The following is a 45,719-nucleotide window of genomic DNA, read 5'->3' as shown; positions in this document are numbered from 1 at the left end:
TCCTTTTTTACGATATGACCAATGCCTATCTGGGTGTATCTCTCTCATTTCCCAACAGGGTAATAACTAGTATAACTACATTAATATACCTGTTTAATAATTTCCTACAAAAGTAAAAGGGTGTATCAAAATCTTGATACACCCTTTTAAGCAATTCTCAGGTATTATAATTGGAACATCCCTTTGTTAATCTTTCTGGAAAGCGCGCTGGGCTTCTTTTTGCAGATCATTGTATTCCTGCTTGCCAACGGACACGCCTACACCCAGTATATTTCCACCTGTAAATTTACCCGGGCTTTTATACTCCTGACTAACAGCGTCACCACTATCAAATCCAACGCAAAGGCCGTCGCCGGCAAGGGTGAATTTACCCGGTTGGGTTTTCATAGGACCTTGTGCAACCACCTTATCGTTGATATACAGTTTAGCCTTACCGATCTGTTCGCCATGTTCCCCCGTACTTTCGCGGATGAATTCCATGCCAAGCGTATACTTACCTGGTTTCAACGCGGTACTGGATATAAACTTCTGTTCCGGCTTAATGCCAAGGAAGTTATAGACATAATAGAGCTTGTTATTCTTTATAAACAGGGCATGGCCACCGAAGCGGGAACCATGGGCAAATATGACGCCTGATGCATTGGTGTTTTTGATATCTACATCGGCAAGGATTTTAAATGACCTGCCTCGTACGTTTACTGCCACGCCTTCAGGTACCGGTGCTGTTCCGGGATAATACACGTAGGTTTCTCTTGGCGCTTCCTCTGATGGCCTTTCCAGCCCCAGGATCTCCACGGCTGTTCTGTCATCCAGTGGCAATACAAGGTTCTTTTCAGCCTCGTCCATCCATTCACTGATCAGTTCCTTTAATTTTTGCGGATTTTCTTTAGCAACATTTTTTGATTCAGAACGATCTACGTCCACATGATACAGTTCCCATTCATCCTGATCGAATTTTCCTTTGCCGGTGAGCGGGGCATGCAATGCTACTGCTTTCCAGCCATCTTTCCAGAGTGCTCTTGTACCAAGCATGGCATAATACTGTACATGCTTTTTAGTGGGGGCGTCTGGTTTAGCATCAAATGTATATCGCATTGACACGCCTGATAAAGGATACTGACCTACACCATTAAAAGTATTGGGCATTTCTACGCCGCAAACATCCAGTACGGTAGGTACTATATCAGTGGAGTGATGATATTGATTGCGTATTTCGCCGCGTGCCTTTATACCTTTTGGCCAGCAGATTACTAATGCATCTGCGGTTCCACCAGCATACTCACTATAGCGTTTGAACATTTTATTTGGAGCTGAAAACGCGGCTGCCCATCCGGTAGGGTAATGCTCATAAGTATCGGGGCTACCCAGTTTATCAAGATATTTCAGGTTCTCAGAAAGTTCGTCCGGATAACCATTGAAAAACTTGTTCTCATTTACTGAACCATTAGGAGAGCCTTCTCCGGAAGCACCATTATCAGCTGCGTAAATGATAAGTGTGTTATCCATCTGCCCGGTTTGTTCCAGGTAATCAACAATACGACCTACCTGCGCGTCCGTATATTCAGAGAAACCGGCGTAGACTTCTGCTAACCGGGAGAATAATTTCTTTTCGTCTGGTTTCAATTCATCCCATGGCTTCACATAGTCGCCGGGATTGGCAATATTGGGTGGAAGTGGGTTAAAATCTGTTAACACGGTACCTGCTGGAATGATACCTTTAGCCACCATCCGTGGCACCACCCATTTTCTGTAAGCATCATAGCCGTCATCAAACTTGCCTTTATACTTAGCAATATATTCTGCCGGAGCCTGGTGAGGGGCGTGATTGGCGCCCGGGCAGAACCACATAAACCAGGGTTTGGAGGGGTTGGTAGCTTTCTGGTCGCGAATATATTCCATTGCTTTGTCTGTCAGGTCTTTCGACAGGTGATAGCCTTCTTCCGGGGAATAAGGCTGATCCACAAAATGGTTGTCTTCTGTGAGATCAGGATACCATTGGTTGGTTTCACCGCCCAGGAATCCATAGTACCGGTCAAAGCCCAGTTGTACCGGCCATTGTTTCCTGCTGGCTCCGGAAGCTACATCCTGCTCAGGAACGTTGTGATCTTTACCGATCCAGAAGGTACTCCAGCCATTTTCCTGTAATATCTGGCCAATGGTGGCGCATTGTGCAGGAATGCGGCCATGCGCACCCGGGAAGCCGTTGGCTGTTTCAGTAATGGCAGCATTTCCGGTGAGGTGGTGATTCCGACCGGTCAGCAGGGTGGCCCGGGTGGGAGAGCACAGCGCCGTTGTATGCCACTGGGTATATAAAAGCCCACGGTCCGCCAGTTTTTGCAGGGTAGGCATCTGTATTCGTCCACCATAGGGCGACCATGCCGCAATTCCTGTGTCATCATACAACACAAACAGGACATTGGGAGAACCCGCCGGGGCTTTTTTCGGTGTATATGGCGCCCAGTCAGCTTTTGAGTCCCTTACATCCAGTTTGATAACTCCCTTAAACTGTTCTTTCGTAACTTTTTTGGGATCGGCCTGTGCGCTTACCAGCTGGGGTGAATGCAGCACCCAAGCCAGCAGCCCTAGTGTAGCAGCCTTCCTTAGTGCTGAAAAATCTCGATTTTTCATGATGTTTTTTTTGGTTATGGTAGACGGTGATGCTCCTGTAAAGTCAGTTGATGTGTATGCTAATATGTTCAGGCCAGGAAGGGAATGTGGGGTGTAGGATTTAAAACAAGGCAGGTAAGGAAATTGTTGAGAATATGCGTAAATAAAAAATCCAAAAAAAGCCTGGAATATCGATTCCAGGCTTTTAATATTCAGCTGCGTTTACTGCGTTTTCTGCACTTTATACTTCTTGTGATAATTTTTGGAAGTTATTTCCAGTATATACGTGCCCGTTGGCAATTTGCCGGCATCCAGCGTATACCTGGTTTGCTGCGTTTTTACCATATTGCGCACCTGTGCGCGGCCACTGATATCAAACAACGTGGCGGTATGCGCCGTCACATTTGCCGGCAATGAATAATAGAGCTGCGACTGGAAAGGATTTGGAAATGCCACCGCATCTGCTGCTTTAGTTGAAATATCCCCGTAGGCAGCATCCGTATTGGTTTTAAGCAATGGTGCGCTGGTAGTGGCACTGGCCACCGGCCCTACTACGCTGAAATTGAATTTCTCCCAGCCGCCAATAGTTGTGCGGGTGCAGGTCATAGCGGCCGCGCCGTTTTCAGAGGATACATACCTGCCGTTGTTACCACGCAGGGAGATGGTACCGTCGCTGTTCTGGATCCAGTCGAACTGCTCGTAGGAGCCTACCGTAGCGCGATTGCAGGTAATAGCTGTGGCCCCGTTTTCGGAAGAAACATATTTAGCCATACTGCGTAAGGAGATTTTACCGCCTGTTGCGGCCAGCACGCTGAACTGCTCCCAGGTTTGCGGCGCCGTTCTGGTACAGCGCATGGCCTGTGTACCATTTTCACCACTTACATACAGGTTGTTATTGCCCCTAAGCGTGATCACGGAGCCTACGGGTGCAGTTACTGGCGTATTGGCTGTAAAGGAGATCCAGTTAAGGTTAAACCCACCAGCCACCACCTGGAGGCGCAGCGTTTGTTCACCGGCGCTCAGGTTCACGGTGGTATTCACCGTGGTCCATGTTTGCCAGGCGCCCGTTACAGGCAGGGTAGTGGTGGCCAGTACGGCCGTGTCTTTTTTAAGCTGAATAGTGCCGGCGGCAGTTTCGCTGGCAACGCGGTATTGCACGTTGTAGGTGCCGGCAGTTTGGACATTTACTTTGTAATCCAGCCAGTCGCCGGCGTCGGTATAGCCAATGTTTAATCCGCCTCCTGCATCCGTAGTAGTTTCAGTTTGCAGGCCGCTCATGGCAGTGAAATTTTCTGCCTGAACGGTGCCTGGGATCGGGATAGCGGGTGCAGGGCCGGAAGGCACGCCGCCCAGCCACAGCAGCCCGTCGATGATGAACTTGTTTTGAATGGCACTGGCAAAAGTGGAGGACTTCCCGGTATTGGTGGCGTAGTTCATGTCGTTATGCCCGAAATTGGCATAGAGCATTTTATAGTTTTTGTTAGTCCAGATGACCGGGTAGTAGCCGCTGTACCACGACTGATTAGGATCTGTACCCAGGGGAAAGCTGGCGGGATCGATGGAGCACAGAATGTTGATGTTTGCATTGTTGCGCAGGTCGTTGCTCCAGGAGTACCATTCGCTCACGGCACTGGTAAATGTAGCCGGCAGTTGCAGGGTGCTGGGGTGCGTTTGATCTTCGCAGCGCAGAATGGCGGTGGTGGGGCCCCAGGTATTACTCTGGAAATTGCCGGACCCCAGGAAGGTGTTGTTATACCAGCTCCAGGCACCGGCGTTGGTGGTAAAGGCGCACACATGGAAGCCCATCCAGGCGCCTCCGTTTTGCATGTAGGTTTGAAAGGCCGCCCGCTGGGAAGCATTGGTAGGCGCGTCGTCGAGGAAAAGCACTACCTGGTACTGCGACAAAAAAGTAGCATTCAGGTTGCTCCAGTTATTGGTAGCCTCATAGGAAAAATTGTACTGCGCCGCCATGGTTGGAAACCACTGATTGGCTTCCTGCACAAAGTTGATGTGCGCGGCATCATAGGTGCCGTTGTAAAAGGCGATTACTTTAAAACGTGGCGTTTGTGCGTGCAGGCTGATATGCGCCAGCAGCATACAACACAGCAATGCCACACACCGAAAGGCTCTCGTGGAAAGGGACCAGTTTTGTAACATGGAAAGATGGGTTTATTTGGTGATAAAACGTGGAATGGGAATCTCCGCCACTGTTGTACAGCGACAGAACATCTGTTCTGATGATATTGACTGGATTTTTCGGGTGGGTGATGTGTCGGTAAGTAAATTATAAAATAATACTGATATAATATTTCCATTCTTTGCAAAACATCCTATCTTCCCTTCGGATTAACAACCAAAACTATTCAATGTCATAACCAGGGACTGGTGTATGTGTACTTTAGTGTTCCACTATGAAATTTGTATTCAGCCCGGGATACCTCCTTATCGGTATCCTCATAACTATATCATCATTGATACCTGTAACCGGCCATGCAACGGGATTGGTATTTAATTCATATGACCAGGTGCAGGAGAAGCGGACTTCCCTGATGCTCAACGGCGGTCAGCCGCTATGCATGCGGGATAATTCCAGCCTGTCTTTCGCATTTCGTTTTTTTCCGGACCGCCAGGTGTATTACGGGTATTTAGTACGCCTGATCAATAACCAGCAACAAAATATAGATCTGATCTACAACCACCAGGAACAGCAGTTTACGGTGGTATCCGGGAATACGTTTACGCCACTGCGTTTCCGGCTGGACAGTATCGCTTTGTTTCATAACTGGAACACCTGTACGCTCACGTTCAGCGGGAATACGCTATCGCTTTCAATTAACGGTAAGCCCTGCGGCTCCGCCCGGATGAATATCTCTGATCCCTGCTTCCGCATTGTGTTCGGCGCCTGCCGCCTGCCGCACTTCAAAACCAATGATGTGCCGCCTATGACAATCAAGGATATCTCGATTGCGCTGGCACGGCAACTGCAACATTTCTGGCCGCTCAATGAACTGAGTGGCAACACTGCGCAGGACAGCCTGAGTAATATGACCGCTACTGTTACCAACTCCGTATGGGCGAAACCGTTACACCAGCACTGGCAGCTGCGGCAAACATTACGTGTAACCGGCAACGGTAGTTATGCCTTTGACCCTGCGGAAGAAGCTATTCATATCATCGGGCAGGATACGGTGTATCGTTTCCTGGTACGGGATCATTCCCTGGCACGATTCCCCGTAGTGCCGCCGGCGTATTTATCGCCCGGTTACCAGGCGGCTTTCAGTCCTGTAAATAATACACTTTACAGTGTGCATGTAGACCAGAAAGAGCTGGCAGCCTGGTTTCCGGACAAGCGGCAGTGGTCGAAGCCATTCGATTCCGCTGAAATAACCAGCTACTGGCAAACGGGCAAGTTCATCCGCCAGGCGGATAATAGCCTCTACATCATTGGTGGCTACGGGCAGCTCACCTATAAAAAAAATATCCAGCGGTTTTCATTTGCTACTGGGGTATGGGGAGATGTAAAAGTCTTGGGAGAAGCCCTGCGGCCCCGCTACCTGGCAGCAGTGGGCGCCACCTCCGCCGGTGATACGGCGTATATCCTTGGGGGTTATGGCAGCGACAACGGCGAGCAAATGCTCAACCCAAAATATTATTACGACCTGCTGCGCTACGATGTGGCAAACAACAGGGTCGATAAAGTATATAATTTTGGTGAGCCGGACGATGCTTTTGTATTCGCTTCCTCCATGGTGGTAAACACCACAGAAGGTAGCTTCTATGCGCTGGCGTTTCCTAATGATCGCTACCAGTCCCGGTTGCAGCTGGTCAAAGGCTCGCTTACCCGTCCGGAGTTTACCAACCTGGCCGATACCATTCCTTATGCTTTTCTGGATAACCGTTCCGGTGCGGACCTGTACTACTGTGCCCGTACGCAGCAGCTGCTGGCCGTTACGCAAATCATGGATAAGGACCAGCACACGGATATACGCATTTATTCCCTGGCCTTTCCGGCAGAGCTGGTATCCGCCATGGCAGATACAGGGAGGCGCCCGGACCTCCGATGGTGGTGGGCAGGAGGGATACTGCTGGCCATGTGTCTGGGAGTGCTCGTGCTATACAGGAAACGCCGTCCCAAAGTGGTATCGCAAAGTGCTACTGAACCATCAGACGCGGCAAGTGGACAGGCGGACGTTAATGTCTCCCTAAAAAATGAAACAAACACCGGCAATACAGTAGCAGAAACGGCAGAGAAACCTGAAATGCAACCAGCCTTGCCTGCAATAGATGCATTGCAATCTGCAACAACCGATAAGGCTATTTTTCGTTTATTCGGCGAGTTCCAGGTACTGGATAAAAACGGTAATGTGATGACCCACCTGTTTTCGCCGTTGCTCAAAGAAATGTTCCTGCTGATCACCATTCATACGCTGTGGTCGGGCAAGGGCGTGTCCACCGGCAAGCTATACGAAATACTGTGGGCCGATAAATCCGATCGCGATGCGCGCAACAACCGCTCCGTGAATATGGTAAAGCTGAAATCGATTTTTGAAAAAATCGGGAACATTGCCGTGGTGAAGGAGGAAAATCAATGGCGGATTAATTATGATCCGGAGAGCGTGGAAGTGGACCTGGGCGTATTTATGACGCTTATTAATCAGCCTGTGATACAACCGGCGGAACTGCAAACGCTGATCGGTATTATCCGCGAAGGCGGCTTCCTGTTCCGTACTGATTTCTTTTGGCTGGAGGATATTAAATCCAACCTCACTTCCCGGGCGTTGGATGTGTTGCAGGGGCAGCTCGAGCAGTTGATCACCACGGTAACGCCTGAACTGATTATTGAAACGGCCAACGCTATCCTGATACTGGACCCGCTGCATGAAGCGGCGTTGCAGGCAAAATGTACTGCCATGATTCGGCAAGGAAGGCCTTCGCTGGCGAAGGCGGCCTATGAAAAATTCTGTAAAGACTACTCACACATGTACGGCGAAAAATTCCCCGTGTCCTTCCAGGATATCATTTCCTGAGTACTTTTTTTGAAAAAATATCCCTGTTAACCGGCAGTTAATGCCGCTGTTAATGCTTTTGTTATCGCCTACCGCATTGATTTGCAGTATTAATTCCCGTTTGACTTCAGCTACCACGTTGTGTACATAGCTATTCCACGCTGGCCGCCCGATACTACCGGCGGCGGCCAGGCAATCAGGTCCACTGAAATTAATACCACGTTATCCTGAATCTTAATTTTTAATTATCAACCAATTATGAAAGCTTTACTGTCAATCGTCCTTTTGCTGTGTTGCGTTGAGGCAATGGCACAGCGCACCCTGATCAGGGGAAAGGCCACGGATGAAAAAAACAATCCCTTGCCCGGGGTCAGCATCATGGTAAAAGATTCCCGGAATGGGGTGGCCACCGCCGAAGACGGCACCTTCTCCATTTATGTGACTGATCCGCAAAACACGGTGCTGCGTGCCACCATGACGGGCTACGAACCGCTGGAGACTATCCTCCGGGGCCGCACTTCCATCCAGTTTGCACTCAATACTTCCGCTATTAATCTTAAAAACGTGGTGGTGACCGGCGCCATGGGTATTAACCGCTCTTCCAAATCGATTGGGTATGCCACCCAATCGGTAAACCCCAATAACCTTACAGAGGCCAGGGACCTGAACATCGTAAACGGCCTGGCCGGAAAAGTGGCCGGCCTTCAGGTAACGGGAACCGGTCAGCCCGGTTCCTCCAGCAGGGTGATCATCCGTGGTGAAAACTCCCTGACCCAAAACAACCAGCCCCTGTGGGTGGTGGATGGGGTGCCTATCAATAACGATATGGGGGATAGCCGTGATAACCTCGACTTTGGCAACGGTGCGGCCGACCTGAACCCGGACGATATCGAGAGCATACAGGTGCTGCAAGGCCCCAACGCCGCCGCTCTCTATGGCTCCAGAGCCGCCAACGGCGCCATCCTCGTGACCACCAAAAAAGGTAAAATCAATGATGGCAACCTGGGCATCGCCATTAATCAGAACACGCAAATGAACTCCATTGCGGAATTTCCGGACTACCAGAACGTATATGGCGAAGGCGCCAATGGCTTTACGGTAGGTAACGGCAACAACATTGTGCCGGGCACCGGCGCCGTGAAAATGGGACTCAACGGCAGTACCTGGGGAATGCCTATGCTGGGACAGCCGTATAACGACTTCTCTGGTAAACCGATAGAAGGCGGCTTCCGCCCGCATCCTGATAACATCACTTCGTTTTACCAGCCCAGTGTTACCAATGTGAGTAATATCTCCATGGCAAAAGCAGATGCGGTGTCGGCCCTGCGGTTGTCCTATACATTCACGGGCAGCAATGATGTGCTGAAAAATCAGAACATCATCAAAAAGCATAACGTAGCACTGACCGGCAGCCGTAAGTTTGGCAACTTCCTCAACATCGACGCCCGCGTGATGTATACCAACCAGGATACAAAAAACCGCACCTACCGCAACCTCGATGCTTCCAGCCCCATGGCAGCCTACGTGTACCTGCCACGCAGCGTGGATGTAAATGCGCTCGAACCCTGGAAAGACGCTTATGGTAATTCCTTTTCCCTGGGATCGGTGGGCAGCGTGGAAAATCCGCTGTGGATGCTGTACGAAAATGAAAACCGGGATCAGTCGCACCGCTGGCTCGCAGGTATAACGGCCACGGCTAAACTGACTTCCAAACTGAATTTACGTTTACAGGCTTCGTCCGACATGAAGAACACCAGCTTTTACCAGTACAAGGAGCTGGGCGGTCTGCGCACGCCAAATGGTTTTTACTCCAATGCCAATCAGCAAAATCTCATGTGGAACTACCAGGGTATGCTGATGTATAATAACAAAGTCAACAAATCACTGAATATAGCCTTCAACCTGGGGGCGGAGTATGTAACCTTTAATAACCAGTACCGCGGGGCCAGTATTGCTTCGTTGCTGGTGCATGATATGCCCAGTATCCAGAACAGTACTGCGTTTCCGTCGGCGGTGGAGTCATTGGTACGTTCCAATGTGCAATCTGTTTATGGAGATGCAACCGTCAGCTGGCGGGATTTTCTCTTCCTGAACCTCACGGGCCGCAATGACTGGTCGTCCACGCTGCCATCGAAAAATAACAACTTCTTTTATCCGTCGGTTAATGCCAGTTTCGTGTTTTCGAATTTCCTGCCGGAGCATAGTGTGCTGAATTACGGTAAGCTGCGTGCCTCTGTGGCGCAGGTGGGCAATGCGGCGCCGCCGCAATCGCTGCTCACTACCTATACCTACGGCGGTTTATTTCTCGGTAATCCTTATTTGAACTATGGTAACAACAACCAGTTAAATAACGGGGAACTTAAACCAGAGAAAACATTGTCGCGGGAAGCGGGTGTGGAGCTGGCTTTCTTCAAAAGCCGCCTGCAGCTAACCGCCAACGTTTACCAGTCCAATACCACCAACCAGATCATCCGCCCGCAGATCCCCAATGAAACCGGATTCTCCACGCGCATTCTCAATGCCGGCGAAATGCGGAACAGGGGAGTAGAGGTAAGCGCTAATGTTGCCGCCGTACAGGCCAAAAAGCTGAAAGTGAATTTGCTGGCCAACTGGTCCATGAACCGCAACAAGGTATTATCGCTTGTGCCAAATATTAACATCCTGGCGCTGGGTACTAACCTGGGTGCTACTGTAAATGCGATTGTAGGCCAGCAATACGGTGTGCTTACCGGCAATGCGCCTTACCAGGTGCGCGATACACTGATTGTAAATCCTTCCAATGGCAGAACCATTGCGGACCCGAATGTGGTGCTGGGTAACTTCCATCCCGACTGGATCGGTTCTTTGGGTACGCAGGTGAAATATGGTCCGGTGGATTTGTCGGTATTGTTTACCGTGAAAATGGGTGGTGTGATCTACTCAGCCTCCTATGGCCGCGCCAACTTTGCCGGCACTACGGCGGCAAGCCTGTTTGGCCGCGATGATTATTTATTCAGCGCCGTAGTGCTCGGGGAAAATGATGCCGAAAGAATGGGCAACGGACAAGCCACCAGCAAGGGTAACACCGTGTACGGCGATAAGGACCGCCCCAAAGGCGCCCGCTATCCGGATGCTTACTTTCCGCTGACCGACAGCAAAGGCGTTATCCTGCTGGATGAAAATGGAAGAATGAGGGTGGGCAAAAAGAGCGATATCTGGATGAACCCTACGGCTTACAACAGCGATATGGTACTGAATAATACACCTGCTATTACGTTTGACGCTTCCAACATCCGGCTGAGTGAATTGATTTGTGGCTACACACTACCGGTGAAGTATATACGTAGTACGCCGGTAAAGAGTTTACGACTGGCTTTTGTGGGCCGTAACCTGTGGACCATCTTCAAGAACACCCCGAGGGGCATTGATCCGGAAGCGGCTAATACCTCCGGCAATGCGCAGGGTATTGAGTCCGGCGGTTCTTTCCCTTATTCGATTTATGGCTTTGACCTGAAAGTTACTTTTTAAACTACACGTATGAAACGACTATATATTTTTCTGTTGCTGCTGAGTACCGGTTACGGCTGTACGAAAGATTTCAGCAGTCTCAATACCGACCCTACACAGTTTACCGCCGTTGCTCCGGAAGCCTCTATGCTGGCGGCTGTCAAGAACCTGAACACCAGGCTGGCGGACTATAATACTACCAAATACTGGGACCTGGGGCATCTGCTGTGTCAGCAGGCCAATCGCTATGATGTGACTGATCAGGGCATGTGGCAAACGATGTTCCAGGGTGTGCTGGGAAACTTAAACCAGGTGCTGGTAAACTATGGCGCCGATAGTATTTACAATAACCGGGTGCAGGTAACGCGCATCCTGCACGCCTACACGTACTCCATACTGGCGGGTACCTACGGTCCTGTGCCGCTGTACCAGGCGAATAATCCGGAATACCTGTCCACCATTGCGTTTGATAATGAAGACACCGTGTATACCTATGTGATGAACACCCTGAAGGATGCGGCATCTAAAATTAACCTCAATGGGGATAAGCTGAAGTATGATGCTATCTATAACGGCAACCTGCAATACTGGGTGAAATTTGCCAATACGCTGCGGTTGAAAATTGGTTTGCGGATACAGCGGAACCTGCCCGACCTGGCAGCCACTCATATTCGCGAGGTGATGGCCAGCGATGCGCTGTGTATCAATGCGGAAGCTGAAACGGCGAAGATGTTGTTTGAAAATGTAAACAATAACGAGAGTCCGTATTTCATCAAGTACATTAAATCCAACCAGTATTTTCCCTATGCGCCCAACGCTACTAACCAGGCGCCAAAGCTGAGTGAGTTTTTATTTACCTTTTTTCGCTCGTATAAGGACCCGCGGATGATGGTGTATTACGACTCTGTACCACTTGCAAACCGTTTGCTGTTGCAGGATACGCTGAGCAGCACTGCGGATGATTCCCTCCGCATCGTAACGTACCCGATTCCTTACCTGGGGCTGGCAAAAGCGAATACGAAACTGGCGGGCTGGTCGTCCCTGGGTGGGTTGCCGGATGTGATTGGCGGCAGTAATATCAATGCTTTTTCGAATGCTAATCCTGTGATCCTTCAGCCGGGCAGGCCATTTGTGATGTTGTCCTATGCGGAGGCACTTTTCCTCAAGGCAGAAGCGGCTCAAACGGGCTATGGCGGCGCCAGAAGTGCGGAGCAATACTATTATTCAGGCATTGATGCCAACTTCGCATACTGGAACATCAGCAATGTATTACGCGATGAATATAAGAACAGGGATGGTATTAAATGGGGCACTACCGGTGTGGGATATAGTAATTATTTGAGTGTCACCAACACCGACATCCCCGCGGATGGCAACGCTAAAATCTGGATGCAGCGCTGGCTGAATTACTTCCCTGACGGGGGCTTTGACTGCTGGACGCTGGAGCGTCAAACGCGGGTATTCCATCTCCCCCCACATACAAACCCAGGTGGTTATTCCAGTTATTCTCCCAACCCTACTTATTCAGATGTACCGGGTAGGGCGTCGTATCCTATGTCGGTAGTAAATCTTAATCCTGTTGGTTACCAGGGGGCTATCCGGGAGATGGGAGCCGCCCGTGGCGACGATTACGATATCTATCAGTCCCTCCACTTTGCTAAGCCCTACCAGGTGCCCGAGTGGGATAAGGTGGATGCCCGCTACGACTACCGTCTCATCCAGAAATGGTATGGCAGCACCATCGAAGAGCTGAAAGTGGCAGCAGCTACGGGAGGTTTCCGGTATACAGTTATTCAAACTTATCGTCCATAAAAAATACGTCATGAAATATATACACTTTGTGCTGATAGTTGCACTGATGGCTGGTGCATGTAAGAAGGAACTGACCGGCCCCGGCCCGGAAGACAGCATACTGAATTATGAAATTCCGGAAGTGCCTGTAACGCAGGATTATACCGTAGGAGCCTTTTATACTTCCTTTGGTGGCTGGAATGCCAATATCAAAGAAGTGCCTGTGGTGGGCAGGTACGCGATGCCGGCAGGTGTTATTCCGCCGGAGGTGATGGCTAAACATATCGACTACGGCGTAAAGAGCGGAGTGGATTACTTCGTGTTTTCCTTCAGGTCTGCTACCAGGGATGCCAATAACTACCGCTCCGATTCCACACTGGTGCGTGGTTTCCTGAATGCCAACGGGGAAGCGAAGATGAAGTTTGCGGTGGCGTATAATTTTAATACCGGTACGTATGGCGGTATTTCTGCGGGTAATCCCATTGAAAAGGATAAGGCGCGACTGGCGCAGTTTTTCGAGGATTTCCGCCGTGTGGTACCCTTCCTTACCCATGCCGCTTATCAGCAGGTGGATAGCAAACCTGTCCTCTATATCCTCAACGCACAAACGTTGTTTTCAGATAATAATAAAGCGATTTATGACACCCTGCGCAGCAAGCTGAAAGAGTGGGGCGTAACGCCTTACCTCGTAGGTATGCAGGACCGCTGGACGCCGCCGGCCCGCTATCAGATAAGGTTTGATCATTGTGTGGATGCGATTATCCATCAATCATTCAGCTCACAGAATAACAACTGGGACCGGTTTTACCTGCTGCCGCAGGTGATGGACCAGAACTGGCAGTATTCTAAAAAATACTTTGCGGATAATTACGCCGCCGATTATATACCGAACATTTCTCCGGCGCATACGTGGCTGATAGGCACGCCTACCAGTACCAACCCGGAGTACTCCCGGAAAGATAGCGGCGCGCTGTTCTCCAAACTATGCAATGTAGCCAAACTCAATGCCAGCGAAAAAACGCGGCTGATCATGATTGATGGCTGGAATAACTGGAACGAGGACACGCAGCTGGAGCCTGCCGCGAGCTATGGAGAGTTGTATTTAAATATAGTGAAGAAGCAGTTTAAGAAATAATGGTAAATAGTGATGCGTGGGCTGATCGCAGTCCGGCAATGTGGCTGCCCCGAGGAATCCGGGGCAGTTTTTTTTATTATGCTACATTCGGTACTGTAGTGATTGGCAGCGGTCCTTCCGGTTTATCTTCCTTGTATTTGATGAAGCCATTGTAGTGATAGGATTTCTCGTTGCCGCATGCGGTGAAAAAAATACTGCCTGCTGCCGACTGGATGCTGGTTGCCTTACTCTGCTGATGGGGTGTCAGGTTTTCATACATGCGCAGGTAACGGTCATCCCTATACTGGTTGTCCCGGAAGTAGTCTTCATTATCGGCTGCGTTTTTGGAAGTATATAATGCTGTTTTACTATCGTAGTGGTATAGTTTCAAATCAGGGTTAAAGGTATTATAGTGTTTATTGGCCAGCACTATATCCTTTTCTGTGGCGGCAGGGGCGAGGTACTGGTTTTTCCATTCCAGTATTTCTTTCCAATCATTATCGTCATTCGCAGGCACCTTAGTGTAGCCTTGCCCGTTATCAGTTTTTAGAGCGTCTTTTTCCAGGCGGGCACTGAAGTGTTCATATTCCCGCTTAGGTTTGTTATAGATAAAAACAAAATCGTTGTAACCCATGCTGTTGTTATACTGCCAGGAGATCAGTTGCTTTTCATCTTCATCGGAAGCGGCCACCAGTGTGAACTCCTGTGGGGTGGTGGGATGTTGATATACAAACGGTGCATCAAAGCAATTGGCATCGTCGTTAAATACCCGCTGGGCTGGGGTCTTATTAAACTGCACCCAGGTTTTCCCATCCTGGAAATTTACGAAGTTGATGCGCGAACTGTCGTGCAGCGTGGGGTTTTTATGGGCATATACCATAAAAGCAGGGGGCTTGTCGGGGTAGAAGAGGAGGTAATCCTTTTCAAACACGTATTGGCCGAAAACTGCTGTGGCATAGCCATACAGCATGAATTTGCCATCTTCGAACAGGCAGATGCCGGAGTTGCCACCGTATCGGCCGGCATGTTGTTTATAGCGCGGGTTTTGCGCCTGGGCCGTAGTGGCTAATACAAGGGCTGCACAAATAGTCATAAATAGTTTCACCGGGTATTAAATTATTAGGTGAATATAGGAAGAGATTGGGTGTTGTGGTGCAGGGATTCCATATTCGCCGGTTATGAATCCATATTCGCTTACCTTTATGGCACCATGATGCATCATTCCTTTGAGCTGATATTGGCCAACATCGGCCGCCACATCTCCCTGACGGCGGAAGAAAGCAGTTATTTCACTCAACTGCTCAGGCCCGGGCATTATGCCCGCCGGGAATTGCTGCTTATGGAAGGAGCCGTGTGCACCGACTTCACCTTCATCGTATCCGGATGCATGAAAAGTTACCTTCTGGATCAGCAGCAGAAAGAGCATATCCTCACATTTGCCGCGCCCGACTGGTGGATAGCCGATATCAATAGTTTTATCACCGGCAACCCCGGCAATCTGTTTATACAAGCCATCAGCGAAACGCATACTCTTGCGCTATCCCGCCGTAACCAGGAAATCCTGCTGCGGGAAATACCGAAGTTTGAACGTTGCTTCAGAATCCTCACCGAGCGTGCTTTTGCTGCCAGCCTGCAACGTAATATTGATGCTATGAGTTTGTCCGCGTTGGAACGATTCGAAAAGTTCCGCCTGCAATATCCCTACCTGCTGTCTTTGCTCTCTGACCAGGAAATTGCCTCCTACATTGGCGTTACGCCTTCCTTCTTTAGCCGCATGCTGAAAAAACATCACCTGAAATAGTTTTTTTGGAGTTCTTGACCAAGGTCAAGTTGCAGGTTTATTGTTGCTGCTACATTTGCATGCAACGAAGGCCTTCTTATCACTCATTTAAAACATCTTTCAATATGAAAATAACCGCGTTACTGGTTGCATTCATTTCATTCACACTGGCGGCTGTGGCACAGCCTTCCACAAAACAAACACACATGAAACAGGCTTTGCTTATTGTAGACATTCAGAACGATTATTTTCCGGGAGGAAACCATACACTTGTTGGCGCCAACGAAGCCGCGCAGCAGGCGAAGAAAGTGCTGGCAAATTTCAGGAAGAAAGGGCTACCGGTGATACATATACGACACATTGCTACCAACGAGGGCGCTACTTTCTTCTTACCTGATACCCCTGGTGCAGCAATAAATGAAGCTGTATTGCCTTTGCCGGGCGAAAAGGTGATCACCAAGCATTATCCTAACAGCTTCCGGGAAACCGATTTGCAGGCCTATCTGAAAGCGAATGATCTGCAGCAACTTACTATTCTGGGAATGATGACGCACGTGTGCATTGATGCTACGGTAAAAGCTGCGAAGGATAACGGTTACGACTGTACGGTAGTGGCTGATGCCTGTGCTACATTGGATGTGACTATACAAGGGAAGCAGGTGCCGGCGGATGATGTACAGCATGCACTCCTGGCCGCTATGGCATTTTATTATGCGGACATTAAGACAGCTGCTGCTGTGATGGCAGAATAAAAAAAAGAGCCTCAGCATGGCTGAGGCTCCTGTTTAATAATCCGGATTTTGCTGACCCGCAATATTCGGATTCGCGTTTATCTCATCCAGCGGTATCGGCATAATAGTTTTATTATTCGGGTAGGTAATACTGATCGTAGCCCCACCGGTTTTGAATTTTGTGAATGTCTGCTTCCAGCGGGTGAGGTCAAATAAGCGATGACCTTCGAAGCATAACTCTTTGCGGCGTTCGTTTTTGATGATCGTCAGCAAAGCATCGCCGGTAGCGGTGGTGGCGGGTACAGTACCCAATGCGCGGGTACGGATCACATCCACATCAGCAGCTGCCAAACCGTCCTTGCCCTGCATTTTACGTGCTTCTGCGCGGGTGAGGTATACTTCTGCCAGGCGTACTACTTTCATGCCTTCGAGGTAAGTGCTTTTGTTCTGATATTTATTGATGAGGATGGCCGGGTTTTCCGCACCGCTGCGCTTTCCTTTTACGACAAAGCTCCTGCGTGCATCCGTGGCGTCGTAACCGTTATAGAGGTCGTCAGTAGCAAGCATATCGCCGTAGCTGCCGCCTTGTAAACAGAAGTTCACCATCGCGTCTGTACCGAGGTTATCGGTAGTGAGGTACAGGATTTCGAAAATGGTTTCGCCATTGTTTTCCAGCTGGAAATCCGTAGCCAGCTTATCTTTCGCCAGCAGGGAATATTTGTTGGCGGTGATGATATCGGTGGTTTGCGTTTCTGCATCGGCCCACTTACCCTCATACAAATATAGTCTGGCAAGCAGAGCTTTAGCGCCATACAGGGAAACGCGGCCTTTATTACTGCTCAGCGTATAGCCGACAGGGGTAGCCGGGATCATTGCCACTGCTTTTACCAGGTCTGCCTCTATTTGTGCATATACTTTGCTGGCCTGATCTCTTGCCGGGGAGATAATAGCGTCCGCGTCGGCAGTGGTTTCGGTTACCAGGGGCACACCGAGGTGACTGCCATCGGCGGTGAAGTTATAAGGCTGTGCAAAGAGTTTCATCAGATCGAAGTAGGCCAGGGCACGCACTGCGTAAGCCTCTCCCAGGATCTGCGCTTTTTCGGTACTATCCGAAGCACCTACCTGCAACTTATTGCCGCTCTGGATCATCAGGTTAGCGTTTACCACCACCTGGTACAGGGTGTTCCACATGCTTCTTGCATCACTGTTGGTGGAGTTGGTGGTGTAGCTGTCGAACTGCAGGTAACGTTTGGAATTGCTGGAGCTGAGGTAGGCATTGTCCGACAACAGGTCGGCGGTTACATACAGCGAACGGCCGTAGTAGTTCACGCCTTTCATCAGGGAGTAGATACCGTTGATGCTCGCACGGCCGGAGGCCATGTCTATAAAAGCACTGTTTAAGTCCGTGTTCTGTTGCGGTTGCTTATCCAGGAAGTCCTTGCTGCAACTGCTGAATAGTATGGTGGCTATGAAAAGTATTTTCTTCATTACTGGTAGCTTTTTAATTAGAATCTGAAATCAACACCAAATACGATGGTACGGAAGATAGGCGCATTCTGATCGGTTTGCCCTTCGATGCCTACTTCCGGATCAAAGGTCAGTCGCTTGTCTTTCACATACGTGTAAGGGTTGGTTGCTCTTGCATAAATCCTGGTGCTGCTCATTTTCAGTTGCTGCATCAGGCTTTTAGGCAGGTCGTAGGCGAGGGTAATATCACGCAAACGGATATACGTACCGTCGTACAGGAATCTGTCGGAGCTGCTTGGTGCCGTACCTTTGTATACTACTTTAGGGAGTCGGTCTGTTTGCCCTTTGGCCGTCCAGCGGTTATCATAGTAGTAGCGGTTCAGCGCTGCGGTAGGGCCGAAGGTAGAGCCGCCATCCGTATAAGTGCTGGTACCCCAGTTGTCATATATTTTGTTGCCGAAGCTGCCGTACAGCTGGAAGCTGAAGGTAAAGCCCTGGTATTCGAAGGTGTTGGTCATACCGGCTACAAACTTTGCCAGTGCGGAGCCTTGCTTGAAACGGGCCGCCTTCGTGTAGTCGTTGGTGGTAGTTGATTTGCTGCCGTCGGTATAAAACAGTGCTTCTCCATTATCAGGGTTGGCGCCTGCAAAACCTACGAGGTAGAACTGGTAGTAATCGCCGCCCTGCTCGCGGATATACGGGCTACTCACGATAGTGCTTACCAGTTTAGTGATATCGTTTTTCAGGGTGGAGAAGGTGGCGCGGGTATTCCAGTTGAAGCCGCCTTTATTCTTGGAAACGATATTAAAAGTATTGAGTTCCACTTCTATACCGCTGTTGCGCACAGAACCCACGTTTTTAGTGATGCTGGTAACGCCGTTGGTGGCAGATACCGGCATATCGAGCAGGAGGGCGGAGGTTACACGGTTGTAATATTCCACACTACCCTGTATGCGGTCTTTCAGGATACCGAAGTCGGCACCGATGTTGAGCGGACTATTCTTTTCCCAGGTCAGGTTATTATTGCCATATTGGGTGAGATAGTAACCGGGACTATTGTTATAGCTGGCGGTGTTGGTATAGAGTCCTCTGGATGCGAAGTCGGCGATGCTCTGGTTACCATTTTTACCATAGCTGGCGCGCAGGCGCAGCTGTGAGAAGAAATCCAGTTTCTCCATAAATGGCTCTGACAGCATATTCCAGGAAGCGCCAACGGACCAGAAGTTACCATACATTTTATCACTGCCGAAGCGGGAGGAGCCGTCTCTGCGGAGGCTGGCCGACAGAAAATATTTGGAGTGATAGTTATAGGTAACGTTGGAGAACATACCCGTCAAAGAGTTGCTGGTAGCGGTGTTATAGCCATCGCTTAATACAGCGGCGTTGCTGAGGGTGGTGGTGTTAGGGATAAAGTTGGATTTGGAAATGCCGACGTCGGCGGACTGTACGGATTGTGCTTCATAGCCTGCGAACGCTTCGAAGTGGTGGTAGCCCCAGTCGTGCATATAGCGCAGGATATTGGTGCTCACCAGGCTGATGGAGCGTTGGGTGCCATAGTCGGCGCTACCGCCGTTGGTACGTGCTGTGCCGATGCCGGACTTATTCCAGGACAGGTCTTCCCCATATTCAAAGTCTACACTGTTCTGGTTTTCGAAGGTCAGGTCCCGGAGGATTTTATATTTCAGTCCGATATTTCCCAGGAGGTTATAGCGATCTCTCGGGCGCTTGTTTTCTTTGGTGAAGGCAACCGGATTGTAGTTGTTGGAATAGCTGAGGTCATAGGAACCATCGGGCAGGTATACACGCAGCCAGGGTTCATATCTTTTGTAGGCTCTTACCGGGTTGGCGTTGCTACCGTCGTCACTTACGCCATCGAGTTTGGTAACGGTGGCGAGTACACCGGCTTGCAGCGACAGTCGCTCGGTGGCCTGGGTATTGATTTTAGCGTTAAAGTTATAGCGTTTGAAGGCGCTGTTGAGCAGCGGCGATTTTACGTTGTAGTAGCCGGCAGAGAGGAAGTAGGTAGTTTTTTCCGTACCGCCGCTGGCCGACAGGTTGAATTGCTGGTATTGGCCGGTTCTTGTCAGTTCATTAAACCAGTTGGTATTAACGGTGGTATCTATACCTTGTTTTACCAGTTCAGGTATAAAGAGATTAATGTCTTTCCCAGCGTTGACCCAGCTTTCGCGGAAGAGTTCCAGTTGCTCGGTGGTGTTGAGCGGCTGGTCGTCCTTGGAGTTGATCACGTTGGTGAAACCGGTTTGGGCGCTGGCGTTGAAGGTGGTTTTGCCTGCGGCTCCTTTTTTGGTGGTGATGATGATAACGCCGTTGGCAGCGCGGGAGCCGTAGAGCGAGGCGGCAGCCGCATCTTTCAGGACCGTCATGCTGGCGATATCGTTGGCATTGAAGCTGTTGAGGTCCACGCTGCTGAGGGGGATACCGTCTACAACGTAGAGCGGGGCGCTGCCGGCGTTGATGGAGCCTACGCCTCTGATGCGCACGTTGGGAGCGGCACCGGGCTGACCGGAACCTTGTGATACTACCACACCGCTCACATTACCCTGGAGGTTATCTTCGATGGTAGCGCGGGGCGAGCCTTCCAGTTGTTTGGTGCTGAGCGTGCTCACAGAGCCGGTGAAGGTGGACTTGCGCTGGCTGCCATAGGCTACTACTACCACATCGTTCAGGCCGGAAATGCTTTTGCCCAGTGCGATGTTCAGTTGCAGGTTTTCGTTGCTGACGCTGATGATTTTTACATAGTTCTCGTAACCGATGGAGGTGACTTCCAGGGTGTAGGAGCCATCTTTCACGCCGTTGAGCGTAAAGTTACCGTCGGCGCTGGTGATGGTGGCCTTTTGTGTGCCTTTGAGGCGTACGGTGGCGCCGATGACAGACTCGCCATCAGGCCCGGTGATGTGGCCGCGGATGTCTGCCTGGCCGAGTACGGCGCTGGTCAGGTTATTGATGACCGCATTGCCGGCAGGCGGCATTTTCTTTACTACGATGATGTTGCTGTTCACTTCGAAGGTGAGGCCTTGTGCATTGAGGCATTCTGCCAGTACATCTGCAAACTCCCTGTTGTGCGCCTGTATGGCTACCGGGTGGGTTTTATCGAGCAGGGCTTTATCATACACGAAGGCGAGCCCCGTTTGCTTACGGATATCCTTAAAGATCGCCTGCAGCTTTATTGACGGTGAGGCGATGGTCACTTTCTGTGAGTAGCCTTTTGCGCTTACGTGTATGGCCGCAAAACATAGAAAAACAGCAGTCCATTTCATAATCATGAGCAGCTTTAGTGGTACAGGTAACGACACGACTTTGCCGTTTAAAAGTAGATTCATACTTTTGATTGGTTTTGGGTTTACGATAAAATGAGTCTAAGCAACTTTTATATCAGCATGCCCTGAAACTCATGCCGGGAGTAGGTCCAATTACTTCCGGCTTTTTTTATTCAGGCTGCTGAAGCGTGTTATTTTTTTACTACGATGGTGTTTCCCTCGATGGTAAAATGCGCAGCTTCTGTAGCTTCCAATGCATATAGTATTTGTTTTACGTTTTCTTTCCTTGATAGGGTACCACTGAAGGCGGTGGTTGGCAACGGACCTTCGTACCTGATGTCCACGTCGTACCATCTTGACAGCTGGCGCATGATAGCGATGATACTGACGCCGTTGAACCTGAATTCCCCTTCTTTCCACGCGATCACTTCTTCTATGGCAGGGTGGGAGAGTACCAGCTCTTTCTTTGTTTCATTGTAGGTAACCTGTTCGCCCGGTTGCAGTTGTTTGCGGCTGCTGCCTGCCTGCACGGCGATGCTGCCTTTTACCAGTGTGGTTGTCACTGGTCCTTCTTCTGCATAGGCCATTACGTCAAAGTCGGTGCCCAGCACTTCTATGGAAGTAGTGCCGCTTTTTACTATAAACGGTGTGGTGGAGGGCGTTACATCAAAATAGGCCTGGCCGGAGAGCTCCACGGTGCGATGTTGGTTGCTGAAGGCCACCGGGTAGCGGAGACTCGAAACGGCGTTGAGCCATACGCGGCTGCCATCCGGCAGCACGATCTGAAACTGTGCACCTCTGGGGGTGGTGAGTGTATTGAAGGAGTGCTGATCACCGCTGGTGCCGGCATAGGAGATGACGGTGCTGTTTAGCTGGATCACCTGCACGCCTGATTGTATAATGCTGTCGTTTTGACTACCTCCCAGCTCCACTTTGCGGCCATCGGCCAGGGTGAGGATGGCTTTGTCGGTGCCGGGCTTAATCACCTGCTCCGCCACCTTTGGTGCCGGCTTGTTGGTGAGCAGCAGCACACCTGTTCCTGCGGCCAGCAATAATGCCACGGCGGCGGCTATACGTAGGTAGCGGGTGGGCTTTTTCGGTAGTCGCTGCGTGGGAAGTGCGGCGCGCATGCGGTTTTGAAAGTTGGCCGGGAAGTCGGCCGGCATGAAAGAAATAATATCTTCCCCATCCAAAGCATCATAATACAGGTCCATCACTTCACTCAGCTCCTCCGGCGAGGCCAACTGCAGCCAGGTTTCAAATGCCTGCTGCTGTTCTGCGCTCTGCTGTCCCTTTACCAGTAGTGGTATTAAATTTTTTATGGCTGTGATGGTCATGACCTTAATGAGTCTTTATTACAAGACGATCCCCAAAAGCAAAAGCACTGGTTTGGTGGAAATTTTTTTTAGTAGTGTAAGAAAAAGAGGGTGAGAAACAGGGCTCCCTGCTGTTTCAGGAACAGCCGGATCTCATCTTTGGCCTCGTAAATAGATTGTTTTACCCGCGACTTGGAGATTTTAAGATAGGCGGCAATTTCATCCAGCGACATATCCTGCTCCATCCTCAGCCTGAAGATCTCCTGTTTCCTGGGGGAGAGCTGTAAAATGGCCTGTTGCGCCAGCTGGCTGTATTCGGAAAACTGCAGTAGTTCCTCTGTGGTGGCCCGGTGTTGCTCTTTGCCCTGGCTGTATTGTTCGTGTAGGTTCACTTTAAACTGTCCGTGTTTAAGGCGGTCGAGCAGGGCATTTTTCCCCGAACGCTTCAGATATATATCCAGTGATTTAATGGTCATCAGCAGTTCTTTCCGGTCCCATAGCTTGAGAAAGAGGTCCTGGCAGATGTCCATGATATCTTCTTCCGGCAGTCGGGTGAAGCGGTAGATATAGTGGTATAGTTTAGGAAGATAGCGGGTATACAAGGCCTCAAAAGCCAGCGGATCACCGTCGGCAGACTGTTGCAGCAATACATGCTCCTGTAAATGGTCTGTCTCTTCAACTTTAAATAATCCCATCTGACCCATTAAAACAGCAGGTTAAATTTGGTTGTATGGCCAAAAATAGAAATAAATTCAGGATTGGGGAATAGTGGGGGAAATTAGTTTTTAGGGAGATGGGGAGGCGGGGGGATGGATATGCTGCTGTTTTAGGGCAGCCGAAAAACTGATTGCGAGCCATAACGCACATACAACACCGGTAATGCTGCAAACAGTTTATGATAAAAATATCAATTCCGTAAGGAATCGGAGATGAGGTCAATTATGAATAGTTTTACCGGAGTTGTATAACATTAAATGGCATCAGGAGAACTGATGCCATTTGATTTGAATTTTATATTTTTTCGGATCAGTAATATTAACCTTTAGGCTTACAACTCCTTGCGGTTATTGTGTTCTTTTATGATTCTTAAAAAAGCACTGTCTTCTGCCGTGCGCTCAGGTGGCGTTACTCTATATGGTGCAAATATATATACACAATATGGCGCTGGGATAAAAAAGCTTTCCTTATCGCGTTCTGTCATTCGAAAGGAGCTTATTATTTGCGCAGCAAGTTCCTCAGAGGAAAAAGGGTATAGTTTACTTTCAAAATCATTCAAAAAGTAAAAATGCATCCACCATATTTTGTAATTTTTGAGTCCTTTTACCGCTGGTACAAATTTATACCATGGGAAAGTGTTCAATTTATCTGAATAGCTTTCAATAAAATCCTTAAACTCCGGTGTGCTATTTTTAGAAAATTCAATAGGCAAAACTAATTTGCCATCTTTATACGCTAATTTAATAGCGTATGCCCTGTTTTTGCCGTCAACTGTTACATTTTTAGGCGCGTAAAGGGCTGTAAAATATTCACCATAATTCGGAATTCTTGTTGAATCTTGACCGAGGCAAATATTTTTTGCAAGTACGATAATAGCTAATAAATAGTATTTCATAAAAATTATACTTATTCTAAAATCTGTGGGAATGACTATTGATTGCATTTAGTACCAGAGAGTCCAGTTCGATAATTAAGTGCAATAGATTCAATTTGATTCTTTTCATTTAAAGAGAAACTTGAATACTCAGGTGTTTCGTCTAGGCCCATCCAAACAAGTGCGTTAGCATCCGTTGTGGATAGATTTGGGAATAATTCTTTAAGTGCTCCAATCATTTTATTGAAAAATTCTGTTCCTGCCATTTGACCATGACTGAATGGGTTATTATTTCTGTTATATTCAATAACAAAATAACCATGTAAAATCTCATGCATTATTGTGGCGGCAATATATTCTCTTGATCCATTCGCAATGGCCGTATTTAATGATACTTCCAAGGTTAGCAATTTTTGGTCCCCGGACTCGTTTACTCGTGGCTCCGTTACTCCATCATGAAATCCATTTGAAAATGTTGAGTCTTTAAATGTAAGATCAATTTTTCTATCATATTGATATTCTGCCCTAAGTAATTGAGCTATGGCATTTGTAAGGTTGGTCATTGTCAACTGTACTAAGGTAGAACTAAAACAAGGGCTTTTAAATCCATCTTTGACAGCAATTATTACAACCGGTGGTGGCTCTACACTCTGTGATGGATCGGGCAAGCCGCCGCCGGCACCTTCTTCTGGCGGCAGTTCTTGCCATTCGCCGGGTCCGCCGCTTCCTGACCCACCATCTGCTGGCCCTCCACCACCTAAACACACTGTGTTTGTAAAATTTAATTGCCATGGACCATCATTTACACTATACCAGTAAGTAATCGTAACACAGCTGATAGCGGCGGTGTTTAAAGAGTTATTTACTGCTTTCCGCGCGGTAGGATCATCAGGCATTACGATTTTCCCTGCCTCCATCGCAAAACTGCTGGGATTTGCGCCCTGCCAATCCTGTAGCATTGTTATTCCTGAAAATCCTGGCGTTCCCGATCCGGTACGGATATTCCGCATAACAATGTTTCTGTAAATACTGTCCTTGTCTTTGTAGATTAGCAGGTAATCTTTATAACGCAGTGGTAGTACGTGGTTTTCGAAGGTTACTCCCTGCATACTGTCAACTGATAATGGGACCTGGACAATAGTTCCCCGGCTTAACTGCCTGGTGGTGGCATCATCCCAACGCGGGTCACCGTGTGTAAAACTGCCTTCAATTCTGGCGTTGCTGCCGACATTTTTTGCCAGGACATTTTTTTCGAAATAGTATCGGGCTTCCTGGATTACATCAGGTTCTTCCCGTTGTATTTGTGGGCTTTTTGAACATCCCATGGCCAATAGTATGAGTAATAGGGAAAGGGGGCTTTTGAATACCATATGTAAATATTGGGTTAGAAAATACAAAACGTATGTGCTTGCATCCGGAAATACCATTATCCAGAAGGCCGGAAATATAAAATAAACGGGGGCTTAAAATCCACCAGGGTTATGCTATCGCATACTATAATATGTCATGATGAAATAATAGATTGCTCTTGTTCGGAATTTGGTTGCTATGTATCTGTTTTATGGTCTTGAATCAATGGAGGGATTATTTACATCGATTCAATTTTGGGATGCTCTGGTCATTCACAACTATACTAATATAGCTATTATAATTCAAATATTATATTTTTCCTTTTGCCATGATAAATTTTTGAACTAACCAATAAAAAAGCTACGTAGTGGTAGGTGTATGCTCATGTAAGAGCCGTGCAATAATACGATAGGCTTACCATCTCCATAAAACTCATCATACATTTTTAAGTAAATCAGAAGGTTGATTACGACAAAACTTTTTCACTATCTTGTTTGAAAATATAACCATATTTCCATGCATGAACTTTTGATTACGCAAATGTCCTACCTCATCCGCCTGTCTGAAGAAGAAAAGGAGTGGATCAGGCAGGTGTTTGCTATAAAAACCTACGAAAAAGGGGAATACTTTCTGCGTGAAGGCCAGGTATGCAGGGAAGCAGGGTTTATTGTGGAAGGAATGGTAAGGTATGTATTAACCAGGGATGACGGAGAAGAGCTGACAGTTGATTTCAATAAGGAGATGGAATATACCTGCAACTATGCCAGTTTCCTTGATAAATCCCCTTCTGAAACTGCTATTCAATGTATTGAACCTACTACCATCATTGTGATTTCGTACGATGATTTACAGGAGATATATGCGCGATTTGCAGAGGGGCAAAAATTCGGGCGATTGATTTGTGAGTTCCTGTATGTGCAGGCGATCAAAAAAGTACAATCCTTATATACCAATGAGCCGGAAAAAAGATATCTGCAGTTCATGGATGTATATAGCACCCTGGTGCCCCGGTTGCCACAATATTATATTTCCTCCTACGTGGGTGTAAAGCCGCCTTCCTTAAGCCGGATAAGAAAAAGATTGGCGAAATAGATTTATTAACCCAGGTTAACGAATGGCGGTTTGGCGAGGTATAGTTTTGTGCTAACATTAAAACATACAACTATGAACACAAAACTCGAAAAAACCGCTTACATACTGTCACTGATCACCGGATTATTCCTCCTTTTTATCGGATACCGGTTTTTTACCGAACCACTGGCTGCAGAGGCAGGCTTTGGCATACAAACTGGTATCACTAATCACTTAGAGTTCCACTATATCAAAGGGATACGTGATTTCGCTGTGGGAGTGCTCTTGCTGGTGCTGCTCTTTACTAAGGAATACCGCAGTGTAGGTTGGCTGATGCTGGTGATGGGTATCGTGCCAAGCATGGATTTCTTCCTCGTGTTAAGTAACCCAACGCATCCGGGCGGGGCTATTTATTCGCATCTTTCGGCTATAATTATTTGCTGGACGGTAGGGCCTTATTATCTCTATGCTACCAGGAAGGCCAATGCTTATGCTATCTAAAAATCTTTGCCAGCTTCGGCTGGCTTTTTTATTTAGCTCAGCATCCAGCCTAAAATCGGCTTACACTTTTCCTTGCAGGGCTGATAATATTCTCCGTGCTTCCAGGTGGCTGATTTGGGGGATAGTCCCCACCAGAACTCCGCTATGGCCAGGGGTTCCAGGCTTTTCGCAAATGCATGCTGCAATAGTTTAGGACCGGCACATTCACCGGCACCAGCAGGAGGTTGTTTGTAGCCATGGTCGTTAAAAATCTCGATCAGACTTTTAGTATAGCCGGCACCGTTAAGGAAGATATATTGTTCGTGTATTTGCCGCTGTAAGGCCACCGAATGCGCTTTACGCAGTTCTTTGAGGCGATGGATTTCCGCTGTGTCCGCAGGCAGTAGTGCAGCAATTTCCGCATTGATGGCGCTGAGGCGGGTCATGCCGGTGTTCAGGAAGCTGCCGGGTTGCAGCCCGTCGAAGATGGGGGCCACGAAGCGCTGATGGTCGTTGGTATTAGCGAGCTTGCCGGAGAAAGCGCTGAGGTAGCCAATGTTGCCGTTGGGATGGCGTACTACCAGTACGCCGAACATTTTGCCGATAACGGCGCCACTGTTGCCGGCAGTGAGCCCGAAGTTGTGCGTCCAGTCTGTTTGCTGGGTGAGGTATTGCTGGAGACTGGCGGCGGCCATCTTACATAGCGGGTGGGTATCACCATCCAGGCGGAAGGTGATACCCATAGCCAGCGCCCGGGCCGTATCCTGGTCCTCAAAGCGATAAAAAGCAGCATCCCTGCTCACCCTATCCACCACCACTTCCGGCATAGTCATAAAAAAGGCGCAAAGATAGCACTATTCAGGCGGATTTACGGATGCCCAGTTGGATAGCCTGTTCCACCGGACTGTAGTGTGCTTCCATACCTGGTTTCATCAGTTCGGCTTTCAGTAGTAGCGGTGGCTGCGCCAAAAACCTGGGCAGGGAGCCATGATGAGACTGTGCTGCATGTACCAGGAAGGGATGGCAGAGGTATACCGTGCCGGCGTTGCCTGTGGCCACGATCTCAGGCCTTGAAGGCAGTGATGGCAGGGCGGCTGCTATCTCCCCGAAAGTCATACCTGCTTCACCGGCTGGATAAAGTAGTTGAGCAATGTCAAGATGGGAGCCTGTTTTTATTCGTGTGGGCGCATCCTCATCACTGATATCGGAATAGAGGAATAGCATCAGCAGCGCCCGGTTTTTAGATCGCCAGTTGACCCGCCAGTCGAAGAAGTTGGCCGGGTTATCTCCAAAGCTGGCATCCACATGCCAGCCGGTATCACCAGGATCATCGGCAGACGGGAAGCGCACCGGAAAGGTGCCCATGGCACCGCAGGGCAACCAGCGATTGACACCCACCAGTTGATCAAAGGCCGCTAACAGCCGGGGTGTATTGGCCGACTCAATAAAGGGGCGCTGGGAATACATGCCCAACCTGATGACCGGCTGCTGCCAGGCCGTGGGATCGTCCGGGGAAAGACCCATATCTCTCCATAAAATATCCCTGGCAGCCGCCGCAGTAGCAGGATCAAAAGCATGGTCTATACGGACAAAGCCGGTAGTAATAAATTCTTGTATCTGTTGAGGATGAAGTACTTCTTCCATGAGAAAGTTTTGAGAATGACAATAAGGTACGCCGGATGCCGGCGCAATAACCACTTAAAAGGAAGAAGGATTAAAGTGTTGGAGTCATTCTCATGGCATAAAGATATAAAAAAACCTAGTTTTCGTCCTCCTCTGTTCTTGCCAGGTAAGCTACCTCACCCCGCCATTTGAAATAATTGGTAACAAACCCATTCGGACCCTCGTCAAACCGGTAAAATTCCTTTTTCACCGCATCAAAAGTCAGGTATTCGAAATCATTTAGCTGCTTATTGATTTCAAATTTTCGGGTGCTCTTGTTAAAGAGGAAATACAGGAAGGAACCGTCATATTTTGTGCGGTCGGGAAAGTAGATAGGCACCTTTACATCAAAATAGCCGTCGAAATTGAGGTCTTCCAGGATTACCTCGGCACGGTGATCGTACAGCGCCTCATCAAATCCGCTGAGGGATTGCAGCAGCTTGCCTTTGTAGTATACATCCAGCAGGTTGGTTTTCGTATAGGTGCTCTTGTTGCCGCCGGCATTTTCCATTTGTGCTTTATAGGTACGGAGGCGGAAGTCATAGTCGGAAGGCCTTAGCCATTGCAGGTTTTCCCGGAGCGTAGCCGTTACCTGTAAGCTGGCACCGGTTTTGGCGTTTATCCATTTTCCGGAGAGAGAATCAATGCCCTGGAGGCGAAATTTTCCCGTTACCAATATGTCGCCCTTGGCATCACGCACCCGGAAGTTTTTTTCTGTGAGAAACAGGGAGTCCTGCTTTGTTTTAATACCGCTGCAGGTAAGGCTTGCATCGCGACCATTGCGGGTATAATAATATTCGCCCAACAGGGAATCACTGTTGCTGCTGATCAGCAGCTGCATTTCAATAGGGTACTTACTTACCGCGCCGGTGTAGTTATAGGTAACGGTAGTAATGGTTTGGGCGTTGCTGACGCCATAGCAAAGGAACAGGCCCACCAGGATTCTCAACTTTTTCATCATGCCTGCAAGATACAAGTTCGCTTTAATATGTATTAACGCCAATTGATATACGTGTATTTTGGACCCATATCCGCAAACGGGAATATACTATCAGTTTTGGTTAAGATTGGCTGCTGTATGGCGTTTTCGGGAACGATTGCGTAAATTAGTTCTTCGTGGAAAATAAAAAAATGTCATATTGACAATATATAATCCACGATGTAAACCACGTATATGAAATATACCCTTCCCTACAAATTGATAGCTGTAGCCATACCGGTCTTACTATGTTTGCCTGCCATGGCACAGCAAGCTGACCTGAAACTCTGGTACGATAAGCCTGCGCAAACATGGAATGAGGCGCTGCCCATTGGAAACGGCCGCCTGGCCGCCATGGTGTTTGGTGGTACTGCCCTGGAGCGTTTGCAGATGAATGAAGAAACCATCTGGACGGGCAGGCCGCACAACAATGTGGTGGAGAGCCATGGCGAAGTGATTACTGAACTGCGGCAGTTGCTGTTCCAAAAAAAATATGCTGAAGCGCAGCAGCTTTCCAAAGCTAAAATTGTAGCACCGCAAAATGGTATGAGTTATCAGCCTGCGAGCGACCTGCTACTGTATTTTCCTGGTCATGAAAATGCCACGCGCTACCAGCGGGATCTCAATATCAGCAAAGCTACCAGCACCGTGAGTTACCAGGTGGATGGAGTAACGTACACGCGTACCGCCCTGGCATCTTTTACGGAGAATGTAATGGCAGTGCAGGTGGAGGCTTCCAAAAAAAATGCGCTGCATTTCAGTGTCGGACTAACGAGCGCGCATACACGTACCACACGTTCAGTAAAGAATCAGTTGCTAACACTGGCGGGTACACCTGGTGTAGCAGAGAAACTGGAGCCGGCCATTAACTATGAAACAAACGTAAGGGTAGTATCTCCCGATGGTAAAATAACCTATACCGACAGTGCCATTCAGATTTCCGGGGCCACCCGTGCAACAGTGTATGTGTCCATCGGTACTAATTTTAATAATTACAGAGATGTAAGTGCAGATGCACACCAGCGTTCCGTGGAGTACCTGGCAAAAGGGAGCAGCAAGTCATTTGAGCAGATCCGCCGTTTGCATGAGCAGTATTACACGCAATTCTTCAATAGGGTAGGCTTGCAATTAGGGAAGGCTACTACTGCTAATCTCCCAACAGATGAGCGTGTGAAACAATTCAGCAACACACAGGACCCGCAGTTGATTGAACTCTATTTTCAGTTTGGCCGTTACCTGCTGATTGCTGGTTCCCAGCCTGGCGGTCAGCCAACTAACCTGCAAGGCAAGTGGAATAATAAAACTAACCCGGCCTGGGATAGTAAGTACACCATCAACATCAACACGGAAATGAACTACTGGCCATCTGAGGTCACCAATTTGAGTGAGCTGGGTGAGCCACTGTTTCATATGTTGAAAGATTTGTCAGTAACGGGACAAGAAAGCGCGAAAAAACTATATGGCGCCCGTGGATGGGTAGCACATCACAACACCGACCTGTGGCGGATTACCGGACCTGTAGATGGTGGCTTTTATGGCATGTGGCCTATGGGCGGCGCCTGGCTGACCCGCCACCTCTGGGAGCACTATATGTATACGGGCGATAAGGCTTTCCTGAAAGAAGTATACCCGATTTTAAAAGGAGCGGCTACCTACTACGTAGATGCGTTGCAGTTAGAACCGGATCACGGCTGGCTGGTGGTAAGCCCTTCGATGTCGCCAGAAAATAATTACATGAAAGACAGTGCCGGCAACGGTATTGGACTTACCTACGGCACCACGATGGATAACCAGATCGTGTCCGAATTATTCTATAACACCATACAAGCAGGAAAAATTCTCGCGACTGATGCCGCTTTCACGGATACTTTGATCCGCAAACGTGCACAGCTGGCACCGATGCAGATTGGTCGCTTTGGTCAGTTGCAGGAATGGATCAACGATTGGGACCGTAAGAATGATCGCCACCGGCATATCTCACATTTATTTGGGTTGTTTCCGTCCAGTCAGATTTCACCAGTAAATACACCGGAAATTTTTCAGGCGGCGAATAATACGCTGGTGAGTCGCGGCGATATTTCCACCGGTTGGAGCATGGGTTGGAAAGTGAATTTCTGGGCAAGGATGAAAGATGGTAACCACGCACTGAAGCTGATCACCAATCAGCTTAATCTCGTATCGCCGGAAGTGCAGAATGGCCAGGGTGGCGGCACCTATCCTAACCTGTTTGATGCACATCCGCCTTTCCAGATTGATGGTAACTATGGTTGTACGGCCGGTATTGCAGAGATGTTATTGCAGAGTCAGGACGGTGCGGTGGAAATATTACCTGCCCTGCCTGATAGCTGGAAAGAAGGCACTGTTAACGGTTTGGTGGCGCGCGGTGGTTATACGGTTGGGATCACCTGGAAAGATAATAAACCAGTGAAAGTAACGGTAACGGCTAAACTGGGCGGTAACCTGCGGCTGCGACTCTCCAACTCCTGGAAGCCTGTAGCCAGTGGTGTAGCATCTGCGAAAGGCGCCAATCCGAATCCGTTCTATCAACTGATGGAGGTGGCTAAGCCGCTCATTTCAGCGGAGGCGCCGGCGGTTTCCAAAACAGCGCTGCATACGAGCGATTACGATCTCCCTACAGTAGCTGGAAAAACATACGTCATTACTTTTAAATAGCAGGTTGTATGAAGAGAATAATTGCAGCAGGAATCTTATTGTTAGTGTCCTGCTTTACCGCTACAGCTAAAAAACTGGTAGTGGCCAAAGATGGCAGTGGAGATTATGCCAGCATCCAGCAGGCGATTAACGCCGTGCCGGATAACGCGAACGAACAAACGATCATCTATATTAAGAATGGCCTTTATGATACAGAGAAACTAATTGTACCGGCAGGTAAAAACAACATCAGAATGGTGGGGGAGAGCCGGGAGCAAACGATTATCAGGTATCATATTTACGATTGTCAGAGTCCGGAGTCAGGCAACAAATGTCCGGCAGCGTCCTGGGCGTTGTGGAAAGATAATCCAGATCTGATCCGTACATCTGCTACGCTCACTATCCTGGGAAATGATTTTGTGGGGGAGAATTTAACCATTTCCAACACTGCGGGTCCGGTGGGGCAGGCGCTGGCGATCACACTGCGTGGCGATCGTATTATTTTCCGGAAATGTAATTTGCTGGGCTACCAGGATACGGTGTATGCCGCTGCAGACGGGATGCGCAGCTACTTTGACCAATGTCTGGTGCTGGGTCGTACGGATTATATTTATGGTGGTGGAATCGTATATTTTCAATCCTGCGAAATCCGCAGCTATGGCGGAGGCTGGATAACGGCGCCGTCTACTCCGGGTAAGCAATTATATGGCTTTGTGTTTAATAAGTGTAAGTTCACCTATGCAGCTTCAAGTCCACGCAAGGGGGATGACGGCAAGCTGATAGCGCTGGGAAGGCCCTGGCATAACTATCCCAAAGTAGCTATTCTGAATTCCGAGTTAGGGGAGGAGATTGATCCAAAGGGCTGGCCCACCACCTGGCGTATGCCTTATGCGGCTACAAGTGATAGTCTGCATTTGTATGAGTACAACAACAAGGGCAAAGGCGCTGCTATGCAAAACCGGGCTAACTGGGCAGGGCTGAAAGGCTTAACCAGAAAGGAATCGGCCGTTTATACAAAAGAACTGGTGTTGCAAGGTGCTGACAACTGGCGACCGTAATTATTTCTTCCTGTAGCCCATTGGTAAAAAATACAACCAGAAAAATCCGATGAGGAAGAGGACCAATGAAGCCAGGAAAGCGGGCAACGCGATTTCTTTGTTATTCCCAAGCGCATTGTTAAGGCCGGTATACAGCAACCAGATTTGTATGCTGACATTGAGGATCAGGATACAAATGAGCGCCGACATCAGTGTATTTGATTTGTTGGGATGTGCCTTGTTTTGTGCGTCTTTGAAGTTACTCATGTCGTTTGTGATTTAGCGGCTTTAACATATACATCTTCGTTTTTTAAAATTACTTCGAGTGCTGGTAGTGGCCGCGGTGGCGGACCTGCCAGCACTTCGCCTGTCATGGCATCGAAGAAGCCTTCATGGCAGGGGCATACCACCTGTCCGGAGCCGGGTTTATAGTACACTGCGCAGGAGAGGTGGGTGCATTTCTGTTCATACGCTCTCCAGTTACCGTTTTCCAGGCGGATAAGAATGTAGGGAATGGTGCTGCCTGGAATCACAAACGATTGTGTGCCGCCAACAGGTACGCTGTCGGCCTTACATACAAAGTGTTCTCCTTCTATTTCTTTTTCCGGGAAGAAGTTAGCCTTTACGGCCACATAAGCGCTTCCGGCCACCAGTCCACCGGAAACCAGGCACAGGAACCGGGCGAAGTCGCGGCGGCTCACCTTTGTGGCTTCCGTTCTTTCAATCGGAAAGTCTTCCTTCCAATGCGGTGCGTTTTCGATATTGTCGGACATACGGATCGGTTTAATGTACTTTCAGATGGGTGCTGCCTTTGGGCATCATGATATTTACTTTCGTGGTAACTTCCTGTTCTCCAAAGATGAATTTATTCACCGGTGTGCTGTTGGGGCGCATGCGGCTGATTTCTTCCCGTGTGCCGTAGAACAGTGCCTGGCTGGGACATACGGTGGCGCACATGGGCTTTTTGCCGGCGCTGGTTCTGTCATAGCACATGTTGCATTTCATCATCATGTCATACTTTTCTTCTTTCTTAGGGACGCCAAACGGGCAGGCCATCACGCAGTTGGAGCACCCGATGCAGCGGGCGTTGTTGGCGCTGTGAACCACACCGAAATCGTCTTTGGCGATAGCATCGGCGGGGCATACTTTGGCGCATACCGGATCATCGCAGTGCATGCATACCTGTACGGTGGTTTGAATGGTAACGGCGCGCTCCACGTAGTTGACGTGGATCATACTTTCATGGCCATTGGTTTCGCATTCAGCGCAGGCCATTTCGCAGGCCTTACAGCCGATGCAGCGTTGCATGTCTACGAAGAACTCCATTTCTGTTTTATAGGCGGTAGTTTCCATCAGAATAACCTTTATAGCGTGAATCAGATACTGTCGAATGCATGTGTTTCGCCGGGCTTCGTGAAAACGCCCAGTGGTTCCAGTTTACAGGCGCATACTTTGAATTCCGGAATTTTTGATACCGGGTCCAGCGTACCGATGGTGAGCTGGTTGGCAGATTTTCTCCCTGGCCAGTGGTAGGGGACAAATACTGTGTCTTTGCGGATTGTTTCTACAATATTGGCCGGGAAATCGGCTGTGCCGCGGCGTGTGGTGACTCTTACCGTTTCACGCTGCCGGATATTGTATCTGGCGGCCAGTTCCGGGTGTATTTCCAGGAGAGGTTCCGGTATGAGGTCTACCAGCTTGCCGATACGTCTGGTTTGTGTACCGCTGAGGTATTGTGATACTACGCGGCCGGTGGTGAGTACTACCGGGTATTCGCTATCCGTTACCTCGGATGGTTCCCGGAATTCCACCGGGTTGAAGTGTGCTTTACCGTCGGGAGTGGCGAATTTATAATCCTCCCAGAGTCGCGGTGTACCCGGGTGATCGAGGGTAGGACATGGCCAGAAGATGCCCATGTTATCTTCGATCTTTTGGTAGGTGATGCCGTAGTAGTCGGCCGTACCACCTTTAGAGGCTACACGTAGTTCATTAAAAATCGCTTCCGTGTTAGCGTAGGTGAATCGTTCCTTTTCTCCGAGTCGTGCGGCGAGGTCGAGGATAATAGCAGTATCTGCGCGGGCGTTGCCGGGAGGGGTAACGGCGCGGCGGATACGTACCACGCGACCTTCGGCAGTGGTGACGGTGCCTTCTTCTTCTTCGTGGAGGGAGCCTGCTAGCACAATATCGGCGTAGCGGGCGGTTTCGCTGAGGAAGAAATCGATGCACACGTAGAACTCGAGTTTTTCGAGTGCTTCTCTTACGTAGTTATTATTGGGTAATGATATGAGTGGGTTGAAGCAGATGGAGAGCAGACCTTTTACTTCGCCGCGGTGGATGGCTTCAATGAGTTCCCATGCGGTGAGGCCTTTGCCGGGCAGTTCCGGTTCGGGGATATTCCAAACGCCGGCGATGTATTTGCGGTGTTCCGGGTTGGTGATATCGCGGTTACCGGGGAGCTGGTCGCATTTATGGCCATGTTCGCGGCCGCCTTGTCCGTTGCCTTGTCCGGTGATGGTGCCGTAGCCGCAGTAGGGGCGGCCTATGCGGCCGGTGGCCAGTACGAGGTTGATGCAGCCGAGGACGTTTTCTACGCCTTTGGAGTGGTGTTCGATACCGCGTGCATGGAGGAGGAAGCTGGTTTTAGCTTTGCCCCATAGTTCAGCTGCCTGCCGGATTTTTTCTTTGCTGATGCCGGTGATGCTTTCGGCCCATTCGAGCGTATAGTCTTTCACGGCGGCGATGGTATCTTCAAAGCCGGTGGTATGTTGGTTGATGAAGTCGTGGTCCAGCAGGTTGTGGTCCACGAGGTATTTGAGCATGGCGCCGTATAGGGCAGAATCCGTGCCTGGCTTGATGTCCAGGTGTATATCCGCGGTACGTGCCAGTGGTATTACCCTTGGGTCGATGACGATGAGTTTGGCTCCGTTATCCCTGGCTCGCCATAGCCAGTAGGTGAGGGTGGGAAATGTTTCGCTGACGTTGGCGCCAGTGACGATGATGACTTCGGCGTGTTCGAGGTCTTCATAATTATTGGAGGCGCGATCGAGTCCGAATGCTTTTTTATTACCAGCGCCGGCGCTTACCATGCATAGTCTTCCGTTATAGTCCAGGTTAGCGGTTTTGATGGCTACGCGGGCGAACTTGCCCATGAGGTAGCTTTTTTCGTTGGTGAGGGATACGCCTGAAAGTACGGAGAATGCGTCTTTACCGTATTTGGCTTGTATGTCCCTGATGGCGGTGGTGACTCTGTTGAGTGCGTTGTCCCAGGCGATGGGTTTAAATCCTGTTCCTTCAATGCGTTCCAATGGTTCGAGGAGGCGGTCCGGGTGATTATCCTGGAGGTAGCGTTGTACGCCTTTAGGGCAGAGTCTTCCCTGGTTAAAGGGGAATTCCATCCAGGGTTCAAATCCTACCACTTTGTTGTTTTTTACCAGCAGTTGTATACCGCATTGCATGCCGCAGAAGCAGCAGTGTGTTTTGACGGTGGCATCGGGTTCATCCCTGCCTGCGTATCCTTCCTGAGGTGCGTAGTTGAGATGAGGACCAAAGTCGTTGATAATTTTATCCGTGGATGTTGGTTGTTTGGCCATGCTATAATTTTTTATCGTTTAACCGAAGAGGTTACCTCCTTCCTGTCTGGCTTTCAGGTGTGCTTTTGCCAGCAGGGATCGTTTACCTTCCGGGCTATAGTCGAGGTGGGAGGTGCCGTCTTCCAGGGTGAAGTCGAATCCCAGCTGTTTGGTCACAGTTTTAAGGTCGTCCACATGCATTTGGGTGGTGAATTTATCACCAGTATACGGGCAAACGGCCATGCCTTTCTTTTCGCCTTCGCGGCGGTATATGTGTGCGCCGATTTGAGCCGGGCGCTGGATGATATGGAAGAATTTACCGAAGGGAATCCATACCAGGAACAGGATAACGGCGATGGCGTGTGTAACCGACATGAAATCGTAGGCGATGCCTTTCATGAAGGCGTAACTGAAGTTTAGTCCCAGGCCCGTTACGGAAATAATAATCAGTAAGATCAGTGGGAGCAGGTCGCCTTCGAAGGTTTGCGTGGCAATGAGCCCGGCGTTGGTTAATCTTCTCACTAAAAAAACAACTGCTCCTGCGATAACAAACCAGGAGCACCAGGTGAGTGCGTGGAATATGAGAAAAGCCATTACAGATCCCAGTTTGAAGTTCATGACCTTAAACCCGAAGAAATTGGCGGCATATAGTTTAGTAGTGCCCGGATCGAGTGCAGAAGCGGGGTCGAGGGTGAAATTGATCCATCCGAGGGTGAGGGGAATGGTGATCGCAAAAGCAGCGAGGCAGCCGGACGCCAGCATGAAGTGGGCGATCCAGCGTTTCTTGCTTCTGGGATATATGAAGGACTGGAACAGCAGATTTTTCACTGCATCCGCGATCAGGGAATAAATGTGTGCGAATATTTTTCCGGTGAATGCCAGCTGCCAGGTGCGTTTGAAGTACATCCAGGTGGGAGGGCGCTGCAGCCATACGCAATAGCGGTAGATGCCTCCGAACAGGGCAAACAGTGTTCCGAAGAGGTAAGCGATGAGGGCAGGGTCGAAATTCTGCAGTTTACGTGAGCCATAAAACGATACTACTACGCAGATGACGGTAGCAATGAGTGCGATAACGGCTGCTTTTTTATTTAGCGAGTGCTGCATATTTGGCTTTTCGTTGTTGAAAGAAGTCGATGAACAAACCGATCATAACGATCACCCAGGTACCTAAAGCTATTATAACAAACAAAGCTGAAATAGGTTTGAGGAAGGAGAAATTAGTGACGCTGGCATACGCGAACGTACACACGCCGTACATGCCCAGGGGGAAAACCATGGACCAGTACTGGGGATCGTACTTTAGGGGTACGCCGGCGATGAAGTGGCGGTAGAAGAACATGATGAACAGCAAAGGATTCCACCAAGTGGCGAATGCCCAGAAGAACATCGTGAACGCACGTATGAAGCCGCCCCAGTCGGTAAGCATGGGGTGTGCGTTGGCGTACATTACCAGTCGCGCCCCTGCAAGCGTGATTATAGCCACAGCGCCCATATTGATCCAGTAGGGCGGTGTGAGGGTTTCCGCTTTCATGCTGAAGAACAGCCAGCGGTACAGGATTAGTCCTATCAGCACAAAATAGAACATGCCGCCGGTCATGTAGGTGCAAAGCGATACAAACCAGATGAGCCAGTGCAGGTGGCTGCTGTTGGCAATGATAGCGCCCAGCACCGCCACCGACTCCGTGGACACCACTATCAGCAGCCAGGCGCCGTTGATGCTCTGTTCCAGCGAAGGCTTCGGCTCCTTCATGATATTGACCAGAAAGAAGGTGTAAATCAGTAATACCCATAGCGCGAAACCTAATATCCATAACAATTCCGCAATATCCATCCGGCCGGTGATGAGCGCGACCTGGCTCCCCAGCACATTATTGCCGGCAACGAGCGTGAGAAAGGTAACGCCCCTGGCAGAGTGATGAAGATCGTTCCACACGACTATTGGGTACTTAATAATGCGCGCAATCAGGATGATCCATAGCAGCACGTAGAAGAGCACGTTTATCCCCAGGAAAATATGCGCCAGTTGCGTGTATGACCATAGGTGCAGTCCGATAGAAACGATGCCGGTGGCCATTACGAGTGCAAAGTACCCGGGGAAGAAGTTTTCGAGCGTGGTGACGTTGACAGGTTGTCCTGGGTTTGCGAGCATGCTGACTGTTTTACCTTTTACAACGCCGGGGTTAAAATTGTTTATTGAAATTTTTTTGGAAGTGATGAGAATTTTTATACTTTTGCACTCCCGAAATGATTCCGTAGCTCAGTTGGTAGAGCAATACACTTTTAATGTATGGGCCCTGGGTTCGAGTCCCAGCGGGATCACTGGATAAGGCTGAAGACCTGCGCGCAGCGCGGGTCTTTTGTTTTTACGCTGTAATTTACTCTATAATGATGGCGTTTAGGCGTGAGGTTTAAGAGCCTTAATAAAAATGACCAACTTAGGGGGGTATTTATGTTTTAATTCAACTATTGTTTATGCGCGAACTTCTGGAAGTACCGCATTTCAATTCAACTATTGTCCGATTAAGAGCCACATCAAGCGGGTGGTATTCGATTCCTTGTTTAGTATTTCATTCAACTATTGTCCGATTAAGAGGCACGCGCCTCCAGATTGCAGGTAGAAGGGAACCTAATTTCAATTCAACTATTGTCCGATTAAGAGTAGTCTGCGCGGACACACCCGGCCTGCGCGAGAGTTATTTCAATTCAACTATTGTCCGATTAAGAGTACCCTAGAAACCTAAATATATTACCGGTTAGCTCAGTATTTCAATTCAACTATTGTCCGATTAAGAGAGGAAGCAGAAATTGCAGCCCTAAAGGCACAGGCCGATTTCAATTCAACTATTGTCCGATTAAGAGTCCTTAAACAGAAGATCCATTTGAGCAGTAGATGCTTATTTCAATTCAACTATTGTCCGATTAAGAGAACAAGCAAGGACCTCCTCTGGCTATCGTAAGACAGATTTCAATTCAACTATTGTCCGATTAAGAGCACTGGTACCCCAGGAAGCTTCGTTATTTACAACTGATTTCAATTCAACTATTGTCCGATTAAGAGATTCCCCATTAAGGTGTTTTTCCCAGATGATTTGTTATTTCAATTCAACTATTGTCCGATTAAGAGACATAGCCACAGACGACGCTGTTAGCCAGGAGAACTATTTCAATTCAACTATTGTCCGATTAAGAGCATTTGATGACCATCCCTATCCGGTGTTCCGTCTATTTCAATTCAACTATTGTCCGATTAAGAGAAATATTTATCTGCCACAGCAGCGCGGCCGTGGTTTATTTCAATTCAACTATTGTCCGATTAAGAGAAGGTATTCAGGGAAGGTCTGTATCAGTACACACAGCTATTTCAATTCAACTATTGTCCGATTAAGAGACTACAGGATTTGTAACCTGTACAAGTTTTTTATATTTCAATTCAACTATTGTCCGATTAAGAGTCGTTTACGATGCTGCTAAGTACCAGTATGAACTATATTTCAATTCAACTATTGTCCGATTAAGAGCGAGCCTAAGAAAATTTTCCTGAAGTAAGTTTTATTATTTCAATTCAACTATTGTCCGATTAAGAGCGCCCAAACCTGGTCTATTATCGGTCCTGCTTCTTATTTCAATTCAACTATTGTCCGATTAAGAGGAAGAGTTCCTGAAAAGGGGAAATATATTAGAAAAATTTCAATTCAACTATTGTCCGATTAAGAGGGTAACATTGTCGCCTAAATTCTTACTCATGAGTATATTTCAATTCAACTATTGTCCGATTAAGAGCAATTTACTGATATAGCGGTCCTGGCTCATAATAATTTCAATTCAACTATTGTCCGATTAAGAGAAGACTTTACTGTATTGTTAGCTCAAATGGCTATACAATTTCAATTCAACTATTGTCCGATTAAGAGAGTACTTCACGTATGAAGAAATATCTATAGAATATGTATTTCAATTCAACTATTGTCCGATTAAGAGGTAGACAATATCCCCGTGGCCTGATCAGATGTAAGATATTTCAATTCAACTATTGTCCGATTAAGAGTTGCATCCTGGTAGACATTTCCATAGCAATCATTATGTTATTTCAATTCAACTATTGTCCGATTAAGAGTTAAACAGAAGATCCATTTGAGCAGTAGATGATTATTTCAATTCAACTATTGTCCGATTAAGAGGCTATGTTTTCCTTTGACAATTTATTACGGGCCTTAATATTTCAATTCAACTATTGTCCGATTAAGAGTTTTAATAACGCTGTAAAATGCCCTTACGATCATGATATTTCAATTCAACTATTGTCCGATTAAGAGTATTCCACGTTTCAATTGTCATAATGAATCATCTTTAATTTCAATTCAACTATTGTCCGATTAAGAGTTATTACTGAAGGCCGGGAATGGGTAGAAAAATACTGATTTCAATTCAACTATTGTCCGATTAAGAGCACAATGCCGCGCTCGCCGCCATTGTCGAATGCTAATTTCAATTCAACTATTGTCCGATTAAGAGAGCAAAGGGATATGGTTAAAATGGATGTAACATTACTATTTCAATTCAACTATTGTCCGATTAAGAGAGGTTGACAGACGTCAAATAATTGACCCATACTTGGAATTTCAATTCAACTATTGTCCGATTAAGAGAATGGATCTTCTGTTTAAGGATAAGACCATTTTCAATATTTCAATTCAACTATTGTCCGATTAAGAGCTTGAGTGGCTATAAGGTTTACAATATCTACATTATTTCAATTCAACTATTGTCCGATTAAGAGGTTTCGCCCTGGTGTAAGTTGTGACTTCCACCGTGATTTCAATTCAACTATTGTCCGATTAAGAGCGCACTGAATGCCATAGTAGAATCGTTCAAAGTGCTATTTCAATTCAACTATTGTCCGATTAAGAGACTAACACCGCTAACCAGGTAGGAGGCTGATAATAATTTCAATTCAACTATTGTCCGATTAAGAGCACTTTTACGCCAAATTACTCGTTTGAGGATATATATTTCAATTCAACTATTGTCCGATTAAGAGGAACGCAAATCATGCGTTTCTGAATCATTAATACCTATTTCAATTCAACTATTGTCCGATTAAGAGCGCATTTTCTACACTGAAGAAAAAGGCTGTACAGTTATTTCAATTCAACTATTGTCCGATTAAGAGTGTTCAAATGCGGCTGTATCTTTAAACGATTCCGTTATTTCAATTCAACTATTGTCCGATTAAGAGACCCAGCAGCTGGTAGCAGCTGGCGGCACTATTATGACATTTCAATTCAACTATTGTCCGATTAAGAGCGTCTTGCCATTGCAGATAAATTCCTGTCCGATGATATTTCAATTCAACTATTGTCCGATTAAGAGCCACGGCTTCAGCGCTTAAAATAGCATCAGGGGTACTATTTCAATTCAACTATTGTCCGATTAAGAGAACCTTCAGGTTGGACTTGCAGGCGTTGAAATCGTATTTCAATTCAACTATTGTCCGATTAAGAGAAGTTACTGGATGAATACCTTACTGATGCAATTGTTATTTCAATTCAACTATTGTCCGATTAAGAGGAAGAATATGTTATTCCTTCTGAGGTATTAGATAAGGATTTCAATTCAACTATTGTCCGATTAAGAGATGAATCTACCAACACAAAATGAATCAAATCGTCCTATTTCAATTCAACTATTGTCCGATTAAGAGTTGCCAAAAAATGGGCTGTGCCTGCTAAAGACTAATACAATTTCAATTCAACTATTGTCCGATTAAGAGAGTTTTCTTACAAAAAAACCAAAATTTATCTTTGATATTTCAATTCAACTATTGTCCGATTAAGAGGCATTTGTATTACATGAAATAGTGTATTCCGCTTGATATTTCAATTCAACTATTGTCCGATTAAGAGAGATTTAAAGGAGAGATATAAGGGATATTTAGCATATTTCAATTCAACTATTGTCCGATTAAGAGCGTGCAAATTTCCGAATGCAAAACAAAACAAGATAATTTCAATTCAACTATTGTCCGATTAAGAGAATTCTGGTGTATGGGTATTCGGCGAGTCTTACTATATTTCAATTCAACTATTGTCCGATTAAGAGTTTAGACCCAGATGGTAAGGTAGGCCCATTAACATATTTCAATTCAACTATTGTCCGATTAAGAGTTACATTGCATTATTAGCCTTGTGTCATAAAGATATTTCAATTCAACTATTGTCCGATTAAGAGTTTTTGTTCCAAGTAATATACAATAGCCTGGCCTAATTTCAATTCAACTATTGTCCGATTAAGAGCCCTTTGCTGAAGTGAATCAAATAATTTATCACCATTTCAATTCAACTATTGTCCGATTAAGAGACGTCTCCTGTATTACCATTCCCATCACTGGAAGAACATTTCAATTCAACTATTGTCCGATTAAGAGTTTAATTAATGAATAATAAAACCACAGATTCTGCACATATTTCAATTCAACTATTGTCCGATTAAGAGGTATAGAGGCGTGATGATCCTGACGGTTCGTATTATTTCAATTCAACTATTGTCCGATTAAGAGAAAATCAAGGCCTCTCTGTAGCTCGTTCATTTTAGAAATTTCAATTCAACTATTGTCCGATTAAGAGCATTTGCTGTATGTATAAATGTATACTTACCATTATTTCAATTCAACTATTGTCCGATTAAGAGTCAAATAAACAGATCATATGACAGTGTAGAAATAAGATTTCAATTCAACTATTGTCCGATTAAGAGGCATATAGTTAGTAGCCTCGGCGTTTCTACGCCAATTTCAATTCAACTATTGTCCGATTAAGAGCATTATTAGCATACATGACACCGGGGATGTGATTATAATTTCAATTCAACTATTGTCCGATTAAGAGAAGGCTTTTTGATAGCCTTCTTATACTCTATCCATTATTTCAATTCAACTATTGTCCGATTAAGAGTACCTGAGTTAATTGAACCTGTATTAATGATTCCTATTTCAATTCAACTATTGTCCGATTAAGAGGGCAAAATATAAAATATTACTCCCGGTAGAGATTTATTTCAATTCAACTATTGTCCGATTAAGAGTTCGAATGTGACTAGGTGAAGCGCATTTCGGAATATTATTTCAATTCAACTATTGTCCGATTAAGAGCATATTTTTGCTGGATAAATCGTAGGTGATGAATTTTTATTTCAATTCAACTATTGTCCGATTAAGAGCCGTCATTTCGACAATAAAAAAAAGCCTATGGATAAGGCTTTTAAAACTCAGATTATCAAATTTTTTGTAATAAAAGTCGTCGACCCCAAATAACGGGAAATACAGTAGGTGTCGACAACCTGCAAAATCCCTTTACTAGGTTCAATATCGTAAGTATTTTGATTATGTCAAAGAACTCATAGTAAACATTTTTTTAGTCACCGACAACTACAGAAAATTATCTAGCTTGTTTTTTTCCTGACCTATTATTTCCTTATCAAGCCATTTTGCATCTCTACTACTAAAGATAATGATACTATCTTCTCCGGTATTCATAATTTGTTTCGCCTTATACTTCAATTCCTTTAAACCAACCTCTGTGATATCACCCTCAAATACACTGTTTTGAATCCAATTCAGGTATCTCCTGCATAACTTAAGCATTTTTCCAACCCTTTTTTCACTAATGTCATATACTAAGATGATATACATATTAAAAAAAATAACAAAATGACTGAACGATATTATAGATTACCACCATGCTTTAAATGGTTTATATTCTTCCATACTCAGTAGATGTTTGGTGAGCTTATAACATTCCAATTTTACCAAATGCTTGTAGCTGACATTGCGATTAAGGGATCTGTGCTTTATAGTTTCATTTAACCGATCTTCGAATGCTCTAACAAAAGTCTTTTTACCTGCATCCTTCAGTACGACACCATTTAAATGAGAGTCAAAGTCACTAGGTTGGATTTCCTTCTTATTTAATACTTTAAAAATGGTCCTGTCAACAAGAATTGGTTTGAATATTTCGGCAATATCCAGGGCTAAAGAATATCTTCTATAGCCAGGTTCATGCAAAAAGCTGATTGTGGGGTTTAGTTGTGTATGATAGATTTGTCCTAAGCATAACGCATAACACATCATATTTCCAAATGAAACAAGAGCGTTGACTTCATTCTTAGGTGGTCTTTTGCTTCGGCCATTCATGGCAAAATCATTTAGTATTATATCGAAGCCTTCGTAGTATACCTGCCTGATATTTCCCTCCAATCCCATTAAAGCATCAATATCAGTAGTGTCAGAAATATTACCACTATATTCCTCAATAGTAGATATGATGGCGGAGAGATCTTTTCCTCTGGAATGGTAGTATCTTAAGTTCTTAAGGATGTTAAATGCCGCTCCTTCGATAAATTTTTGGGCAATCGAGAGGCGTTTTGATTTAGTTCCATAATGCTTTGTTTGCTCTATTTGCATTTTACCCGCAAGTAAATACTCTTTGGGCATAAAGCTGCCAGTATAGTGCTCATGGTAGTCAAAAAAATGAACCGCGATTTGCTCTTTTCCTAGAAAATTATATAAAGCACTGTTAGCATCCAGTGCTCCGAAACAATACAAATCGCTTACCCCTTCAATGGGTATATATTTAGGTGGGCCCTCATGTCCATCCTCGTTCGTTGGGGTAAACTTCAATGTGTTGTCTTTTCGACTCATTCTGCCAGGATTAAACAGGTAATAACTCTTTTTCATATTTCATTGATATAGCAAAGC

31 protein-coding genes, 1 tRNA gene and 1 CRISPR repeat array (1 of these 33 only partly in view) are annotated in these 45,719 nt (G+C 47.2%); of the genes, 11 read left to right on the top strand and 21 right to left on the bottom strand.

Annotated features, from left to right (window positions below):
• Nucleotides 1–186: 186 nt before the first annotated feature.
• Together KW844_RS13480 and KW844_RS13475 are read right to left on the bottom strand one after the other, a co-directional pair.
• Nucleotides 187–2,628: an arylsulfatase gene (locus tag KW844_RS13480; protein ID WP_218377263.1), complete on the bottom strand. Its 2,442-nt coding sequence runs from the start codon at nt 2,626–2,628 to the stop codon at nt 187–189.
• A 201-nt stretch (nt 2,629–2,829) separates the two neighbouring features.
• Nucleotides 2,830–4,764 (bottom strand): carbohydrate-binding protein, encoded by a 1,935-nt coding sequence (locus KW844_RS13475; RefSeq protein ID WP_218377262.1) that lies wholly within the window; start codon nt 4,762–4,764, stop codon nt 2,830–2,832.
• Between the two features lie 254 nt (nt 4,765–5,018).
• Between KW844_RS13475 and KW844_RS13470 the strand changes: the two genes are divergently transcribed.
• From KW844_RS13470 to KW844_RS13455, 4 genes are all read left to right on the top strand, one after another.
• On the top strand, nt 5,019–7,634 hold the full coding sequence (locus KW844_RS13470; protein ID WP_218377261.1) for a hypothetical protein: 2,616 nt from the start codon (nt 5,019–5,021) through the stop codon (nt 7,632–7,634).
• 237 nt (nt 7,635–7,871) lie between these two features.
• Nucleotides 7,872–11,120, top strand: a complete 3,249-nt coding sequence (locus KW844_RS13465; RefSeq protein ID WP_218377260.1) for a SusC/RagA family TonB-linked outer membrane protein — start codon at nt 7,872–7,874, stop codon at nt 11,118–11,120.
• A gap of 9 nt (nt 11,121–11,129) precedes the next feature.
• Nucleotides 11,130–12,911, top strand: a complete 1,782-nt coding sequence (locus KW844_RS13460) for a SusD/RagB family nutrient-binding outer membrane lipoprotein (protein WP_218377259.1) — start codon at nt 11,130–11,132, stop codon at nt 12,909–12,911.
• A 10-nt stretch (nt 12,912–12,921) separates the two neighbouring features.
• The gene (locus KW844_RS13455; protein ID WP_218377258.1) at nt 12,922–14,025 is read left to right on the top strand and encodes a glycoside hydrolase family 99-like domain-containing protein; all 1,104 of its coding nucleotides are present in this window, start codon (nt 12,922–12,924) and stop codon (nt 14,023–14,025) included.
• 76 nt (nt 14,026–14,101) lie between these two features.
• On the opposite strand, the gene KW844_RS13450 is transcribed toward KW844_RS13455, so the two are convergent.
• Nucleotides 14,102–15,097, bottom strand: coding sequence for a hypothetical protein (locus KW844_RS13450; RefSeq protein ID WP_218377257.1), 996 nt, complete (start codon nt 15,095–15,097; stop codon nt 14,102–14,104).
• 30 nt (nt 15,098–15,127) lie between these two features.
• Here KW844_RS13450 and KW844_RS13445 point away from each other — a divergent pair, with 30 nt between their 5' ends.
• Both KW844_RS13445 and KW844_RS13440 read left to right on the top strand, forming a co-directional pair.
• Entirely contained in the window at nt 15,128–15,805 is a 678-nt protein-coding gene (locus KW844_RS13445; RefSeq protein ID WP_218377256.1) for a Crp/Fnr family transcriptional regulator, read from the top strand.
• Nucleotides 15,806–15,909: 104 nt separating this feature from the next.
• Nucleotides 15,910–16,536 (top strand): cysteine hydrolase family protein, encoded by a 627-nt coding sequence (locus KW844_RS13440; protein WP_218377255.1) that lies wholly within the window; start codon nt 15,910–15,912, stop codon nt 16,534–16,536.
• Between the two features lie 33 nt (nt 16,537–16,569).
• On the opposite strand, the gene KW844_RS13435 is transcribed toward KW844_RS13440, so the two are convergent.
• The 6 genes from KW844_RS13435 to KW844_RS13410 all read right to left on the bottom strand — a co-directional run bounded on the left by KW844_RS13435 (nt 16,570) and on the right by KW844_RS13410 (nt 25,537).
• Nucleotides 16,570–18,003, bottom strand: a complete 1,434-nt coding sequence (locus KW844_RS13435) for a RagB/SusD family nutrient uptake outer membrane protein (RefSeq protein WP_218377254.1) — start codon at nt 18,001–18,003, stop codon at nt 16,570–16,572.
• A 17-nt stretch (nt 18,004–18,020) separates the two neighbouring features.
• A complete protein-coding gene (locus KW844_RS13430) occupies nt 18,021–21,323 on the bottom strand; it encodes a TonB-dependent receptor (RefSeq protein WP_218377253.1) in 3,303 nt (1,100 codons plus the stop codon).
• Nucleotides 21,324–21,451: 128 nt separating this feature from the next.
• Complete coding sequence (locus tag KW844_RS13425; RefSeq protein ID WP_218377252.1) at nt 21,452–22,597, bottom strand: FecR family protein; 1,146 nt, start codon at nt 22,595–22,597, stop codon at nt 21,452–21,454.
• Nucleotides 22,598–22,665: 68 nt separating this feature from the next.
• Entirely contained in the window at nt 22,666–23,271 is a 606-nt protein-coding gene (locus KW844_RS13420) for an RNA polymerase sigma factor (RefSeq protein ID WP_218377249.1), read from the bottom strand.
• 353 nt (nt 23,272–23,624) lie between these two features.
• Nucleotides 23,625–24,188, bottom strand: coding sequence for a hypothetical protein (locus KW844_RS13415; RefSeq protein ID WP_218377248.1), 564 nt, complete (start codon nt 24,186–24,188; stop codon nt 23,625–23,627).
• A gap of 35 nt (nt 24,189–24,223) precedes the next feature.
• A complete protein-coding gene (locus tag KW844_RS13410; RefSeq protein ID WP_218377247.1) occupies nt 24,224–25,537 on the bottom strand; it encodes a hypothetical protein in 1,314 nt (437 codons plus the stop codon).
• Nucleotides 25,538–26,033: 496 nt separating this feature from the next.
• Between KW844_RS13410 and KW844_RS13405 the strand changes: the two genes are divergently transcribed.
• Both KW844_RS13405 and KW844_RS13400 read left to right on the top strand, forming a co-directional pair.
• Nucleotides 26,034–26,609, top strand: a complete 576-nt coding sequence (locus tag KW844_RS13405) for a Crp/Fnr family transcriptional regulator (RefSeq protein ID WP_218377246.1) — start codon at nt 26,034–26,036, stop codon at nt 26,607–26,609.
• A 72-nt stretch (nt 26,610–26,681) separates the two neighbouring features.
• Complete coding sequence (locus tag KW844_RS13400) at nt 26,682–27,089, top strand: DUF4267 domain-containing protein (protein WP_218377245.1); 408 nt, start codon at nt 26,682–26,684, stop codon at nt 27,087–27,089.
• Nucleotides 27,090–27,121: 32 nt separating this feature from the next.
• On the opposite strand, the gene KW844_RS13395 is transcribed toward KW844_RS13400, so the two are convergent.
• The 3 genes from KW844_RS13395 to KW844_RS13385 all read right to left on the bottom strand — a co-directional run bounded on the left by KW844_RS13395 (nt 27,122) and on the right by KW844_RS13385 (nt 29,691).
• A complete protein-coding gene (locus KW844_RS13395) occupies nt 27,122–27,901 on the bottom strand; it encodes a pseudouridylate synthase (protein ID WP_218377244.1) in 780 nt (259 codons plus the stop codon).
• Nucleotides 27,902–27,926: 25 nt separating this feature from the next.
• Nucleotides 27,927–28,712 carry a phytanoyl-CoA dioxygenase family protein gene (locus KW844_RS13390; RefSeq protein ID WP_218377243.1) on the bottom strand — a complete coding sequence of 262 codons (786 nt, stop codon included), beginning with the start codon at nt 28,710–28,712 and terminating at the stop codon, nt 27,927–27,929.
• 115 nt (nt 28,713–28,827) lie between these two features.
• Nucleotides 28,828–29,691: a hypothetical protein gene (locus tag KW844_RS13385; RefSeq protein ID WP_218377242.1), complete on the bottom strand. Its 864-nt coding sequence runs from the start codon at nt 29,689–29,691 to the stop codon at nt 28,828–28,830.
• Nucleotides 29,692–29,904: 213 nt separating this feature from the next.
• Here KW844_RS13385 and KW844_RS13380 point away from each other — a divergent pair, with 213 nt between their 5' ends.
• Both KW844_RS13380 and KW844_RS13375 read left to right on the top strand, forming a co-directional pair.
• Entirely contained in the window at nt 29,905–32,382 is a 2,478-nt protein-coding gene (locus tag KW844_RS13380; RefSeq protein ID WP_218377241.1) for a glycoside hydrolase N-terminal domain-containing protein, read from the top strand.
• An 8-nt stretch (nt 32,383–32,390) separates the two neighbouring features.
• Nucleotides 32,391–33,419, top strand: a complete 1,029-nt coding sequence (locus tag KW844_RS13375; protein ID WP_218377240.1) for a pectinesterase family protein — start codon at nt 32,391–32,393, stop codon at nt 33,417–33,419.
• Here KW844_RS13375 and KW844_RS13370 read toward each other — a convergent pair whose 3' ends face one another.
• Genes KW844_RS13370 through KW844_RS13345 form a run of 6 tightly spaced genes read right to left on the bottom strand, consistent with a single transcriptional unit; the run spans nt 33,420 to nt 39,116 of the window.
• Nucleotides 33,420–33,665, bottom strand: coding sequence for a DUF6755 family protein (locus tag KW844_RS13370; RefSeq protein ID WP_218377239.1), 246 nt, complete (start codon nt 33,663–33,665; stop codon nt 33,420–33,422).
• On the bottom strand, nt 33,662–34,171 hold the full coding sequence (locus KW844_RS13365) for a Rieske (2Fe-2S) protein (protein ID WP_218377238.1): 510 nt from the start codon (nt 34,169–34,171) through the stop codon (nt 33,662–33,664). Before KW844_RS13365 ends, KW844_RS13370 begins: the two co-directional genes overlap by 4 nt.
• A gap of 10 nt (nt 34,172–34,181) precedes the next feature.
• The gene (locus KW844_RS13360) at nt 34,182–34,751 is read right to left on the bottom strand and encodes a 4Fe-4S dicluster domain-containing protein (RefSeq protein WP_218377237.1); all 570 of its coding nucleotides are present in this window, start codon (nt 34,749–34,751) and stop codon (nt 34,182–34,184) included.
• Between the two features lie 23 nt (nt 34,752–34,774).
• Nucleotides 34,775–36,988: a molybdopterin oxidoreductase family protein gene (locus KW844_RS13355; RefSeq protein WP_218377236.1), complete on the bottom strand. Its 2,214-nt coding sequence runs from the start codon at nt 36,986–36,988 to the stop codon at nt 34,775–34,777.
• A gap of 18 nt (nt 36,989–37,006) precedes the next feature.
• On the bottom strand, nt 37,007–38,071 hold the full coding sequence (locus KW844_RS13350) for a hypothetical protein (RefSeq protein ID WP_218377235.1): 1,065 nt from the start codon (nt 38,069–38,071) through the stop codon (nt 37,007–37,009).
• Nucleotides 38,052–39,116 carry a tellurite resistance/C4-dicarboxylate transporter family protein gene (locus tag KW844_RS13345; protein WP_218377234.1) on the bottom strand — a complete coding sequence of 355 codons (1,065 nt, stop codon included), beginning with the start codon at nt 39,114–39,116 and terminating at the stop codon, nt 38,052–38,054. Before KW844_RS13345 ends, KW844_RS13350 begins: the two co-directional genes overlap by 20 nt.
• Before the next feature lie 97 nt (nt 39,117–39,213).
• Between KW844_RS13345 and KW844_RS13340 the strand changes: the two genes are divergently transcribed.
• A tRNA-Lys gene (locus tag KW844_RS13340) sits at nt 39,214–39,286 on the top strand.
• 178 nt (nt 39,287–39,464) lie between these two features.
• A CRISPR array of direct repeats spans nt 39,465–44,182; the repeat unit is 30 nt; unit sequence ATTTCAATTCAACTATTGTCCGATTAAGAG.
• Between the two features lie 208 nt (nt 44,183–44,390).
• Here the strand turns inward: KW844_RS13340 and cas2 are convergent.
• The 3 genes in view from cas2 to KW844_RS13325 are tightly spaced (at most 39 nt apart) and all read right to left on the bottom strand, a layout consistent with a single transcriptional unit that may run on beyond the window.
• The gene (gene cas2, locus KW844_RS13335) at nt 44,391–44,654 is read right to left on the bottom strand and encodes a CRISPR-associated endonuclease Cas2 (protein ID WP_218377233.1); all 264 of its coding nucleotides are present in this window, start codon (nt 44,652–44,654) and stop codon (nt 44,391–44,393) included.
• Nucleotides 44,655–44,693: 39 nt separating this feature from the next.
• The gene (gene cas1b, locus KW844_RS13330; protein ID WP_218377232.1) at nt 44,694–45,698 is read right to left on the bottom strand and encodes a type I-B CRISPR-associated endonuclease Cas1b; all 1,005 of its coding nucleotides are present in this window, start codon (nt 45,696–45,698) and stop codon (nt 44,694–44,696) included.
• A protein-coding gene (locus KW844_RS13325; protein ID WP_218377231.1) for a CRISPR-associated protein Cas4 crosses the window boundary here: on the bottom strand, nt 45,695–45,719 show its 3' end. The gene runs 482 nt beyond the window's last position; 25 of the gene's 507 nt are visible here — the last part of the coding sequence; its start codon lies off the right edge, out of view; it ends in the stop codon at nt 45,695–45,697. The genes cas1b and KW844_RS13325 overlap by 4 nt, the downstream gene beginning before the upstream one ends.

It is taken from the genome of Chitinophaga sp. sic0106 (assembly GCF_019219075.1).
Lineage (GTDB): Bacteria > Bacteroidota > Bacteroidia > Chitinophagales > Chitinophagaceae > Chitinophaga.
Note: the sequence above shows the minus strand (reverse complement) of the source record. Positions and strands in the feature narration are given on the sequence as shown.

Excerpts from the sequence above, each read along its gene's own strand:
- KW844_RS13410 (WP_218377247.1), bottom strand. The coding sequence starts at position 25,537 with ATGGTATTCAAAAGCCCCCTTTCCCTATTACTCATACTATTGGCCATG.
- KW844_RS13415 (WP_218377248.1), bottom strand. The coding sequence starts at position 24,188 with ATGAAATACTATTTATTAGCTATTATCGTACTTGCAAAAAATATTTGC.
- cas1b (WP_218377232.1), bottom strand. The coding sequence starts at position 45,698 with ATGAAAAAGAGTTATTACCTGTTTAATCCTGGCAGAATGAGTCGAAAA.
- KW844_RS13480 (WP_218377263.1), bottom strand. The coding sequence starts at position 2,628 with ATGAAAAATCGAGATTTTTCAGCACTAAGGAAGGCTGCTACACTAGGG.
- KW844_RS13450 (WP_218377257.1), bottom strand. The coding sequence starts at position 15,097 with ATGACTATTTGTGCAGCCCTTGTATTAGCCACTACGGCCCAGGCGCAA.
- KW844_RS13360 (WP_218377237.1), bottom strand. The coding sequence starts at position 34,751 with ATGGAAACTACCGCCTATAAAACAGAAATGGAGTTCTTCGTAGACATG.
- KW844_RS13470 (WP_218377261.1), top strand. The coding sequence starts at position 5,019 with ATGAAATTTGTATTCAGCCCGGGATACCTCCTTATCGGTATCCTCATA.
- KW844_RS13435 (WP_218377254.1), bottom strand. The coding sequence starts at position 18,003 with ATGAAGAAAATACTTTTCATAGCCACCATACTATTCAGCAGTTGCAGC.
- KW844_RS13385 (WP_218377242.1), bottom strand. The coding sequence starts at position 29,691 with ATGATGAAAAAGTTGAGAATCCTGGTGGGCCTGTTCCTTTGCTATGGC.
- KW844_RS13440 (WP_218377255.1), top strand. The coding sequence starts at position 15,910 with ATGAAAATAACCGCGTTACTGGTTGCATTCATTTCATTCACACTGGCG.
- KW844_RS13455 (WP_218377258.1), top strand. The coding sequence starts at position 12,922 with ATGAAATATATACACTTTGTGCTGATAGTTGCACTGATGGCTGGTGCA.
- KW844_RS13355 (WP_218377236.1), bottom strand. The coding sequence starts at position 36,988 with ATGGCCAAACAACCAACATCCACGGATAAAATTATCAACGACTTTGGT.
- KW844_RS13395 (WP_218377244.1), bottom strand. The coding sequence starts at position 27,901 with ATGACTATGCCGGAAGTGGTGGTGGATAGGGTGAGCAGGGATGCTGCT.
- KW844_RS13405 (WP_218377246.1), top strand. The coding sequence starts at position 26,034 with ATGCATGAACTTTTGATTACGCAAATGTCCTACCTCATCCGCCTGTCT.
- KW844_RS13430 (WP_218377253.1), bottom strand. The coding sequence starts at position 21,323 with ATGAATCTACTTTTAAACGGCAAAGTCGTGTCGTTACCTGTACCACTA.
- KW844_RS13380 (WP_218377241.1), top strand. The coding sequence starts at position 29,905 with ATGAAATATACCCTTCCCTACAAATTGATAGCTGTAGCCATACCGGTC.
- KW844_RS13465 (WP_218377260.1), top strand. The coding sequence starts at position 7,872 with ATGAAAGCTTTACTGTCAATCGTCCTTTTGCTGTGTTGCGTTGAGGCA.
- KW844_RS13390 (WP_218377243.1), bottom strand. The coding sequence starts at position 28,712 with ATGGAAGAAGTACTTCATCCTCAACAGATACAAGAATTTATTACTACC.
- cas2 (WP_218377233.1), bottom strand. The coding sequence starts at position 44,654 with ATGTATATCATCTTAGTATATGACATTAGTGAAAAAAGGGTTGGAAAA.
- KW844_RS13375 (WP_218377240.1), top strand. The coding sequence starts at position 32,391 with ATGAAGAGAATAATTGCAGCAGGAATCTTATTGTTAGTGTCCTGCTTT.
- KW844_RS13400 (WP_218377245.1), top strand. The coding sequence starts at position 26,682 with ATGAACACAAAACTCGAAAAAACCGCTTACATACTGTCACTGATCACC.
- KW844_RS13345 (WP_218377234.1), bottom strand. The coding sequence starts at position 39,116 with ATGCTCGCAAACCCAGGACAACCTGTCAACGTCACCACGCTCGAAAAC.
- KW844_RS13370 (WP_218377239.1), bottom strand. The coding sequence starts at position 33,665 with ATGAGTAACTTCAAAGACGCACAAAACAAGGCACATCCCAACAAATCA.
- KW844_RS13425 (WP_218377252.1), bottom strand. The coding sequence starts at position 22,597 with ATGACCATCACAGCCATAAAAAATTTAATACCACTACTGGTAAAGGGA.
- KW844_RS13365 (WP_218377238.1), bottom strand. The coding sequence starts at position 34,171 with ATGTCCGACAATATCGAAAACGCACCGCATTGGAAGGAAGACTTTCCG.
- KW844_RS13350 (WP_218377235.1), bottom strand. The coding sequence starts at position 38,071 with ATGCAGCACTCGCTAAATAAAAAAGCAGCCGTTATCGCACTCATTGCT.
- KW844_RS13460 (WP_218377259.1), top strand. The coding sequence starts at position 11,130 with ATGAAACGACTATATATTTTTCTGTTGCTGCTGAGTACCGGTTACGGC.
- KW844_RS13420 (WP_218377249.1), bottom strand. The coding sequence starts at position 23,271 with ATGGGATTATTTAAAGTTGAAGAGACAGACCATTTACAGGAGCATGTA.
- KW844_RS13475 (WP_218377262.1), bottom strand. The coding sequence starts at position 4,764 with ATGTTACAAAACTGGTCCCTTTCCACGAGAGCCTTTCGGTGTGTGGCA.